Annotated in this window: 56 protein-coding genes (1 of these 56 only partly in view); 39 read left to right on the forward strand and 17 right to left on the reverse strand. The window is 65.9% G+C overall.

The window, feature by feature from the left end; all coding sequences use genetic code 11:
• On the forward strand, positions 1–474 hold a 474-nt coding region (locus CG471_RS00010), incomplete at its 5' end, for a glycine zipper 2TM domain-containing protein (protein WP_257211350.1).
• 30 nt (positions 475–504) lie between these two features.
• Here CG471_RS00010 and CG471_RS00015 read toward each other — a convergent pair.
• Positions 505–1113, reverse strand: a complete 609-nt coding sequence (locus tag CG471_RS00015; protein ID WP_017499118.1) for a thermonuclease family protein — start codon at positions 1111–1113, stop codon at positions 505–507.
• A 151-nt stretch (positions 1114–1264) separates the two neighbouring features.
• Here CG471_RS00015 and CG471_RS00020 point away from each other — a divergent pair, with 151 nt between their 5' ends.
• Entirely contained in the window at positions 1265–1681 is a 417-nt protein-coding gene (locus CG471_RS00020; RefSeq protein ID WP_099229714.1) for a globin, read from the forward strand.
• A gap of 3 nt (positions 1682–1684) precedes the next feature.
• On the opposite strand, the gene CG471_RS00025 is transcribed toward CG471_RS00020, so the two are convergent.
• On the reverse strand, positions 1685–1999 hold the full coding sequence (locus CG471_RS00025; RefSeq protein ID WP_004209937.1) for a hypothetical protein: 315 nt from the start codon (positions 1997–1999) through the stop codon (positions 1685–1687).
• A gap of 165 nt (positions 2000–2164) precedes the next feature.
• On the opposite strand from CG471_RS00025, the gene CG471_RS00030 reads away from it, so the two are divergent.
• From CG471_RS00030 to CG471_RS00050, 5 genes are all read left to right on the forward strand, one after another.
• Positions 2165–2545 carry a RidA family protein gene (locus tag CG471_RS00030; RefSeq protein ID WP_004209940.1) on the forward strand — a complete coding sequence of 127 codons (381 nt, stop codon included), beginning with the start codon at positions 2165–2167 and terminating at the stop codon, positions 2543–2545.
• A gap of 15 nt (positions 2546–2560) precedes the next feature.
• A complete protein-coding gene (locus tag CG471_RS00035) occupies positions 2561–2917 on the forward strand; it encodes an ArsC family reductase (protein ID WP_004209945.1) in 357 nt (118 codons plus the stop codon).
• Positions 2914–3960: a glycerophosphodiester phosphodiesterase gene (locus CG471_RS00040; protein WP_099229716.1), complete on the forward strand. Its 1047-nt coding sequence runs from the start codon at positions 2914–2916 to the stop codon at positions 3958–3960. The genes CG471_RS00035 and CG471_RS00040 overlap by 4 nt, the downstream gene beginning before the upstream one ends.
• 94 nt (positions 3961–4054) lie before the next feature.
• Positions 4055–4480, forward strand: a complete 426-nt coding sequence (locus tag CG471_RS00045; protein ID WP_004209947.1) for an Rrf2 family transcriptional regulator — start codon at positions 4055–4057, stop codon at positions 4478–4480.
• A 65-nt stretch (positions 4481–4545) separates the two neighbouring features.
• On the forward strand, positions 4546–5202 hold the full coding sequence (locus CG471_RS00050) for an MBL fold metallo-hydrolase (RefSeq protein WP_099229718.1): 657 nt from the start codon (positions 4546–4548) through the stop codon (positions 5200–5202).
• On the opposite strand, the gene CG471_RS00055 is transcribed toward CG471_RS00050, so the two are convergent.
• Positions 5199–5627 carry an MAPEG family protein gene (locus CG471_RS00055; RefSeq protein ID WP_026108754.1) on the reverse strand — a complete coding sequence of 143 codons (429 nt, stop codon included), beginning with the start codon at positions 5625–5627 and terminating at the stop codon, positions 5199–5201. The genes CG471_RS00050 and CG471_RS00055 overlap by 4 nt on opposite strands.
• A 206-nt stretch (positions 5628–5833) precedes the next feature.
• On the opposite strand from CG471_RS00055, the gene rpmF reads away from it, so the two are divergent.
• The 5 genes from rpmF (at position 5834) to CG471_RS00080 (ending at position 8919) form a co-directional block, all read left to right on the forward strand.
• The gene (gene rpmF, locus CG471_RS00060; RefSeq protein ID WP_004209950.1) at positions 5834–6013 is read left to right on the forward strand and encodes a 50S ribosomal protein L32; all 180 of its coding nucleotides are present in this window, start codon (positions 5834–5836) and stop codon (positions 6011–6013) included.
• Between the two features lie 66 nt (positions 6014–6079).
• The gene (gene plsX, locus CG471_RS00065) at positions 6080–7105 is read left to right on the forward strand and encodes a phosphate acyltransferase PlsX (RefSeq protein ID WP_010336845.1); all 1026 of its coding nucleotides are present in this window, start codon (positions 6080–6082) and stop codon (positions 7103–7105) included.
• The gene (locus CG471_RS00070) at positions 7102–8070 is read left to right on the forward strand and encodes a beta-ketoacyl-ACP synthase III (RefSeq protein WP_099229720.1); all 969 of its coding nucleotides are present in this window, start codon (positions 7102–7104) and stop codon (positions 8068–8070) included. The genes plsX and CG471_RS00070 overlap by 4 nt, the downstream gene beginning before the upstream one ends.
• Positions 8071–8195: 125 nt before the next feature.
• Positions 8196–8492 (forward strand): integration host factor subunit alpha, encoded by a 297-nt coding sequence (ihfA, locus tag CG471_RS00075; RefSeq protein WP_004209953.1) that lies wholly within the window; start codon positions 8196–8198, stop codon positions 8490–8492.
• Positions 8493–8574: 82 nt separating this feature from the next.
• Positions 8575–8919: a MerR family transcriptional regulator gene (locus CG471_RS00080; RefSeq protein WP_099229722.1), complete on the forward strand. Its 345-nt coding sequence runs from the start codon at positions 8575–8577 to the stop codon at positions 8917–8919.
• 6 nt (positions 8920–8925) lie between these two features.
• Here the strand turns inward: CG471_RS00080 and CG471_RS00085 are convergent, their stop codons facing one another.
• From CG471_RS00085 to CG471_RS00100, 4 genes are all read right to left on the reverse strand, one after another.
• Complete coding sequence (locus CG471_RS00085; protein WP_099229724.1) at positions 8926–9450, reverse strand: GNAT family N-acetyltransferase; 525 nt, start codon at positions 9448–9450, stop codon at positions 8926–8928.
• Between the two features lie 2 nt (positions 9451–9452).
• Positions 9453–9995, reverse strand: coding sequence for a histidine phosphatase family protein (locus tag CG471_RS00090; RefSeq protein WP_017499105.1), 543 nt, complete (start codon positions 9993–9995; stop codon positions 9453–9455).
• Between the two features lie 91 nt (positions 9996–10086).
• A complete protein-coding gene (locus tag CG471_RS00095) occupies positions 10087–12840 on the reverse strand; it encodes an ATP-dependent DNA helicase (protein WP_099229726.1) in 2754 nt (917 codons plus the stop codon).
• Positions 12841–12889: 49 nt separating this feature from the next.
• Complete coding sequence (locus CG471_RS00100; protein ID WP_099229912.1) at positions 12890–13261, reverse strand: PilZ domain-containing protein; 372 nt, start codon at positions 13259–13261, stop codon at positions 12890–12892.
• 131 nt (positions 13262–13392) lie between these two features.
• Between CG471_RS00100 and CG471_RS00105 the strand changes: the two genes are divergently transcribed.
• Positions 13393–14985, forward strand: a complete 1593-nt coding sequence (locus tag CG471_RS00105; RefSeq protein ID WP_099229728.1) for a lysine--tRNA ligase — start codon at positions 13393–13395, stop codon at positions 14983–14985.
• 184 nt (positions 14986–15169) lie between these two features.
• Here the strand turns inward: CG471_RS00105 and CG471_RS00110 are convergent, their stop codons facing one another.
• The 3 genes from CG471_RS00110 to CG471_RS00120 all read right to left on the reverse strand — a co-directional run bounded on the left by CG471_RS00110 (position 15170) and on the right by CG471_RS00120 (position 17509).
• Positions 15170–15640, reverse strand: coding sequence for an RcnB family protein (locus CG471_RS00110; RefSeq protein WP_037518627.1), 471 nt, complete (start codon positions 15638–15640; stop codon positions 15170–15172).
• Positions 15641–15813: 173 nt separating this feature from the next.
• Positions 15814–16491, reverse strand: a complete 678-nt coding sequence (locus CG471_RS00115) for a 2OG-Fe(II) oxygenase (protein ID WP_099229730.1) — start codon at positions 16489–16491, stop codon at positions 15814–15816.
• 100 nt (positions 16492–16591) lie between these two features.
• Positions 16592–17509 carry an RcnB family protein gene (locus CG471_RS00120; protein ID WP_257211353.1) on the reverse strand — a complete coding sequence of 306 codons (918 nt, stop codon included), beginning with the start codon at positions 17507–17509 and terminating at the stop codon, positions 16592–16594.
• A 298-nt stretch (positions 17510–17807) separates the two neighbouring features.
• Here CG471_RS00120 and CG471_RS00125 point away from each other — a divergent pair, with 298 nt between their 5' ends.
• The 3 genes from CG471_RS00125 to CG471_RS00135 all read left to right on the forward strand — a co-directional run bounded on the left by CG471_RS00125 (position 17808) and on the right by CG471_RS00135 (position 21725).
• The gene (locus CG471_RS00125) at positions 17808–18293 is read left to right on the forward strand and encodes a biliverdin-producing heme oxygenase (RefSeq protein ID WP_099229734.1); all 486 of its coding nucleotides are present in this window, start codon (positions 17808–17810) and stop codon (positions 18291–18293) included.
• Complete coding sequence (locus CG471_RS00130) at positions 18286–20850, forward strand: HWE histidine kinase domain-containing protein (protein ID WP_099229736.1); 2565 nt, start codon at positions 18286–18288, stop codon at positions 20848–20850. Before CG471_RS00125 ends, CG471_RS00130 begins: the two co-directional genes overlap by 8 nt.
• Positions 20851–20915: 65 nt before the next feature.
• Positions 20916–21725 carry a class III extradiol ring-cleavage dioxygenase gene (locus CG471_RS00135; protein ID WP_099229738.1) on the forward strand — a complete coding sequence of 270 codons (810 nt, stop codon included), beginning with the start codon at positions 20916–20918 and terminating at the stop codon, positions 21723–21725.
• A gap of 9 nt (positions 21726–21734) precedes the next feature.
• On the opposite strand, the gene CG471_RS00140 is transcribed toward CG471_RS00135, so the two are convergent.
• From CG471_RS00140 to CG471_RS00150, 3 genes are all read right to left on the reverse strand, one after another.
• The gene (locus tag CG471_RS00140; RefSeq protein WP_099229740.1) at positions 21735–22286 is read right to left on the reverse strand and encodes a (2Fe-2S)-binding protein; all 552 of its coding nucleotides are present in this window, start codon (positions 22284–22286) and stop codon (positions 21735–21737) included.
• Positions 22283–22759, reverse strand: a complete 477-nt coding sequence (locus CG471_RS00145; RefSeq protein WP_037507334.1) for a DUF2721 domain-containing protein — start codon at positions 22757–22759, stop codon at positions 22283–22285. Before CG471_RS00145 ends, CG471_RS00140 begins: the two co-directional genes overlap by 4 nt.
• A gap of 139 nt (positions 22760–22898) precedes the next feature.
• On the reverse strand, positions 22899–24110 hold the full coding sequence (locus CG471_RS00150) for an LL-diaminopimelate aminotransferase (RefSeq protein ID WP_004209971.1): 1212 nt from the start codon (positions 24108–24110) through the stop codon (positions 22899–22901).
• Between the two features lie 143 nt (positions 24111–24253).
• Between CG471_RS00150 and CG471_RS00155 the strand changes: the two genes are divergently transcribed.
• The 9 genes from CG471_RS00155 to CG471_RS00195 all read left to right on the forward strand — a co-directional run bounded on the left by CG471_RS00155 (position 24254) and on the right by CG471_RS00195 (position 35413).
• Positions 24254–25993 carry an alpha/beta hydrolase gene (locus CG471_RS00155; RefSeq protein WP_099229742.1) on the forward strand — a complete coding sequence of 580 codons (1740 nt, stop codon included), beginning with the start codon at positions 24254–24256 and terminating at the stop codon, positions 25991–25993.
• 141 nt (positions 25994–26134) lie between these two features.
• Positions 26135–26998, forward strand: a complete 864-nt coding sequence (locus CG471_RS00160) for a phasin family protein (RefSeq protein WP_069335704.1) — start codon at positions 26135–26137, stop codon at positions 26996–26998.
• Positions 26999–27175: 177 nt separating this feature from the next.
• On the forward strand, positions 27176–27547 hold the full coding sequence (clpS, locus tag CG471_RS00165; protein ID WP_004209974.1) for an ATP-dependent Clp protease adapter ClpS: 372 nt from the start codon (positions 27176–27178) through the stop codon (positions 27545–27547).
• Positions 27548–27690: 143 nt separating this feature from the next.
• Positions 27691–28299, forward strand: coding sequence for a hypothetical protein (locus CG471_RS00170; protein ID WP_099229744.1), 609 nt, complete (start codon positions 27691–27693; stop codon positions 28297–28299).
• 143 nt (positions 28300–28442) lie between these two features.
• Positions 28443–29951 (forward strand): glycerol-3-phosphate dehydrogenase, encoded by a 1509-nt coding sequence (locus tag CG471_RS00175; RefSeq protein WP_099229746.1) that lies wholly within the window; start codon positions 28443–28445, stop codon positions 29949–29951.
• Positions 29948–31420, forward strand: a complete 1473-nt coding sequence (locus tag CG471_RS00180) for a glycerol kinase GlpK (RefSeq protein ID WP_099229748.1) — start codon at positions 29948–29950, stop codon at positions 31418–31420. Before CG471_RS00175 ends, CG471_RS00180 begins: the two co-directional genes overlap by 4 nt.
• Before the next feature lie 114 nt (positions 31421–31534).
• A complete protein-coding gene (locus CG471_RS00185) occupies positions 31535–33034 on the forward strand; it encodes a catalase (protein ID WP_099229750.1) in 1500 nt (499 codons plus the stop codon).
• A gap of 128 nt (positions 33035–33162) precedes the next feature.
• The gene (locus CG471_RS00190) at positions 33163–34944 is read left to right on the forward strand and encodes a sensor domain-containing diguanylate cyclase (protein ID WP_099229752.1); all 1782 of its coding nucleotides are present in this window, start codon (positions 33163–33165) and stop codon (positions 34942–34944) included.
• 91 nt (positions 34945–35035) lie between these two features.
• Complete coding sequence (locus tag CG471_RS00195) at positions 35036–35413, forward strand: MerC domain-containing protein (protein WP_004209982.1); 378 nt, start codon at positions 35036–35038, stop codon at positions 35411–35413.
• Between the two features lie 95 nt (positions 35414–35508).
• Here CG471_RS00195 and glpX read toward each other — a convergent pair whose 3' ends face one another.
• Entirely contained in the window at positions 35509–36492 is a 984-nt protein-coding gene (gene glpX, locus CG471_RS00200; protein ID WP_004209983.1) for a class II fructose-bisphosphatase, read from the reverse strand.
• A gap of 220 nt (positions 36493–36712) precedes the next feature.
• Between glpX and CG471_RS00205 the strand changes: the two genes are divergently transcribed.
• A complete protein-coding gene (locus CG471_RS00205) occupies positions 36713–37150 on the forward strand; it encodes a hypothetical protein (RefSeq protein ID WP_099229754.1) in 438 nt (145 codons plus the stop codon).
• A gap of 20 nt (positions 37151–37170) precedes the next feature.
• On the opposite strand, the gene CG471_RS00210 is transcribed toward CG471_RS00205, so the two are convergent.
• Together CG471_RS00210 and CG471_RS00215 are read right to left on the reverse strand one after the other, a co-directional pair.
• Positions 37171–38475, reverse strand: coding sequence for a homoserine dehydrogenase (locus tag CG471_RS00210; RefSeq protein WP_010336871.1), 1305 nt, complete (start codon positions 38473–38475; stop codon positions 37171–37173).
• 109 nt (positions 38476–38584) lie between these two features.
• On the reverse strand, positions 38585–39463 hold the full coding sequence (locus CG471_RS00215) for a hypothetical protein (RefSeq protein ID WP_099229756.1): 879 nt from the start codon (positions 39461–39463) through the stop codon (positions 38585–38587).
• Between the two features lie 249 nt (positions 39464–39712).
• Between CG471_RS00215 and CG471_RS00220 the strand changes: the two genes are divergently transcribed.
• From CG471_RS00220 to CG471_RS00265, 10 genes are all read left to right on the forward strand, one after another.
• Positions 39713–40390: an energy transducer TonB gene (locus CG471_RS00220; protein WP_099229758.1), complete on the forward strand. Its 678-nt coding sequence runs from the start codon at positions 39713–39715 to the stop codon at positions 40388–40390.
• Positions 40391–40459: 69 nt separating this feature from the next.
• On the forward strand, positions 40460–41143 hold the full coding sequence (locus tag CG471_RS00225) for a Fe2+-dependent dioxygenase (protein WP_037509245.1): 684 nt from the start codon (positions 40460–40462) through the stop codon (positions 41141–41143).
• 283 nt (positions 41144–41426) lie between these two features.
• A complete protein-coding gene (locus CG471_RS00230) occupies positions 41427–43061 on the forward strand; it encodes a TldD/PmbA family protein (protein ID WP_004208452.1) in 1635 nt (544 codons plus the stop codon).
• A 20-nt stretch (positions 43062–43081) separates the two neighbouring features.
• Entirely contained in the window at positions 43082–44416 is a 1335-nt protein-coding gene (locus tag CG471_RS00235) for a TldD/PmbA family protein (protein ID WP_010335921.1), read from the forward strand.
• A 167-nt stretch (positions 44417–44583) separates the two neighbouring features.
• Positions 44584–45279, forward strand: a complete 696-nt coding sequence (locus CG471_RS00240) for a DUF4159 domain-containing protein (protein WP_099229914.1) — start codon at positions 44584–44586, stop codon at positions 45277–45279.
• Positions 45280–45446: 167 nt separating this feature from the next.
• Positions 45447–46436, forward strand: coding sequence for a MoxR family ATPase (locus CG471_RS00245; RefSeq protein WP_037509241.1), 990 nt, complete (start codon positions 45447–45449; stop codon positions 46434–46436).
• Positions 46437–46451: 15 nt separating this feature from the next.
• Positions 46452–47345: a DUF58 domain-containing protein gene (locus CG471_RS00250; protein ID WP_099229760.1), complete on the forward strand. Its 894-nt coding sequence runs from the start codon at positions 46452–46454 to the stop codon at positions 47343–47345.
• Complete coding sequence (locus CG471_RS00255; protein WP_099229762.1) at positions 47342–48505, forward strand: BatA domain-containing protein; 1164 nt, start codon at positions 47342–47344, stop codon at positions 48503–48505. Before CG471_RS00250 ends, CG471_RS00255 begins: the two co-directional genes overlap by 4 nt.
• Entirely contained in the window at positions 48502–50601 is a 2100-nt protein-coding gene (locus tag CG471_RS00260; protein ID WP_099229764.1) for a DUF4175 family protein, read from the forward strand. Before CG471_RS00255 ends, CG471_RS00260 begins: the two co-directional genes overlap by 4 nt.
• On the forward strand, positions 50598–52403 hold the full coding sequence (locus CG471_RS00265; RefSeq protein ID WP_099229766.1) for a hypothetical protein: 1806 nt from the start codon (positions 50598–50600) through the stop codon (positions 52401–52403). Before CG471_RS00260 ends, CG471_RS00265 begins: the two co-directional genes overlap by 4 nt.
• On the opposite strand, the gene CG471_RS00270 is transcribed toward CG471_RS00265, so the two are convergent.
• Complete coding sequence (locus CG471_RS00270) at positions 52400–53293, reverse strand: LysR family transcriptional regulator (RefSeq protein WP_099229768.1); 894 nt, start codon at positions 53291–53293, stop codon at positions 52400–52402. The genes CG471_RS00265 and CG471_RS00270 overlap by 4 nt on opposite strands.
• A 203-nt stretch (positions 53294–53496) precedes the next feature.
• Between CG471_RS00270 and CG471_RS00275 the strand changes: the two genes are divergently transcribed.
• The 3 genes from CG471_RS00275 to CG471_RS00285 all read left to right on the forward strand — a co-directional run.
• Entirely contained in the window at positions 53497–54993 is a 1497-nt protein-coding gene (locus CG471_RS00275) for a CoA-acylating methylmalonate-semialdehyde dehydrogenase (RefSeq protein ID WP_099229770.1), read from the forward strand.
• A gap of 127 nt (positions 54994–55120) precedes the next feature.
• Positions 55121–56263 carry an acyl-CoA dehydrogenase family protein gene (locus tag CG471_RS00280; RefSeq protein ID WP_099229772.1) on the forward strand — a complete coding sequence of 381 codons (1143 nt, stop codon included), beginning with the start codon at positions 55121–55123 and terminating at the stop codon, positions 56261–56263.
• An 11-nt stretch (positions 56264–56274) separates the two neighbouring features.
• On the forward strand, positions 56275–56532 hold the start of the coding sequence (locus CG471_RS00285; RefSeq protein ID WP_180275578.1) for an enoyl-CoA hydratase/isomerase family protein. Its footprint extends 807 nt past the window's final position; the window shows 258 of its 1065 coding nt (coding positions 1–258); the start codon lies at positions 56275–56277; its stop codon lies beyond the right edge, outside the window.

A 56532-nucleotide genomic window follows, 5' to 3' on the forward strand; every position in this document is an offset into this window, starting at 1 on the left:
GGCGGCAATCATGCCCAGCGTCCGCCCCAGCCCGGCCGGCCGGGGGCAGGCCGCCCGCCCCAGCCGGGCCGGCCCGGCAATGGTCGTCCGCCCCAATATGGCCGTCCCGGCAACCATCGCCCGCCGCCGCCCCGTGGCAATTATCGCCGGCCCGGCCCGCCGGTCTATGCCTATGACTGGAACCGGCCCGATCCGCGCTATGGCGGCCGTTATCGCCCCGACCGCTATTATCGCGGCGGCTATGCGCCGATCCGGGTCGACCGCAGCATGCGCATCTATCGCGGCTATGACGACCGCTATTATTGCCGCCGTTCGGACGGCACCACCGGCCTCATCATCGGCGGCGCGATCGGCGCGCTGATCGGCGGCCAGCTTGATCGCGGCTATTCCAACACGGCGGGCATATTGATCGGCGGCGGCGCCGGCGCGCTGCTCGGCCGCGAGATCGACCGCGGCAGCCTGAGCTGCCGCTGATCGGGAAAGGGGGCGAAGGCGCCCCCTTTTTCAGCACCAGGGGTGGCGGCGTCCGTCCCAGGTCCGGGCCAGCCCTTCGTCCACCAGCTGCTGGCCGATCGACTGGCCATCACGCGTCACGATCCGCAGCGCCCGGCCATATTTGTCGGTCGCCCGTCCGTCGATCTCCAGCGAGAAGGGGCCGGCATTCATCAATTGCTGCAACCGGCTGGTCGCCCGCGCGCCCAGCGCGCCTTCCTCCGGGCAGCGCGGCCCATGGGTTTCGGGCGTGTCGATGTCGGCGATCCGATATTTCTCGCCCCGGAACCAGAAAGTGTCGCCATCGACGACGCAATTGGTCCCGCCGCCGCTATGGCAATAGCCGAAATCGGCCGACAGCTGGTCGGCGCTGGCGCTCGACGGGGCGGTGCCGGTCGACGCCGTCGGCATCGCGATCTCGGGCGCCAGTCGCGCCCACCAGTCGGGCGCCTGCCAGCCGATCATCATCCCCAGCGCCAGCACCAATCCCAGTGTCTTGCCGCTGAAGCCGCTGCGCTGGGGCGCGGGGCGACGAAAGCGCGCCTGTCCGGCACGCGCCGCCTCCCGGCGCCAGAGTGTGTCGATGCGGTCGGGGGTGAATCGGTCGGGGCGTCTGGACATGGTGCGCCCCTAGCAGGTTCAGGAAAAACAGAGGGTTAAATCTGATCCGGCTTGTCCCCATTTCGGGGCGAACCGGCGTTTGATCGGGATCAATGTGGGAAGCGCAGGGGATGCGCAGGGTGCGTCGGCCTCAGCCCATGGAGATTGCCGCATGAACGCCGCCGCGCCGCCCAGCCCCTATGTCCGCATCGGCGGCGAACCGGTCGTCCGCGCCATCGCAAACCGCTTCTATGACCTGCTGGAAAGCGACCCGGCCTATGTCGAGCTGCGCGCCATTCATGCCGCCGACCTCTCCGTGGTGCGCCACGGTCTCACCCGCTTCCTGTGCGGCTGGCTGGGCGGCCCGCGCGACTGGTTCCAGCGCGGCACCTGCATCATGTCGCTGCACCGCGCCTTTCCGATCACGCCGCAACTGGCCGATCAATGGGCGACGGCGGCCGCCTGCGCCATCGCCATGCAGGAGGATCTCGACACCGACATTGCCGACGCCATGGCGGAAGCGCTCGGCCATATGGCGCGGGGCATGATCAATTTCGGCCTTGCGCCGGCACAGGCGCACCCCGCCTAGCGGCTAGTCGTCATCCTCGTTGAGGATTTCGTCCTCCTCGCCATCATCCTCGTCGTCCATCCGCGGCTCGCCATCGAACGCGCCCTCGTCGATCCAGCCGGACCGGTCCATCTCGTTCATCTTGTCGACCAGGTCGGGGACATCGTCGGGAATGATCTGCGCCGGGTTGGGCCGCCCGCCATGCTCGCTCTCTTCGCTCAGGTCGCTGGTCCGGCCCAGCGCATCGTCGGCGACGTCATTCGCCTGGGTGCCGGCATCGGCCTGTTCGCTATTCTCCTCACTCTCGTCGGGGAAGGGGCGATTGTCGGACATCGTCATGGCGCGTCTCCTTGCAGGGGCATGTCCCCCTCCAACGATCACCCCATTTTCCCGTTCCGCGCAAGCGCGCCCGGAAACGCACTGGACAGCGCGGAACCAAGGGGGCAAAGGCCGTCGCGATCCTTTTCGCCCCGATCCTTTTCGCATCGCAACAGGAATCCCTCCATGTCCCGCCAGCTCATTTCCTCCGGCTCGCCCTTCGAGGCGCAGGTCGGCTATTCGCGCGCCGTCGTCCAGGGCGACTGGTGCTTCGTCGCCGGCACCACCGGCACCGATCCCGAAACCAAGATCATGCCCGAAAGCGTGGTCGATCAGGGCGTCAACGCGCTCAAGGTGATCGGCAAGGCGCTTGAAGACGCCGGCTTCTCCTTTGCCGATGTCGTGCGCGTCACTTATTATATCACCGACCCTGCCTATTGGGACGATCTGGGCAAGGCCACCGCGCCCATCTTTGGCGAGATCCGCCCGGCCGCCAGCTGCGTCGTCGCTGGCCTCATCAAGCCGGAGATGAAGATCGAAATCGAAGTCACCGCCTTCAAAGGGTAACAGGGACACATCATCATGATTACCATGTACGGCATCAAGAATTGCGACACGATCAAGAAGGCCCGCAACTGGCTGGACAATGAGCGCGTCGCCTATAATTTCCACGACTATAAGGTCGCCGGCGTCGACAAGGAAAAGCTGGAGGAATGGGTGATGGAGCATGGTTGGGAAACCATCCTCAACCGCTCCGGCACCACCTTCAAGGCGCTCGACGCGGGGGACAAGGCGCATATCGACGCGGACAAGGCGATCCTGCTGATGATCACCAACCCCTCGATGATCAAGCGCCCGATCCTCGACACCGGCAAGGGCACGGTCGTCGGTTTCAAGGCGACGACCTATGAAAACGCGCTGAAAGGCGTGATGGCGTGATCGGACGGGGGCTGCTGGGCATCGGGGCATTGCTGATGATGGGCCTGCTCCCCCTTTCCGCCGTCCGGGCCGCCGACCCGCTGATCATCGCGCATCGCGGTGCCAGCGGCGAGCGGCCCGAACATACGCTCGCCAGCTATGAACGGGCGATCGACCAGGGCGCCGACTATATCGAGCCCGATCTGGTCCTGACCAGGGATGGCGTGCTGGTCGCCCGGCATGAGAATGAGATTGGCGGCACTACCGACGTCGCCGACCATCCCGAATTTGCCGATCGCAAGACGACCAAGACGATCGACGGCATGGAAATGACCGGCTGGTTCACCGAGGATTTCACCCTCGGCGAACTGCGCACGCTGCGGGCGCGGGAACGTCTGCCCGATCTGCGCCCGGCCAATGTCCGCTTCAACGACCTTTATCTCATCCCGACCTTCGAGGAGATATTGAAGCTGGTCCGCGCCAAGGAAGCGGAGCAGCATCGTCGTATCGGCCTCTATCCCGAAACCAAGCATCCCAGCTATTTCGCCGGCATCGGCCTGCCGCACCAGCAGGCGCTGCTCGATCTGCTCGGCAAATATGGCTACACCAATGCCGACGATCCGGTCTTCATCCAGTCGTTCGAGGTCGGCAATCTCAAGGCCCTGCATGAAGCGACCCGCCTGCGCCTCATCCAGCTCGTCGATGCCGAAGGCGGCCCCGCTGACGAACCCGGCACGACCTATGCCGACATGATGAGCGTCTCCGGGCTGGAGGCGATTGCCGGTTATGCCACCGGCCTTGGTCCGTCCGCTGCCATGGTACTGGCACCCGATGGGGCGACCGCGCTGGTCGGCCGTGCCCATGATGCCGGGCTTCAGGTCCATATCTGGACGCTGCGGATGGAAAACAGCTTCCTGCCCGACCAGTATAAGCGGCCGGACGATCCGCAGGGCCGGGGCGACTTTGCCGGCTATGTCCAGGCGATCGCCGCGACCGGCGTCGACGGCATTTTCAGCGATTTCCCCAGGCAGGCGCGCGACGCTCTGAGCAACACGCAGCCCTGATCGGCAACATCGCATAAATTAAAGCGGATTTTCCCTTCTCTACCCTGCGGCTCGACTTGCCAAAGCCGGGCCGCAGGCGAATAACGAACAGACCATGCTGTCCCAGAAGACCCGTTACGCCATCCGCGCGCTCCAGCATCTTGCCGACCGCTATCGCCAGGGGCCCGTGCCCCTCAACGAGATTGCGACGCGCCAGAATATCCCGGCGAAATTCCTGACGGTGATCCTGTCCGAATTGTCGCGCGAAGGGCTGGTGGCGACCCAGCGGGGGCGCGACGGCGGCTATTGGCTGGCCTTGGCGCCGGTCGACATCAGCTATGGCGACATCGTACGCCTGACCCGCGGCTCGCTCGCGCTCACCCCCTGCGCCAGCCGTTTCGCCCATGAAAGCTGCACCAACTGCCTGCCCGAAAGCGAATGTCGCCTGCACCGGGTGATGCTGCGCGTCCGCGACGAAACCGCCAAGGTGCTCGACAGCATCAGCCTCGCCGAACCCTTCGCGGCCGAAGGGCTAGGGTAGGGCGCCGCAGAAGCAGGCGTGCCGACGCCCTTGCGCTCGCCCCGTCGCTCCGCCACATCGGCAGCATGACCACGCCGCCGCTCAAAGCCGCCCTGATCCCCGTCACCCCGCTGCAGCAGAACTGCACCCTTTTCTGGTGTACGGAAACGATGCGCGGCGCCTTTGTCGATCCGGGCGGCGACCTGCCGGTGCTGAAGAAGGCGGCGGCGCAGCATGGCGTCACGATCGAGAAGATTCTCGTCACCCATGGCCATATCGACCATTGCGGCCAGGCCGGCGTGCTGGCCCGCGACCTCGATGTCCCGATCGAGGGGCCGCATGAGGAGGATCGCTTCTGGATCGACCGGCTGCCGCAGGATGGCGAACGCTGGGGCATTCCCGGCGAGAGTTTCGAGCCGGATCGCTGGCTGGTCGATGGCGACCAGGTGAGCGTCGGCCATCTGACCTTCGACGTCTATCATTGCCCCGGCCACACGCCGGGCCATGTCGTCTTCCACCATGCGCCGAGCCAGCTCGCGATCGTGGGCGACGTGCTGTTCAAGGGCTCGATCGGCCGCACCGACTTCCCGCGCGGCAACCATCAGGACTTGATCGACGCGATCACCGGCAAGCTCTGGCCGCTCGGCGGCCAGACCGCCTTCGTCCCCGGCCATGGCGAGATGAGCAATTTCGCCTATGAACGGCGCACCAATCCCTATGTGGCCGATTCCGTTCTCGGTTAAACGCGGGCCATCGCTGGCGGGGCAGGCACGGCGCGAGTCGCGCCATAGGCGACATAGAGCGCCGCGACCGCCAGGCCGAGCATCACGATCCAGGTGAGCAGCGCGCCGCCCGCGCGCCAGACCGTCGGCTTGTCCGCGTCCATGCCAAAGCCATGGGCGATTCGGGCCAGCGCATAGATCATCGCCCCGATCCACAGCCATAGCGGCGCGCCGATCGCCATTTCGATCAGGCCGAAGAGAATCAGCACGATCGGCGTATATTCGATGAAATTGGCGTGCGCCCGCATCCGCCGGGCCAGCAGCATATTCCCCGAGTCGCCGTGCAAAAGCTTCGCGCCCACGCGGATTCGCGCGCAGCGCACCGCCAGCCAGAAATTGATGAGCGCACAGGCCGCAGCCAGTGTAAGCGTGATCGGCAACAACATGGGCATCCCCCTATTCGACGGGCCGCCACCATAGGCGCGGCGGGCCGGCGGGCAAGGAAGGACTTGCACCATCTTCAAAAACGGCTATAGGCGCAGGGCTTCGCGATCACCCGGGCCGCATGGTCTGCGGCACCCGTGCCGTCGGCGTCTCATTTGGAAACCGGCCAGTCGCATAACCAGATTTAATTACGGAAACAGGTGCCGACATGGCTGTCCCCAAAAGGAAAACTTCCCCGTCCAAGCGTGGCATGCGTCGCAGCCACGATTCGCTGCGCGTCGAAGCATTCCAGGAATGCTCGAACTGCGGTGAACTGAAGCGTCCCCACAATCTGTGCGACGCGTGCGGCCATTATAACGGCCGCGAAGTCATCGCCGTCGGGGCGTAAGACTTTTTCGATCTCCGCAAAGGGGTGATCTCAGTGTCCAGCCAACCGCGAATCGCAATTGACGCGATGGGCGGGGATGAAGGCGTGCGGGTGATGATGGCAGGCGTTGCGCTTGCCCGTCGCCGGCACGAAGGACTCCGCTTCACCCTTTTCGGCGACGAGACCCGGATCAAGGCGGCTCTCGACAACCACCCCAATTTGCGGGCGGCGTCGGAAGTCGTGCATTCCGACACGATCGTCGAGGGCACGGACAAGCCCAGCGTCGCGATTCGCAAGAAGAGCAGCTCGATGAGCATGGCGATCAACGCCGTGAAGTCGGGTGATGCCGGTGCGGCGGTTTCGGCCGGCAATACCGGTGCGCTCATGGCGATGGCGAAGCTGGCGCTGCGTACCATGCCCGGCGTCGATCGGCCTGCGCTGGCAGCGATGCTGCCCACCCTTGGCGACAATGATGTCGTCATGCTCGACCTTGGTGCCAATACCGAGTGCGATGCGCGCAATCTCGTCCAGTTCGCGGTGATGGGTGCGGCCTATGCCCGCATCGCGCTCGATCTGGAGCGGCCGCGCGTGCGCCTGCTCAACATCGGCACCGAAGAGCTCAAGGGCACGGACGAGATCCGTGATGCCGCCGCCGTGCTGCGCGCGGCCGACACCCTGCCATTCTCGTTCGACGGCTTTACCGAAGGCGACAAGATCGGCCGCGGCGAAACCGACGTGATCGTATGCGACGGCTTCTCGGGCAATGTCGCGCTCAAGACGGCCGAGGGCACTGCCCGCTTCGTCGCCGACCTGCTGCGCCGCGCCTTCTCCAGCTCGCTGCGGTCCAAGATCGGCTTCCTGATCTCGAAGCCGGCGATGCATCTGCTCAAGCATCATCTCGATCCCAACAATCATAATGGCGCCGTCTTCCTCGGCCTCAACGGGGTCGTGGTGAAGAGCCATGGCAGCGCTGACGCCAAGGGCGTGGCCAATGCGGTGCATGTCGCCGCCCGCCTGCTGGAAGAGGATATCACGCGACGCATCGCCGCCGACATGGCCGGGGTGCAGGATCTGTCCGCCGTCGCGTCCAAATTGGAGCTGCCCGTCAAGTGATGCGTCGATCCGTTCTCCTGGGCACGGGCTCGGCCCTGCCCGCACGCGTCGTCACCAATGCGGAACTGGCGCAGACCGTCGACACCAGCGACGAATGGATCGTCGAACGGACCGGCATCCGCACCCGCTATATCGCCGGCGAGGGGGAGACCACGACCACGCTGGCGACCGACGCCGCGAAGCGCGCGCTGGAGGCCGCCGGTCTCGCCGCGCAGGATATCGATCTCATCATCCTGGCGACTGCGACCCCGGACCAGACCTTCCCGGCCAGCGCTACGCTGGTGCAGGCCGCCCTCGGCATCGATGACGGCGTCGCCTTCGACGTGGCCGCCGTCTGCTCGGGCTTCCTCTATGCGATGACGGTCGCCGATTCGATGATCCGCTCGGGCGCGGCGCAGCGCGCGCTGGTGATCGGCGCGGAAACCTTCAGCCGCATTCTCGATTGGGAAGATCGCGCGACCTGCGTGCTGTTCGGCGATGGCGCCGGCGCCGTCGTGCTCGGTGCGGAGGAAAGCGCGGACGGCCAGCGTGGCATCCTCGCTGCCAAGCTGCATGCCGATGGCCGCCACAACCAGCTTCTCTACGTCGATGGCGGTCCTTCGACCACCCAGACGGTGGGCAAGGTCCGCATGAAGGGGCAGGAAGTGTTCCGCCATGCGGTGGTGAATCTCGCCACCGTGCTCAAGGAAGTGATGGCGATGGCGGAGATGACGCCGGCCGACATCGACTGGCTGGTGCCGCACCAGGCCAATGCCCGGATTCTCGACGCGACCGCGCGCAAGCTCAAACTGTCCCCGGACAAGGTCGTCGTCACCGTCGACCAGCATGCCAACACCTCGGCCGCCTCGGTGCCGCTGGCGCTGGATGCGGCGACCCGCGATGGCCGGATCAAGGCCGGCGATCTGATCGTGCTGGAAGCGATGGGCGGCGGCTTCACTTGGGGCGCCTGCGTCCTGCGGGTCTGATACGGCGGCGAAACGATCGCCCCTACGTATCTGACCTGCTTGCCGAATCACCCAACATGCATCACATTTGTGTCGCAATCATTTGCCCTGGCAGATGATGCAGGGGGGCACATTGGGGATTTGCGATGACCGGCACTGGCACACTGACCCGCGCTGATCTGGCGGAGAGCGTCAATCGTCACATTGGCTTGTCCCGCGCGGAAGCGGCGGCACTGGTCGAATCGATCCTGGAACATATGTCGACTGCGCTGGAGCGCGGCGAAAATGTGAAAATTTCGAGTTTCGGTACCTTCGTCCTGCGCGACAAGAATGAGCGCATGGGGCGCAACCCGAAGACCGGGATCGAGGTGCCGATCGAGCCGCGCCGGGTGCTCACATTCCGCGCGAGCCAGACGATGCGGGACCGTGTTGCCTCGACCTGAGGCAATTCGGTCATCTTTTGTAATATTGTCGCCTGTTTACCGTAGTTGACCTTTACGGGACTATGGGTGCAACATTGCGCCCATGGAAAAGGCCGAGGGCGCATTTCTGACCATCAGCGAACTGGCGACAGAGCTGGGTCTTGCCCAACATATTTTGCGCTATTGGGAAACCCGCTTTCCGCAATTGCGTCCGCTCCAGCGATCGGGCAACCGGCGCTACTATCGTCCTGCCGATGTGGCGCTGGCACGGCGCATCAACCAGTTGCTCAATGTCGAGGGCTTCACGGTCAAGGGCGCACAGAAGGCGCTGGCCGACGGTACGGATGACATAGCGATAGACCCGCTGCCCGCCGCGACGCCGGAGCCGGACCTGATCGCCCGGCTCGAAACCATCCGGGCCGATCTGGCGCGCGCCTTGGGCCGCTGATCCCGCTCAGAGCGTCCGGGCATAGACAAGATCGCGGAACGGTACGTCCCCGACCATGAAGGTCAGTTCGCCAATCTCGACAAAGTCATGCCGCGCATAGAAGCGCCGCGCCCGATCATTCTGTGGATAGACGGCCAGCAGCAGCCGGCGCGCGCCGCGTCGCCGGGCCTCCGTCAGCACCAGCGCCATCAGCGCGTCGCCATTGCCGCCGCCCTGCCACCCGCTCAGCAGATAGATGCGCTTGAGTTCGACATCCGCCCGATCGTCGGTCGGCACCGGCAGGTCGGGCGGGGTGATGAGTGCATAGCCGACCGGCGCGCCGAGAGGCGTCTCGCCGATCAGGATCGTCTGGGCCGGATCGGCCAGCGCGGCACGATAATAGTCCTCGCCATGCGCCTTGCGGATATGGGTGACCAGCGCCTCGCCGGGATGGTCATGGGCAAAGCTGGCAAGGAAGGTGGCGCCGCCCAATATCGCCAATGCGGCGGCGTCGGAGGCGACGGCCGGCCGCCAGTGAATCGGCGTGGTCAAGCTCAGCGCGATCCTGGACCCAGAGCCGGGTCCAGGTCGCGGGGGCGGGTGAAGCTCAGCAATGTGCCGCACTTGTCCGTCGTCGCGTCCCACTGGTCGATGGCGAGATCCATCACCGCGATGCTGGCGGTCGGGAATTTGATCTCCACATCCTCGCGCAGCGGATTGGCGCCATCATCGGGGACCAGGCTCAGGATCAGTTCCTCGAAACCGGGATTATGTCCCGCCATCAGCACGCTGTCCGCCTCGTCCGGCAAATCGCGCAGCACGTCGATCAGGGTCGGGGCGGAGGCCAGATAGATGCGCCGGTCCCAGCGCGCGTCCAGCGTTTCGCCATAACCGGTGAAGAATGTGTCGAGCGTCTGGACGACGCGGGCAGCGGGGGAGGCAACCAGCAGGTCGAACCGCATATCCTTCCGCGCGGCGAACTGGCCCATCAGCAGCGCGGCCTTTTCCCCCCGGCGGTTGAGCGGCCGGTCGAAATCCCGCGCGACCGGATCGTCCCAATCGGACTTGGCATGGCGCAACAGGGTCAACCGCTTCATTCTCGCTCCAGCTCCTCGCGCCTTGTCGCGGCGGAATATTTCCTGCCGACTCGCAAAAACGCAGAAAACAAAGGCGCTGCGCCCTGTCGGGTCACCGCATGCCGGGTTCGCTTCCCTGATGCCCTAACGTTGTTCGGTCGCCAAGACCAGCGTCCTGCATGTCCCGCCCCTGCATCTTTGCGCTGACGGCGATGATCGCCTCGTCCAGCGTCAGCCGGCGGATCGGCGTGCCCGGCGGGAAGGCGCTCAGCAGCCGGCTCGGCATGGCGGCGGACAGGATCACGAAACTGCCCTTGTCCTCGGCGCGTCGGATCAGCCGGCCGAACGCCTGCGCCAGACGCGCGCGGATCAGCCGGTCGTCATAGGCGCTGCCACCCCCCGCCAGGCGCCGGGCGGCATGCAGCACGGTCGGCTTGGACCAGGGCACGCCCTCCATCACCACCAGCCGCAGCGAATGGCCGGGCACATCGACGCCATCGCGCAGCGCATCGGTGCCCAGCAGCGATGCACGCGGATCGTCGCGGAAGATATCGACCAATGTGCCGGTATCCATCGGATCGACATGCTGGGCATAGAGCGGCAGGCCGGCGCGGGCGAGCCGGTCGGCGATGCGCGCATGTACGGCCCGCAACCGCCGGATCGCGGTGAACAGGCCCAGCGTGCCGCCACCCGATGCCTCGATCAGCCGGGCATAGGCGCCCGACATGGCGGCGATGTCGCCGCGCTTGATGTCGGTGACGATCAGCACCTCGGCCCGACCGGGATAGTCGAACGGGCTGGCCGCCTCGAACCGTTCGGCGCTGTGGGGCAGGTGGGTGACGCCGCTGCGGGCTTCGGCATTGGACCAGTCGCCGCCGCCCTTCAGCGTGGCGGAGGTGACGATCACCCCCTGCGCGGGTTGCAGCACCGCCTCGGCCAGCGGCCGGGTCGGGTCGAGCCAGTGGCGGTGCAGCCCGATATCATATTCGCGCCCTTCCACCCGATCGACCGTCATCCAGTCGACGAAATCGGGGTCGGCCGGGCCGCCGATCCGCGCCAGCAGCGCCAGCCAGGCGCTGATCAGGTCGCGGCGCCAGCCCAGCGATCCGATCGCTCCTTCGATCCGCGCTCGCGCTGCGCCGTCGAGCCAGTCCGGCGCATCCTCCAGCACCGCTTCCAGCCGCTTGGACAAGCGGACGAGTGGTTTCAGCAGCGCATCGAGGGCGATCGCCGCTTCCTGCGCCGCCTCGACCAGCGGTCCATCGGGTTCGGCCAGTTCGGTCTCCAGCCCATAGCCGGCATCCGCCTCGCCGCTGTCGGCGGCGCGCGCGAAGACGGTGCCGCGCACCGTGGCGAGCAGTTCCTCCAGCGGGCCGAAAGGCTCACCCGCGACGATCCGTTTCAGCCAGTCGTCGGCCGGCAGGGAGCGCGCGGCTTCGACCGCAGTGCGGATCGCCTCGCCCCCTTCCTCGTCATAGCTGGCAAGGTCGGACAGGCGCGCGGCCAGGCCCCGGCGGCGGCCGCGCGATCCGCCTTCCGGTCCCATCACCCAGCGCCGCAGTTCGATCGCCTCCTGCCCCGACAGCGCGACCGAGAAGGTCGAATCGGCGGCGTCGAATAGATGATGGCCCTCGTCGAAGACGATGCGCTGCGGGCGCTGCCCGGTCTCGCGACCGCGCGCGGCGTTGATCATCACCAGCGCATGATTGGCGATGACGATGTCAGCCTCGGCCGATGCCCGCGCCGACCGTTCGATGAAGCATTTCCGATAATGGGGGCAACCGGCATAGATGCATTCGCCGCGCCGGTCGGTCAGCGCGGTGGAGCCGTTGCGCCGGAACAGGATGGGCAGCCAGCCAGGCAGGTCGCCGCCGACCATGTCGCCATCCTTGGAGAAGGCGGCCCAGCGCGCGACCAGTTGCGCCAATATGGCGGCGCGGCCGGCAAAACCGCCCTGCAACGCATCTTCCAGATTGAGCAGGCAGAGATAATTTTCCCGTCCCTTGCGCACCACCACGCGTCGCGCGGCGGTCGCCGGATCGGGGAAGAGGCGCAGCGATTCCCGGTCGAGCTGGCGTTGCAGCGCCTTGGTATAGGTGGATATCCACACCGTGCCCTGCGCCTGTGCGGCCCAGAGCGAGGCGGGAGCGAGATAGCCCAGCGTCTTGCCGATGCCGGTGCCGGCTTCCGCCAGCAGCATATTGGGCTGGTCGCGATGCGTGCGCGGGCGAAAGGCCTCCATCGCGGCGGCGGCATAGGCGCGCTGGCCGGGACGGGGTTCGGCGCCCGGTCCGGTCAGGCTGTCGAGCCGCGCCAGCACGGCCTCCTCCTCCATCGCGACGGTGCGCGGGGCAGGGCGGGGCGCAGCCTCCTCCCATTCGGGCAGCTTGGAAAAGAGCCAGCGTTCCGCCTCCGCCGGGCGGCTGATGCGCGGCGCGACCAGCGGCGACCAGGGCCAGCGCAGCCGGTGCAGCGCCTGCGCCGCGGTCCAGCCGCCCTCCCTTTCTTTCCATTCCGGCGAATCGAGCCGGTCGAGCAGCGCGCGCGCCGCCATCTGCAGCAGGGCCGGAATATCGCCTTCCTGTGCCGGTTGCGGCAGGTCCAGCGCCTCGGCCAGCCCCTTGGGCGTGGGCACCAGAAAGCGCGCGGGATGGACGAAGGCCCAGAGTTCCAGCAGGTCGAGCCCGTTGAGATCGGGATAGCCCAGCCGTTGACCGGTCAGCGGCGCATTGAGCAGCAGCGTCGGCGTCTCGGCGGTGCGGGCGATGGCCTGCCCCTTGGCGACGCCCATGGTGCGGCTGCCTTCGCGCAGCCAGATGCCGCCATGGCTGGCATGGAGGGCGGGCAGGGCAGCGGGGTCGATCACCCGCCCGGCTTAGGGCAAGGCGAACAAAAGGGAAACCGAAATGCGCCGATCAACTGGTCCGGCGGCCAAAACCCATGGGACCGGAATAGATGAAGGCGGGCGCAGCCGGTCGGGGCTGGAACGCCACCGGCGCGCGGCGGGCCAGGCGCGCCATCTCCAGCTGCTCGAACAAAGGCCCTTCGGTCAGGATATAGGGAAAACGGATGCCCATCCGGTCCTCTTCCGACCAGCGCACCGTGCCGAACACACTATAGCCATCAATATCCAGCTGACACTGGCTTCCGGTCGGCAGCGAACAGCCGACGACCTGCGCGCCGCCCGCGCTCAGATCGACGATCGTCCCTTCCAGGCTATCGAGCACAGTCGTGATGGTGATCGCGATGTCGACGGGAATCCGTTCGCGGCTGCGGGGTGTCTGCATGGGAGCCTCCATATGACCAGACCATGGAGGAACAGGGTGAACAAAATCTAAATATGAAGCCCGGTTTAACGCGTTTTTGCCTCCAAAAGCCGTTCCCTTTCGGCCTTTGCGGCGGTAGGGGCTTTGGCATCATGACCATATCCGACATTCTCCGCACCGCCGCGAACGCGTCCAAGGCCTGGCCCTATGAGGAGGCGCGCAAGCTTCTCAAGCGTTACCCCAATGGCGCGCCGGAGAAAGGCCATATCCTGTTCGAGACCGGCTATGGTCCGTCGGGCCTGCCGCATATCGGCACCTTCAACGAAGTGCTGCGCACCACCATGGTCCGCAACGCCTTCCACGCGCTGTCGGACATCCCGACCCGGCTGGTGGCGTTCAGCGACGATCTGGACGGCTTCCGCAAGGTGCCGGACAATGTGCCGAACCAGGCGATGCTGGCCGACTATCTGGGCAAGCCGCTGACGCAGGTGCCCGATCCGTTCGAGAAATATGAAAGCTTCGCGCATCACAATAATGCGATGCTGCGCGAATTTCTCGACAGCTTCGGCTTCGACTATGAATTTGTCTCGGCCACCGAACGCTATCAGGCCGGCGCCTTCGACGAAGCGCTGCGCCAGGTGCTGCGCCGCTATCAGGCGATCATGGACATCATGCTGCCGACCCTGCGCAAGGAACGGCAGGCGACCTATTCGCCGGTGCTGCCGATCAGCCCGAAGAGCGGCATCGTGCTGCAGGTGCCAGTCGAGGTGGTCGATGCCGAAGCCGGCATCGTCCGTTTCGTGGACACTTCCGTTCCTGGGGGCGAGACGATCGAGCAGTCGATCCTGGGCGGCGGCGCGAAGCTGCAGTGGAAGGTCGACTGGGCGATGCGCTGGTATGCGCTGGGCGTCGACTATGAAATGGCGGGCAAGGATCTGATCGACTCGGTCACCCAGTCGTCGAAGATCTGCCGCGCGCTTGGCGGCCGTCCGCCCGAAGGCTTCAATTATGAGATGTTCCTCGACGAAAAGGGCGAGAAGATCTCCAAGTCCAAGGGCAACGGCCTCAGCCTCGAGCAGTGGCTGACCTATGGCCCGCGGGAAAGCCTGGCCTTCTACGCCTATCGCGAGCCCAAGAAGGCCAAGCAGCTGCACATGGGCGTGATCCCGCGCGCGGTCGACGAATATTGGCAGTTCCGCGGCAATTATCCCAAGCAGGCGATCGAGCAGCAGCTGGGTAACCCGGTCCATCATATCCATGATGGCAAGCTGCCGCAGGGCGAACTGCCGGTAACCTTCGGCCTGCTGCTCAATCTGGTCGGTGTGATGGGCGATGCCAGCCGCGAACAGGTGTGGAGCTATCTCCAGAATTATGTGCCCGGTGCCAGTGCGGAAACCTATCCGGAACTGGACGCGCTGATCGGCCATGCGCTCGCCTATCATCGCGATTTCGTCGCGCCGACGCTCCAGCGCCGCGCGCCGCACGCCAACGAAGCCGCCGCACTGCGCCAGTTGGACGAAGAACTCGCGGCGCTGCCGGCCGATGCCAGCGCGGAGGATATCCAGAATATTGTCTATGCCATCGGCAAGGATGAAGCCTTTGGCTTCGCCGAACTGCGCGACTGGTTCAAGGCGCTCTACCAGACGCTGCTGGGCGCCGATCAGGGCCCCCGCATGGGCAGTTTCATCGCGCTCTATGGCATCGACAACAGCCGCAAGCTGATTGCGCAGGCGCTCGCCGCCTGATCGGAAAGAAGCGGGGGAACCATCGCGCGCGAGGGGCGTTTCGCGAACGGTCCACCCCCCTTTCGGACTGATGGCGTGCCTGGCACGGCATCGGCCGCGCCCGCCCGGAAACGGGGGGCGCGGCCAAGGGGGTAAAGAAAGGCCCCGGACATCGCTGTCCGGGGCCTTTCCTGTTTCGATCGGCTTACCAGAAGAAGCCGCGATGGACGGTCATCACCCGGCCGGTGCGCACATTCACCAGCATCACGTCGTTATAGTGGCGGACCCAGCGCTGATTGACGGCCGGACGGGGCAGGCGATAGCGATAGGGATCGGCGATATAATAGCGCGAGCTATAATAGGCCGGGCGAAGCTGGGCGCCGGCATTCCAGCGCGAATAGCGGAAGGGCGCATTCCAGTTGCCGGCGCGATAGACGTCGCGGTGGCTGCGGCGATAATCCTGCCAGTCTTCCCGCGCTTCCTGGCGGGAGTCGCGAACATCGCGACGGGCTTCACGGACATCGCGGCGATCGCCATAGCGCTGGGCCGCGCGCAGGTCGCGCTGGTCTTCGCGCAGCCGCTGCTCGCTGCGGCGGGCCTCGCCATAGGACTGGGCGGAAGCGACGCTGGGGACGACGGTGGCCGCAAGAAGGCCAAGGATGATGATCTTGCGCATATTTCTACTCCCATCAATCTGGAGGCTCGGGGACGCTTCCAACCGCTTCAAGCGGGGCAGGTTCCCTTACCAACATGTTGAATATGGAGTGGATTCGCTGAACCGTCCGGGAACGGCGCTGTCAGGAACCAGTCATTTATGTCGCAAAGTGTAATGGCGCGCGATGTTCTGGGTCAGCGAACCCAGGGGCGTTCGCGAAACCATTTGGTGACGACATATTTGGTGCCCTGAGCCACCGGCCGGGCGGCGTGCAGGCTATAGGGGTTGGGCGCGCCGTCGGGTTTCAGGTTGTTCCAGATCAGGATCATCCCCTCGATCGGCGGCACCATGAATTCGCAGCGCGGAAAATGGGTCTCGCCCCCGCCCTCGACCGGCGACAGATAGATCATCGCCGTCCAGTTACGCTGGCCACCGGTCTTGCGCATGTCGGGCCAATAGCTGGCATTGACCGGGAAATAGTCGCAATGGACCTTATATTCCTGGCCATGGGTGTAACGCTGCCCCTGCAATGTCTCGCCATGGTCGGGCTCCAGCCCGGTCATCGCACAGATGCGGGCGCTGATCGCATGGACCAGCGGGTCTTCCCGGTCGAGATTGCAGCTGTGGCTGGTGCGATAATCGGCATTTTCCCGGCCGGTGAACAGGGTCGATGGCTGGGCGCCGGCGTCGATGATCGCGCGCATCACCGCGCATTCTTCCGCGCCCAGGAAATCCTGCCGCCCATAGATTTCCAGGTGGGGGCTGTCGATGCGGCTGACCAGCGGGTTGCGGTTCAATTTCTCGCGCACCCGATCGCCGATCGCGGCGCGGGCCGGCGACGCGGTGCCGCCATCATCCACTATCTCGTTCATGCCGCCTCCCTGCCATTTCCGACCGGCGCCGCGCAATGAAAAAGGGCCCGGTGCGGTGTCGCACCGGGCCCAGTGTCCTGAAGGCCAGTTCAGGAGGCTGTCACCAGAAGAAGTTGCGGATCACGTCGACGACATAGCCGTCGCGGATATCGACCAGCAGCGCGTCGTCATAATAACGGATCCAGCGCATCGTGCCGTAGGCCGGCGGCAGGCGGTAATAATAGGGATCGTTCAGCCAGTAGCTGCTGCCGTAGAGCGGACCCGACAGGAACACGCCGATCGAGAAGCTGCGATAGCCATAATTCCAGCCCGACGGCGCATAATAGCGGCCCATGCGATAGCGGTCGCCATAGCGGCTGCGATAGCCATACCAGTCATAGCGCCGGTCCTGGCGCCAGCCATTGTCCCAGCGGCGCTGGTCGGCCCAGCGGGTGCGATCGTCATAGCGACGGCCACCATTGTTCCAGTTGCCCGGATAGCCGGGACGATCGCCGCGCCGGTCATTGTCGCTCCAGCGCCGATCGTCGGGGCGGCCGTCACGATTGCGGTTGTTCCAGTCACGGCCATTGCGATCCCGGTCCCAGACCTGCCGATTCCAGTCGGAGCGACTATCCGGCCGCGCGTCTACCCTGCGCCCATCGCCGCGCCCATCGGGACGATCGGACGGCTGCATGCCGGGGTTCGGATTGCCGGGACGCTGCCAATTGCCATTGGGGCGATCGGCGCGCTGGTCGGGCCGCTGGTCCGGCCGGCTGACCCGTTCGGGGCCACCCTGCCAGCGCTGCGCGGGGGCTGCCATTTGCGGGCGTCCGCCGCGATCGCCACCGCGATCACTGTTGCCCTGCCAGCGCGTGCTGCCCTGCGCGCCGCGCATGTCGCCGCCCCGGTTTCCGGGATTGCTTGCACCGCGCTCGCCGCGCGGGCCGCCGCCATTGTCGTTGCGCTGGGCATAGGCCGGTGCCACGCCGCCCAGCAGCGTCGCACCCATCAGGCCGGCCAGCATCCATTTCCTCAGCATCGTTCCGATTCCTCGTGCGGGAACCATCTGTTCCCTTCATGCCGCATCTCTACGCGGATGGCGATGTCGCGATGCTGAACTCTTCTGTCAGCGATTTGAAAGATTCTGTCCCGGAACAATGGACAATCTCGATCATTCCATCCATCCCACCATCTTGCATCGGAAAAGCCCGGTAAATGGGCTGTTCGGCGCAAAGCTGATCCAGATCAGTGCAGTGCCGACAAACAACCATTAGGACCAACGGGTGATAAGAACCGCCGATGCCGGCCGCGTAAGACAGGCCCTGCGCGCCGCGACGATGGAGAGCCATCAACGGGTCGATGACCTGTTTTCCCATTTTTCGCTCGCTTCCGCGCCTGATTATCGCGCCTTCCTGCGTGCCCATGCTCGCGCGATCGCCGCGCTTGAGCCGGTCGCCCGACCCGATTCGCCGCGCCTTGCGCTGATCGCGCAGGATCTTGCGGCCTTGGGGGAGGCTATGCCAGAGCCGCTGTCGATGCCGTCCACGGGCGGCGACGGCTTTCGCTGGGGCCTGCTCTATGCGCTCGAAGGATCGCGCCTGGGCGGCGCGATGCTCGCGCGGCAGGTCGCCGAGAACTTGCCCCGTGCCTATCTGTCCGCCGTTCATGCCAAGGGCGGCTGGGTCGCCTTCCAGCAGAAACTGGATGACGCAGCGGCTGAGGGCGATGCGGACTGGCTGGACGATGCGATCGCCGGCGCCCGGACAGCCTTCACCCTGTTCGAGGCGGGTGCGCGCGCCGAGCGGGAGGTCGCCTGTGACTGATGTGACCAGCCCGGAAGCCCAGAGCTTCACCGTCGACATCAATAATTGCGATCGCGAGCCGATTCATGTGCTCGGCACGGTCCAGCCCTTCGGCTTTCTCGTTGCCCTGACCGCCGACTGGCTGGTGTCGCGCGTCTCGACCAACAGTGCCGATCATATCGGCCTGGTGCCGGACCAGATGCTGGGCCAGCCGATCAGCGCGATCTTCACCGCCGATGCGATCCACACGCTGCGCAATCGCATCACTTTGCTGCGTGGCCCCGATTCGGTGGAGCGGGTCTTCTCGCTGCCGCTGGTGGAGGGCGGCGCGCCGTTCGACGTGGCCGTCCATTTCTCCGGCCAGTTGGTGGTGATCGAGGCGGAGCCCGCCGTGCCCGACGAGATGGAGGCCAGTTCCATGGTCCGCTCGATGGTCGCGCGGCTGGCGCAGGCGGACAGCATGACCGCCTTCCTGCGCGATGGCGCACGCCAGGTGCGGGCGCTCACCGGCTTCGATCGGGTGATGGTCTATCGCTTTGCCGACAATGGCGATGGCGAGGTGGTGGCGGAGGCGCTGCGCCCCGGCATCGACAGTTTCTTCGGCCTGCATTATCCGGCCTCCGACATCCCGGCGCAGGCGCGGGCGCTCTACATGCGCAACATCTTCCGGGTGATCGCGGATATCAACGCGCCGCCGGTGCCGGTCATCCCGGCGCTCGATCCCGCCGGCGCCGCGCTCGACATGTCGCTCTGCGTCACCCGCGCGGTATCGCCGATCCATATCGAATATCTGCGCAACATGGGGGTAGGGGCCTCGCTCTCCATCTCGATCATCGTCGATGGCAAGCTGTGGGGCCTGTTCGCCTGTCATCATTATGCGCCGCGCCTGCCCAGCTTCGCGCAGCGCAGTGCCGCCGAACTGTTCGGCCAGATCTTCTCGATGATGCTGGAAGGGCGCGAGCGGGCGGAAACCGCCAGCTATGAGGGCAAGGCGCGCCAGGTCGCCGACCGGCTGCTCTCCGCCGTCGCGCAGGATCATGACCTGATGTCCAACGCCCGCTGGCTGGGCGACATCATCTTCGACACGATTCCCGCCGATGGCGTGGGCATCTATATTGACGGGCAGATGACGCTGTCGGGCCTGACTCCGGACGAGCCGTCCTTCGCCGCGATCGTTTCGATGCTCAACCGCACCGCCGCCAGCCAGGTCTATACCACCGACAGCATCGCCCGCATCATGCCGGAAGCCCTGGCCCATGCCGATCGCGCCGCCGGCTTGCTCGCCATTCCGATCTCGCGCCGGCCGCGCGACTATGTCGTGCTGTTCCGTGCCGAACAGCTGCGTTCGGTTCGCTGGGCCGGCAAGCAGGACAAGCATATCGAATATGGCCCCAACGGCCCGCGCCTGACCCCGCGCAAGAGTTTCGAGGAATGGTCGGAACTGGTGAAGGGCACGGCCGTCGCCTTCATGCCGGCCGAACTGCGTGTCGCCGAAGCGCTGCGCACGGCGCTGCTTGAAGTCATCCTGCGCCTGTCCGATTCCGCTGACGAGGAACGGCAGCGCGCGCATGAGAAGCAGGAATTGCTGATCGCGGAACTCAACCATCGCGTCCGCAACATCCTCGCGCTGATCCGTGGCCTGATTTCCCAGACCCGCGACAGCGCCATGTCGGTCGACCAGTTCATCGGCACGCTGGAAAGCCGTGTCCATGCGCTGGCCCGTGCCCATGACCAGATCACCGCCGATCGCTGGGCGCCCGCGCGCCTCTATGACCTGATCGAGGTGGAGGCTGGCGCCTATCTCGGCGACCGGCGCGACCGGGTGAAGCTCACCGGCCCCAATGTGCTGCTGACCCCCGCCGCCTTCACCGTGCTGGCGCTCGTCATCCACGAACTGCTGACCAATGCCGCCAAATATGGCGCGCTGTCCGACAATGGATCGGTGGCGATCGACTGGCATGTCGATGCCGAGGGCAGCCTGCTGCTCCACTGGCTGGAAAGCGGCGGCCCGGCGGTCGTCGCGCCCTCGCGCCGGGGCTTCGGCTCGACCGTGATCGAGCGTTCCATCCCCTATGATCTGGGTGGTCGGGCGGAGGTCAATTATCGGCTGGCAGGGCTGGAGGCACGCTTCTGTATTCCGTCCGCCCATGTCGCCTCGATCCTGCCCGACGTGGCCGGCACCGATCGCGCCAAGCCGGCGCCCGCTCCCTCACCGCATCTGCTCAAGGGGCGGCAGATATTGCTGGTCGAGGATAATATGATCATCGCCATGGATGGCGAGGATGCGCTGCGCGACCTCGGCGCGCAGGTGGTGACCGCTGCCAGCATCGGCCGCGCGCATGAGGCGATCACGCTCCATCCGGTCGACCTCGCCGTGCTCGACTTCAATCTGGGCAATGAGACCAGCCTGCCGATCGCGGACATGCTGGCGGAACGCGGCGTGCCCTTCCTGTTCGCCACTGGCTATGGCGACGGGCTCGACCTGCCGGATCGCTTCAGTGACGTCATCCTGCTCAAGAAACCCTATTCGGGCGCGACCCTGGCCCAGGCGATCGCCCCGATGCTGGCCAGGGGCTGACCGGAAACAGTCGGTTTCCGCCTGGCGCGTTGCGCGGGCGGCGCCGACATCCGATCTAGGCGGGCATGAAACAGCCAGCCTTGTTCATCCCCCATGGCGGTGGTCCCTGCTTCTTCATGGAACCCACCGATCCCCAACACCCGCACAGCGACGCCATGTGGCAGCCGATGCAGGAGTATCTTGCCGGCCTGATCGCCGACCTGCCGGAACGACCGCGCGCGATCCTGCTGGTGTCGGGCCATTGGGAAACGCCCGGTTTCACCGTCCATGACGGCGCCCGGCCGCCCTTGCTGTTCGACTATTTCGGCTTCCCGCCGCACACTTATCAGCTCCGCTGGGACGCGCCGGGTGCGCCCGCGCTTGCCGAACGTGCGGCCGCGCTGCTGGAACAGGCAGGCTTTCCCACAGCGCGCGAATCCGAACGCGGCTGGGACCATGGCGTCTTCATCCCGATGAAGGTTGCGCTGCCCGATGCCGACATTCCGGTCGCCCAGCTGTCGCTGCGTCGCGATCTCGATCCCGCCGCCCATATCGCCGCCGGTCGCGCGCTGGCGCCGCTGCGCGACGAAGGCGTGCTGATTGTCGGATCGGGCATGAGCTTCCACAATCTGCGCGTGCGTGGTGTGATGGCGACGGCGCCTTCGCGCGAATGGGACGATGCGCTGCGCGATGCCGTGACCGATCCCGACCCGGCTCGGCGGGCGGCCCGCGTCGCCGCCTGGGATCATCTGCCCCATGCCCGCTTCGCCCATCCGCGCGAGGAACATCTGCTGCCGCTGATGGTGGCGCTGGGGGCCGGCGGCGAGGACGCCGCCATCTGTGCCCATCGCAGCACGGTGCTGGGCTGGACGGTTTCCGGCTATCGCTTCGGTTAAGGCCGATTTCTAGGGCTTGCGCAGCGCCGGCACGGCGCGCACCGCCTCGTCCGGCGTGATGCCGGGCGGGGGTGCGGCCTGGATCGGGCCGTCGCCCGCCTGATCCTCGCCACGCATGATCCGGCCGGCGCGCTTGATCGCACCGCGCAGCCGGGGATAGACGCCGCAGCGACAGATATTGGTGATCGCCGCATCGATCTCCGCATCGGTCGGGTCGTTGGTCCGCCGCAGCAATACCGACGCCGCCATGATGATGCCGGACATGCAATAACCGCATTGGGAGACATTCTCGGCCGCGAACGCCTGTTGCAGCGGATGGCCGCGATCGGGCGACAGCGCCTCGATCGTCGTCACGAACCGGCCCTCGGTCTTGCCGATCGTCACCTGGCAGGACCGCACCGCCTCGCCGTCGATATCCACGGTGCAGGCGCCGCAATCGCCGGTGCCGCAGCCATATTTGGTCCCCGTCAGGTTCGACGCGTCGCGCAGCGCCCACAGCAAAGGCGTCTCCGGGTCCATCCGATATTGCACCGGCCGGTCGTTGACGGTGAAGCGCGTCATGCCGCCTCTTCCTCCTCCACCTTGTGGTAGAGCACCTCGTTGCGGATATGGATGGTGCGCGACGCCAGGCGGATTTCCTGGATGAAGGTGCCGAAGGCGGCGGCCTGCAGCACCATCGCCAGGCTGAACAGGATCGCCACCGGCGTGCCGAGATGGGCGTTGAACAGATTGCCCGCGAACAGCAGGATGACGACCAGACAGACCGCGCAGGCCGACGCCACCGACAGGAAGATCGCGCCATTGACCACGCTCATGCGCCGGTCGAGCACGCGGATCTCGCTCACCATCCGGTCATGTTCCTTGCCACGCGTGCTCAGCACCCATTCCTCGACCGCGCGGGCGCGATCGATGATGCGGGCCAAGCGGCTGACGCAGACATTGAGGAACGCGCCGATACCGGCGAGCAGGAAGACAGGGGCAAGCGCCAGCTGGATCGTCTGGGCGACCTGGCTGACCTGCGGAAGGGGGATCATCGACTTGGTCCTCTCATCCCTCGCTTCTATCCTTGATCGCGGGCCAAGGGGCAAGGGGGCGCTAAAGCAAACGCCGCCGGACACACCAATGTCCGACGGCGATCATGGTCATGGTTCGGGCGCGCCAGGCGCGTGACGGTCAGGCAGCGCCCTTGGACGAAGGCGTGTTGACGCCCATCGACTTGAGATACTGCTTGATGTTGCGGGCCGCCTGGCGGAGCCGTTGCTCATTCTCGACCATGGCGATGCGGACATAGCCTTCGCCATCCTCGCCATAGCCCACGCCCGGCGCGACCGCGACCTTGGCATGGGTCAGCAGCTGCTTGGAAAATTCCAGGCTGCCCATGTCCTTGAGCGCGGGCGGCAGCGGCGCCCAGGCGAACATCGACGCGCGCGGCGCGGGAATGTCCCATCCGGCGCGGGAAAAGCTCTCGACCATCACGTCGCGGCGCTTGTGATAGAGTTCGCGATTCTTGGCGACGATGTCCTGCGGCCCGTTGAGCGCGGCGCAGGCGGCCGCCTGGATCGGCGTGAAGGCGCCATAGTCGAGATAGCTCTTCACCCGGCTCATCGCCGCGATCAGCTGCTTGTTGCCGACCGCAAAGCCGATGCGCCAGCCGGCCATCGAATAGGTCTTGGACAGGGACGTGAACTCGATCGCGACATCCTTGGCGCCCGGCACCTGCAGGATGGAGGGCGTCGGGTTGCCGTCATAATAAAGCTCGGAATAAGCGAGGTCGCTCAGCACCCAGACCTTGTTCTCCTTCGCCCAGGCGACGAGCCGCTCGTAGAAGGCGAGGTCCACTGTCTCCGCCGTCGGGTTGGACGGATAATTGACCACCAGGATCGACGGGCGCGGCACGGTGAAGGCCATGGCGCGGTCGAGCGCGCGGAAATAATTCTCGTCCGGCGTCGTCGGCACCGACCGGATGGTGGCCCCTGCGATGATGAAGCCGAACATGTGGATCGGGTAGCTGGGGTTGGGCGCCAGCACCACGTCGCCCGGCGCGGTGATCGCGGTGGCGAGGCTGGCCAGCCCTTCCTTCGATCCCATGGTCACGACGACTTCGGTTTCCGGGTCGACATCGACGCCGAAACGGCGGCCATAATAATTGGCCTGGGCCTTGCGGAGGCCCGGAATCCCCTTGGACTGGGAATAGCCATGGGCGTCCGGCTTGCTGGCGACTTCGACCAGCTTGGCGATGACATGATCGGGCGGCGGCAGGTCGGGATTGCCCATGCCCAGGTCGATAATATCCTCTCCCGCGGCGCGGGCTGCGGCTCGCATCGCGTTCACTTCGGCGATGACATAGGGCGGCAGGCGCTTCATGCGGTAGAATTCTTCGGACATTATAGGGGCTTTCCTGAAAGCTCTCGGTAAGGAATAGTGCGTGGCACGCATTCGGCGTGTCACAATCTGGCTATAACCCGCCAGGCTGCGGCGCGCCAGTGAAAGCGGCTGATATCGGCAATGCCAGGAGGAGGAAGGTGGCCATGGAAACGCAGGATGTCCTGGAGCCCCATCTCCCGACCTTGGCGGAGATGCAGAAATGGACCCAGGTGCTGGGCCGCGCGCAGCAATTGATGCTGGAGCAGGCGGCGGGCGCGACCGGCCGGGTGCTGCCCTTCGATCTCGAGACCGTCGCCCGCATCCAGACCAGCTTTGCCGATGAAGGGCTGGCGCTGTGGCAGCGCTTTCTCGATTCCGGCGGCCTGCTGCGCGACCAGCCCGATCCGCCGCCGGCCGACAGCCCGGCCGCGCGCAAGGACCGGCGCTTTGCCGATCCGGCCTGGACGACCCATCCCTTCTATGACCTGATCCGGCAAAGCTATCTGCTGATCTCCGACTATCTGATGAACCTGGCCGATGCGGTCGACGGCGTCGATCCCAAGGCGAAGGCCAAGCTGCGCTTTGCCACCACCGGCATGCTCGACGCGATGGCGCCGTCCAACTTCCCGCTGATGAATCCGACGGTCGTGGAAAAGACGATCCAGAGCGGCGGCGAGAATCTGGTGAAGGGCCTCCAGCATATGCTGGCCGACATGGAGAAGGGCCAGCTCACCCATACCGACGGCACCCAGTTCGAACTGGGGCGCAACATCGCCGCGACGCCGGGCAAGGTGGTTCACGAAACCCCGCTCTACCAGCTGATCCATTATGCGCCCTCGACGCCCAGGGTGCTGGCGACGCCGCTGATCATCTTCCCGCCCTGGATCAATCGCTTCTACATTCTCGATCTCTCGCCGGAGAAGAGCTTCGTCAAATGGGCGGTGGACCAGGGGATCAGCGTCTTCCTCGTCTCGTGGAAGTCGGCCGACGCCTCGATGAAGGACATGGTCTGGGACGATTATATCCTCAATGGCCAGATCGACGCGATCGACACGGTGCGCGACTTGCTGAACGTGCCCAGCGTCCACACCATCGGCTATTGTGTGGCGGGCACGACGCTGGCCGCCACGCTGGCCTTGCTGGCCGCGCGGGGGGAAGCGGACAAGGTGGCGAGCGCGACCTTCTTCACGGCGCAAGTGGATTTCAGTGCGGCCGGCGATCTTACCCTGTTCGTCGATGACGAGCAGATGAAGCTGGTCGATCGTCTCTCCTCCAGCGGCTTTCTCGACGGGCGCTACATGGCGGCGACCTTCAACCTGCTGCGCGGGCGCGACCTCATCTGGAACTATGTGGTCAACAACTATCTGCTCGGCATGGACTATCCGCCCTTCGACCTGCTCTACTGGAATGGCGACACCACCAATCTGCCGGCGCGCTGGCATCGCGACTATCTGACCCAGCTCTATCGCGACAATATGCTGGTGGTGCCAGGCGCGATCAGCGTGGCGGGCACGCCGATCGACCTGACGCAGATCCACACGCCCGCCTATGTCCAAGCCGGCAAGGAGGATCATATCGCCCCGCTCGAAAGCGTGTGGAAACTGACCGAGCATCTCGCCGGGCCGGTACGCTTCCTGCTGGCCGGCTCGGGCCATATCGCCGGCGTCATCAACCCGCCGGTCGCGCAGAAATATCAATATTGGACCGCCGACGCGCCGCAGCCGACGCTGGATGATTTTGTTGCGGCTGCGCGCGAGACCAAGGGCAGCTGGTGGCCGGACTGGGCCGAATGGCTGCGCGGCATCGATTCGCGCGAAGTGGCTGTCCGCGGCGCGCGCAAGCCGGGCGGCGGCAAGCTTCGGGCAATAGAAGATGCGCCCGGACGTTACGTAAAAGCCCGGTAGAGGCGCGGATTTCAGCCATTCCCCATTGGCCGCCGATCAGTGTCGAAACATCAATATGTCTGATTTGTTGCACTGCACAATGGGCCTTGTAATCCTTTGGGATAAGGCTTATTGTGCAGTGCAACAAACGGAGGATGGTCGATGGCCGTTACCCCTAAGTCTGCGCGTGCCAAGCCGGTCGCGAAAAGCGGTTCCGCAACCTTGTCTGCCAGTGAGGCACTCAAGGCGGCTGAGTCCGCCCTGGGTGAGAAGCCCGCGCCCAAAAAGCCTGCCCCGCGCAAACCCGTCGCCAAGGCTGCTCCGGCAAAGGCGCCTGCGCCCAAGCCGGTAGCGAAGAAGCCGGCGCCGGTCGCGGCTGCTGAAGCTCCTGCTGCGGAACCGGCACCCGTTGCCGATCCGGTGGCGGTGGTCGCGGCGACGACGGCGGTGGATGCCGCGCCCGAACCGATTGTTGAAGATGTTGAGGCGGTAGTGGCTCCGGAGCCTGTGTCCGCCCCGAAGACCAAAGCGAAGACGCTGCCTGCCACGGAAGGAACATTGATCATGAACGATATCCTCGAAACCGGTAAGAAGTTCGCCGAAGATACCAAGGCCAAGATGGAAACGGCCTATGCCGACCTGAACGAGAAGGCGAAGGCCGGTGTCGAAAAGTCGACCAAGGCGATGGAAGAGCTGAGCGACATCGCCAAGGGCAATGTCGAAGCGCTGGTGGAATCGGGCAAGATCGCGGCCAAGGGCTTCGAGACGCTGGGCCAGGAAGCCGTCGACTACAGCCGCAAGAGCTTCGAGAAGGCGACCGCCTCGATCAAGAGCTTCTCGACCGCCAAGACCCCGACCGAATTCTTCCAGCTGCAGAGCCAGTTCCTGTCGAGCAGCTTCGACGAGTTCACCAAGGAAGCCGCCAAGAGCAGCGAAGCCTTCATGAAGCTGGCCGGCGACATCAGCCAGCCGCTGACCGCGCGCGTGACCCTGGTCACCGACAAGGTGAAGTCGCTCGCCGCCTGAGGCGGGCTGATTTTACAGCCGAATTTCCGGGCCGATATCCGGCCGGGATGATGAACAAGGGCGGTGCTCCGGTCGGAGCATCGCCTTTTTTCTCGCCGGGGAAACGTGGTTACGCAGCGATGGCATGCGGTCGGCCCCCTTGCCTTGGCAGGACAAATCGCCATATTCTTCTGCATCATGAACCATCTCTTCAACGCATCGGCAGGCGCGCCCTTCAGGGCCGGTCCGGATCAGGACGATACGGGCGACAATGACCCGAACATCGGCGTCGCCACGCGTACCCGCACCCGCACCAAGAAGCCGTCGCTCTACAAGGTGTTGATGCTGAACGACGATTACACCCCGATGGAGTTCGTCGTGCATGTCCTCCAGCATTTCTTCCGCATGGATATGGAGGAAGCGACGCGGGTGATGCTGCACGTCCATCAGCGCGGCGTCGGCGTGTGCGGCATCTTCAGCTATGAAGTGGCCGAGACCAAGGTGAACCAGGTGATGGATTTCGCCCGGCAGAACCAGCACCCGCTGCAATGCACGCTGGAAAAGGCCTGATATCATCAGGTAAGGGCGTGCGCTTAACCGTTTCTTGGTCAGTGTAGCGTCTCTATTTCAATCAATTACATGATTGAAATACAATGTTTTTTCAGACTTATTCGGCATGAATGGTCCCGCTAAACGAAGTGGGGACTTCCAGCATGACGACTATCAGCAGTTACAACAGCATGACCATGCCGCCATCGCCGCGCATGTCGATGACCAATCGCATCGACGCCGCGGTGGAGGCCGGCTCCATCTCGGAAACGGATGGCGACGCGCTCGAAACCGCGCTCGATTCCATCGATTCCGCGCTCAGCAGCTCCGCCAGTTCGAGCAGCTCTCGGCTCGATCCGTCTTCGATGAAGGACCGGATCGATTCCCTGATCGACGAACAGGTGTCGGCCGGCACCCTGACCGAGGATCAGGCGGCGCAGTTGCAGAGCCTCTTTGCCCAGGGACCGGGCGGCGCGGGAGCGTCGGCCGATGGCGACGACGGCATGAGCATCGACGGCCTGGCCGCCATGGACGGGATGCAGGGGCCACAGGGTATGCGCGGCCCACCGCCGCCGCGCCCGGCCGAGGACAGCAGCGATGATGATAGCAGCACGACCAGCGAAACGAGTGCGACCAGCGCCACCGATCAGCTGGATTCGATCATCGCCTTCCTCGAAAATCTCCGCTCCAGCCTCAGCCAGTCGCTCTACGGATCGACCAGCAGCACCACGAGCAGCAGCAATAGCGGACTGGTGGTCGACAGCCTCGCCTGACGGTACGCCCTTCTGACGCGCGTGGGGGCGCGCAGGCATTCGGCCGGCACCATGGGCGACCGCGCGTGGCGCTGGCCGGATGAATTTTCACGATCTTGCCTTCGTTAATATCGGGGGCAGCATTTTGCCGCTAGAACGGCGGCGTGACGCAGGAGACGGCCCCTTTCATCCACGACCTTGCCGTGATCGGCGGCGGGGTGAACGGGTGCGGCATTGCGCGCGATGCGGCGGGGCGGGGGGCAAGCGTGCTGCTGCTCGAACGCGGCGACCTGGCACAGGGCACCTCCTCGGCCTCGACCAAGCTCATCCATGGCGGGCTGCGCTATCTGGAACATCGCGCCTTCGGCCTGGTCCGCGAATCCCTGGCCGAACGGGAAAGGCTGTGGCGCATCGCGCCGCACATCATCCAGCCGATGCGTTTCGTCCTGCCCTGGGTCCAGGGGCTGCGCCCGCGCTGGCTGCTGCGCCTCGGCCTCTTCCTCTACGATCATATCGGTGGCCGCCGCGCCCTGCCGGCGACCGAGGCGATCGACCTGCATCATCATGTCGCCGGCGTGCCGCTGCGGGCCGGTTTTGGCCCCGCCTATGTCTATTCGGACGGCTGGGTCGATGACGCCCGGCTGGTCATCCTCAATGCCCGCGACGCCGCCGATCATGGCGCCGATATCCGCCCCCGCACGCAGGTGCTGCGGCTGGAGCAGGCTGGCGATCATTGGCGTATCCATGCGCGCGATGCGGCGGGGCAGGCGCAAACCTTCCAAGCGCGGGTCGTGGTCAATGCCACTGGTCCTGCCGTGCTCGACCTGCTGGACCGGGCCGATCGCCGCGCCGACCGGCTCATCCGGTTGGTGCGCGGATCGCATATCGTCGTGCCGCGCCTGTTCGACCATGGCATGGCCTATTTCTTCCAGCTGCCCGACGGCCGCATCTTCTTCGCCATCCCCTATCAGCATCTCTACACGCTGATCGGCACAACCGACCGCGATCATCAGGACGGCGTCGATCCGATCGCGGCCAGTGCCGAGGAAATCGCCTATCTGTGCGAGGGCGCGAACCGCTATTTCGCCCGGTCGATCAGCCCCGCCGATGTCGTCTGGGCCTTTGCCGGCGTCCGGCCGCTGATCGACGATGGATCGGCCCGGCCGGAATCGGCAACGCGCGGCTATCATTTCGACCTCGACCGGGAGGAGGACGCGCCACCGCTGCTCAGCATCTATGGTGGCAAGATCACCACCTATCGCCATCTCGCGGCGGAGGCGATCGCCCTGCTGAAGCCTCTCCTGCCTGCGCTCGCGGGTGATGACTGGACGGCGGACGCGCCGCTGCCCGGCGGCGATTTCCCGATGACCGGCCTGGCCGATCTCGTCGCTGCGCTGGCGGGCGACTACCCCTTTCTCGATCTCGACACGGCCGAGCGGATCGGCTGCGCCTATGGCACCCGTGCCCGCGACTGGCTGGGCGCGGCGCGCGACTGGTCGGACCTGGGCCGGGATTTCGGCCATGGCCTGACCGAAGCGGAACTCTGCTACCTGCTTGCGCGCGAATGGGCACAGAGCAGCGAGGATATTCTCTGGCGCCGGACCAAATTGGGCCTGCGCTTCGACGCCGCGCAACTGGCCGCGCTCGATGCCTGGCTTGAGGAGAGGGCATGACCGACCGCTATCTGCTGGTGCTGGACGAGGGGACGACCTCGACCCGCGCGATGCTCTATGCCCCTGACGGCCGCCGCATTGCGATGGCGCAGGCGGAACTGACCCAATATTATCCACAGCCCGGCTGGGTCGAGCATGACGCCGCCGAAATCTGGACCCGCACGCGCGATTGCGCCCGCCAGATGGTGGACCGGGCGGGCGGCGCCGACTGGATCGCTGCCATCGGCATCACCAACCAGCGCGAGACGGTGGTCGCCTGGGACCGGCGCACCGGCGAACCGCTGGCGCCCGCCATCGTCTGGCAGGATCGGCGCACGGCGGCGCAATGCACGGCGCTGCGCGAAGCCGGCCATGAAGCGATGCTGCAACAGCGCACCGGCCTTGTCGTCGATCCCTATTTTTCCGCCAGCAAGATGCGCTGGCTGATCGACCATGTGCCGGCCGTGACACAGGCGGGGGACGCGCTGGCGCTCGGCACGATCGAAAGCTGGCTGGCATGGAAACTGACCGGCGGCCTGCATGTCAGCGACGCCAGCAATGCCAGCCGCACCCAGCTGGTGGCGCTCGACGGCACCGATTGGGATCCGGCCTTGTGCGACCTGTTCGGCGTGCCCCGCGTCGCACTGCCCGAAATCGTCGACAATGCCGGCGCCTTTGGCGAGACGCTGGCAGAGCTGTTCGGCGGCGCCATCCCGATCCGCGGACTGGCCGGCGATCAGCAGGCGGCCAGCATCGGCCAGGCCTGCCTGACGCCCGGCGATGCCAAGGCGACCCTGGGCACCGGCGCCTTCATCCTCGCCAATATGGGCGCGCAGATGCCGGCCTCGCGCCATCGCCTGCTCGGCACCCTGCTCTACCGGATCGGCGACCAGCGCATCTATGCACTCGAAGGATCGATCTTCATCGCCGGCAATCTCATCAAATGGCTGCGCGACCAGTTGGGGCTGATCGGATCGGCGGCGGAGACGGAGGCGCTGGCCAGATCGGTGCCCGACAGCGGCGGCGTGCTGATGCTGCCGGCGCTGGCGGGGCTGGGCGCGCCGCACTGGCGGCCGGACGTGAACGGCGTCATCGCCGGCCTCACCCAGGGATCGACCCGTGCGCATATCGTCCGCGCCGCGCTTGAATCCCTCTCGCACCAATTGTCCGACCTCGCCACCGCCTTCGCCGCCGACGGCGCACCCTGGCGCCAGCTGCGGATCGACGGTGGCATGAGCGCCAATGACTGGATCGCCCAGGATATCGCTGATATGCTCGATGTCAGTGTGGATCGTCCGACGGATGTGGAAACCACGGCGCTGGGTGCGGCCATGCTGGCAGGGCTGGGGGCTGGATTGTTCCGCTCCCTGGACGAGGCCGCGACGATGGCAGGGAAAACGACTCGATTTGATCCGGCAATGCTGCCGCAGCCGCGCGATGCGCGACTGTCGGCATGGCACCGCCTGCGCGATCGGGCGCTGACCTCCTGACTCGGGCGATCTTCAGATTGACCGTAAAAATCGATCACCCAATCCGATTTAATCAGTTTTTCTGAAACTTCGCGGGGCCTTAGCCTGTTCTCATCCAAAGCCGAGGAGGACGATATGGTCGATAAGCCAGTGATGACGACGAGCGCGGGTGCGCCGATTGCCGATAATCAGAACAGCCTGAGCGCAGGCCCGCGTGGCCCGCTGCTGCTCCAGGATTATCAGCTGCTCGAAAAGCTGGCGCACCAGAATCGCGAACGCATCCCCGAACGCGTCGTCCATGCCAAGGGCTGGGGTGCCTATGGCACGCTGACGATCACTGGCGACATTTCCAAATATACCAAGGCCAAGGCGCTCCAGCCGGGCGCGCAGACGCCGATGATCCTGCGCTTCTCGACCGTGGCCGGCGAATTGGGCGCGGCCGATGCCGAGCGTGACGTGCGCGGCTTTGCGATGAAATTCTATACGCCCGAAGGCAATTGGGATCTGGTCGGTAACAACACGCCGGTCTTCTTCGTGCGCGATCCGCTGAAATTCCCCGATTTCATCCACACGCAGAAGCGCCATCCGCGCACCAACCTGCGCTCGCCCACGGCAATGTGGGACTTCTGGTCCTTGAGCCCTGAATCGCTGCACCAGGTGACGATCCTGATGTCGGATCGCGGCCTGCCGACCGATGTGCGCCATATCAATGGCTATGGCAGCCACACTTTCAGCTTCATCAACGACGCCGGCGAGCGTTTCTGGGTGAAGTTCCACTTCAAGACGATGCAGGGCCACCGCCACTGGACCAATGAGGAAGCGGCGGATGTCGTCGGTCGCACCCGCGAATCCACGCAGGAGGATCTGTTCGAGGCGATCGAGAAGGGCGACTTCCCCAAATGGAAGATGCAGGTCCAGATCATGCCGGAACTGGATGCGGACAAGACGCCCTATAATCCGTTCGACCTCACCAAGGTCTGGCCGCATGCCGATTATCCGCCGATCGACGTCGGCGTGCTGGAGCTGAACCGCAACGCCGACAATTATTTCGCGGAGATCGAGCAGGCCGCCTTCTCGCCGTCCAACATCGTGCCGGGCATCGGCTTCTCGCCCGACAAGATGCTCCAGGCGCGCATCTTCTCCTATGCCGATGCGCACCGGCACCGGATCGGCACCCATTATGAGGCGCTGCCGGTCAACGCGCCCAAATGCCCGGTGCATCATTATCACAAGGACGGGGCGATGCGCTTCTTCCCGAACAATCCGAACCCGGCCGCCTATTATGAGCCCAACAGCTTTGGCGGGCCGGTAGAGGATCAGCGCTTCCTGGAGCCGCCGTTGAAGATTTCGGGCGATGCCGACCGCTATAATCATCGCGAAGGCAATGATGATTTCGGCCAGCCGCGCGCGCTGTTCAACCTGTTCGACGATGCGCAGAAGGCGCGGCTCTTCGCCAATATCGCCGCCGCCATGGGCGATATCCCGGACGCGATCGAGGAGCGCCAGTGCAAGCTCTTCGACCAGGTCCATCCCGACTATGGCGCCGGCGTGCGCCAGGCGCGGGCCACGATCAAGGATCGCAATCCGTCGATTTCGGCCCCGACCGATGCGCTGTTGGCTGACGCATCCAGTTGAATAAACATGTAATATTATCAAATCAGGCCCCGGTGATGATCGCCGGGGCCTGTTTGCTTTAGTCGTCGTCAAATAGTCGGCGGCATAGGAATATATATTAACATTGTCCGCTTAACCCGGATGGGAACATGACGCGGCCCGCCCTTCGCCATATTTCCCTGAAAATGTCGGTATTTACCGGCCTGCTTTACTTTGCGGTCGCGTCGCTTGCTCTGCTGACATCGCGATTCGAAGGCGGCTTGGCCTTCATCTGGGGCGCCAATGCCCTGCTGATGGCGGAAATGATGACCGCGCGCATGCGCGCCTGGCCGCGTCTCATCCTCTCCTGCATGGTCGCCAGCTCGATCGCGACGGCGCTGTTCGGCATCGGCGCAATGGCGGCGGTGCCGATGGCTATCCTCAATGTCGGGGAGGCGCTGGTGGTCGCCTATATCTGCCGCCGGCTGGGCGTCGGGCGACAGATCGCCGCATCGATGCGCGAATTGTCCATCTTCATCTTCGCGCTGGCGGGCGTTGCCAATGTCCTTGCCGGTATCGGCGCCGGGCTGGTGGTCGCTATCCTGCTGGGCGGTGATTTCCCCCATGTCTGGCTGCAATGGTATAGCGGCCATGTGCTGGGCGGCCTCATCTGCACGCCGTTGCTGCTGATCCTGCTGCAGGGGGAGGTGAGCCGCTGGGCGCGCCAGGCCCGGCCGGTCGAGCGGCTGGAGGCGTTCGGCCTGTTGTCCGCCTTCGCCCTGTGCGCCTGGTGGATCTTTTATGGTGCCGGTTATCCGATGCTGTTCGCCTCGCTGCTGCCGCTGGTGCTGATCGCCTTCCGCACCGGCTATGCAGGGTCGGCGGCGGCGATCGTCATCCTCGCCCTGATCGGCGGCACGGCGACCATGACCGGCCATGGACCGCTCCGTCTGGTCGCGGCCGGCATTCCCGAACGAATCCAGTTCTTCCAATTCTATCTGGCGCTCAGCTTCCTTTTGTCGGTCCCCGTGGCCGCCGAACTCAACAGCCGTCGCCGGCTGATCCGCATGCTGCGCGACAGCGAGGCGCGCTATCGCGCCTTTGCCGAACATAGCGGCGACGGCGTGGTCAATCTCAGCATCGACGGCATCATCCAATATGTCTCGCCTTCGGCCGTGGACCAGATCGGCATTGATGCAGACAAACTGTTGGGCCAGCCCGCCGTCGACCTGATCGACCCGGAATATCGGCCCTTCGCAATCGTCACCCATCGCCGCGCGCTCGCCCATCCGGGGGAGGCGCATGCGGTCGAATTTCGCCCCAACCGGCCGGACAATGATTTCGACTGGTATGAGATGCTGGTCCGCGCCGTGCTGGACGAGCAGGGGCGGGCGATCGGCGTCATCAGCACCGTGCGCGACATTTCCCGCCACAAGGCGCGCCAGCGAGCGCTGCACCAGGCGGCGGCGCAGGATGCCCTGACCGGTGCCGACAGCCGCCGCGCGCTGCAGGAAAAGCTGGACGACCAGATCGCCCGTGTCGCCGCCGGTGGGCGGGCCTGCCTGCTGCTGATCGACATCGACCATTTCAAGTCGGTCAATGACCGCCATGGCCATGCCGCCGGCGACCGGGTGCTGGTGGGCTTTGTCGAGCGGCTGCGCCAGGCTCTGCGTGGCACCGGCAGCGTCGGCCGCCTGGGCGGCGAGGAATTTGCCGTGCTGCTGCCCGATGTCGATCTGGAACGGGCGGAACGCATCTGCGAGCATCTGCGCACCCGCGTCGGGGTCCGGCCTTTCCCGCTTGGCAATGGCGAGGATATCGCCATCACCTTCAGCGCCGGCCTTGTCGAACTGGACGGCTGCGCCAGCGCCGCGACCCTGATGGAGGCGGCGGACAAGGCGCTCTATGCCGCCAAGGGCAGCGGCCGCAACTGTCTGCGCTTCGCTGCCTGACGGTCCGGCGGAACGAGAGCATCTTTCCCGCCCGAAAAATCGGTGATGTTATGTTGTAACTTATGCCGGTCTCGACTATGTAGCACGCACCATGCTGCTCAGCTTCCGTCACGCCCTGGAATCCGGACGCCTCGATCGCCTTGCGATGGCGCTTTCGGGCCTGTGCGTCGCGCATTGTTTCCTGACCGCAGTGGTGCTGGGCCTGCTGGCATCGGCCGGCGGCATTTTCGACAGTCCGATCTTCCATGAAGCGGGGCTGGCGCTTGCCATCCTGATGGGCGCGATCGCGCTCGGCCATGGCGCGCTCGTCCATCGCTTCATGATGCCCGCCGCGATCGGTTCGCTCGGCCTTGGCATCATGGCCGGCGCGCTGACCATGGATCATGGCTGGCAGGAAAGTGCCTACACGCTGCTCGGCGTCGCCATTCTCGCCCTCGGCCACGATCTCAACCACCGCGCCAGCCACTGACCGCCGGCGATTATCGGGGGCCGATCTTCCCGCATCGATGAACACGAAAAAGGGGGCCTTTCGGCCCCCTTCGTCTTTCCGTCCGGTCCGCCCGATCAGGCGTCCTTGCGCTCGACGCGATGCTCGCCCTTGACCCAGCGCACGGTGCCGGTGCTGGCGCGCATCACCACGCTCTCGGTGGTCAGCTTGTCGCCCGGCAGATGCTTGACGCCCGCCAGCAGCGACCCGTCGGTCACGCCGGTCGCGGCAAAGATGCAGTCGCCCTTGGCCAGTTCCTTGAGGTCATAGACCTTGTCCAGGTCGGTGATGCCCCACTTGTAGGCGCGCTGCTTCTCGTCATCGTTGCGGAACAGCAGGCGGCCCTTGAACTGGCCACCCACGCAGCGCAGGGCGGCACAGGCCAGCACGCCCTCGGGCGCGCCGCCCGAGCCCATATAGATGTCGATCGTGGTTTCGGGATTGGTGGTCGCGATCACGCCGGCAACGTCGCCGTCCGGGATCAGCATGATGCCGCAACCGATCGCGCGCAGTTCGGCGATCAGCTTCTCGTGGCGCGGGCGATCCAGCACGCAGACGATGATTTCATGCGGATCGACGCCCTTGGCCTTGGCCACCGCCTCGACATTCTCCTTCACCGACTTGTTGAGGTCGATGATATTGTCGGGATAGCCCGGACCGACGGCGATCTTGTCCATATAGACGTCGGGCGCGTTGAGCAGGCCGCCTTCTTCCGAAATGGCCAGCACGGCCAGCGCATTGGGGCCGGCCTTGGCGGTGATGGTGGTGCCTTCCAGCGGATCGAGTGCGATGTCGATCTTGGGGCCCTTGCCGATCGCGTTGCCGACCTTCTCGCCGATATAGAGCATCGGCGCCTCGTCGCGCTCGCCCTCGCCGATCACGACGGTGCCGTCCATATAGAGGTCGTTGAAGGCCAGGCGCATCGCCTCGACCGCAGCGGCGTCGGCGGCCTTCTCGTCGCCCCGACCGACCAGCTTGGATGCGGCGATTGCAGCCGCTTCGGTGACGCGCACCATTTCGAGTACCAAGACGCGATCGAGAATCGAACTAGCCTGCACCATAGCCACTCCTCTGCTGTAACTGATAGAGCAGGGCGATAGGATGTCCGCCTCTGCTTGTCGACCCAACTTGCCGGGCTCGCAAAGCTTTTCATAGTCGTGATGCCACGGATGGACGCGCCTTTGCCTTATATGGCATTCCGCAGCGTCCAGCCGCTGCCATCATCCCGCCATGTTCGACTGTTCAGATGTCGTCATGCGGTGGGTCTTGTCTTTCCCTCTTTTGCTGATCGGCCTGCCGCTGGCAGCCGCGCAGGAGATCGTGCCGGTGGATGAAGCGCCGCTCGCCCAGCGCACCGCGATGGAGCAATATCAGGCGCGCACCGCCGTCGTCCGCCCCTGCGATCGCAGCGGCGGCGGCATCGTCGTCTGCGGCAGCCGGGCGGAACGCAATGCGAAGGAAAGGCTGCCGCTACCGCGCGAACCGGTCGAGGGGCGCCCGCTTGCCGGCGATACACCGCGCGCGTCCGCTGCCGCACCCAGGCAGGGCGCCTGTGGCGTCGTCGGCGGGCAGGGGACGGGCTGCGTCGGTGGCGGCGTGCCGATCCTGGGCGCTGCGATGCTGGCCGGCAAGGTCATCACCCATTTGCTCGACCCCGACGCCGACATGGCGCCACCGCCGCCCCTGCCGGATTCGGTCAAGGGCGCTGGCCAGCACTGATTCCATCGGTTCCGGCGCGATCAATCCAGAATATGCATGACCATCGGCGTGTCGAGCAGGCTGTCGGAGCCGGCCAGCCGTTCCAGCGTCTCGCGCACGCAACGTTCCTCGCCGGCATGGGTGACGATCGCCACCAGCACGCCATCGGCCTGGTTGGCGCCGCGCTGGATCATGCTCTCGATCGAGACGCCGGCATCGCGGGTCGCGGCGGCAATCTCGGCCAGCACGCCGGGGCGATCCTGCACCTTGAAGCGCAGATAGGCGCGGCCGATCCGCTGGCCGGCGTCTGCCGGCTGCTGCGGGGTCAGGGCGGCGACCGGCATCGCGAGCGCATCGCCATATTCGTCGCGCGCCACGTCGATCAGGTCGGCGACCACCGCCGATGCGGTCGGGCCGTCGCCCGCGCCACGCCCCTGGAAGAAGAGGCGACCGACGAAATTGCCCTCGGCCACGACGGCGTTGAGCGAACCGTCGACATGGGCAAGCGGATGGTCGAGCGGCACCAGCATCGGATGGACGCGCTGGAACAGGCCTTCCGGCCCATTCTCCGCCATGCCGACCAGGCGGATGCGGAAGCCCAGCGCCGCCGCCTCGGCAATGTCGGCGGCGATCACATGGCGGATGCCGGTGGTGGCGACATGGTCGAAGTCCAGTTCGGTGCCAAAGGCGAGGCTGGCGAGGATGGTCAGCTTGTGCGCGGCATCGACGCCGTCAATGTCGAAGCTCGGATCGGCCTCGGCATAGCCCAGTTCCTGGGCTTCCTTCAGCACCTCGTCAAAGCCCCGGCCTTCCTTCTCCATGGTGGTCAGGATGTAATTGCAGGTGCCGTTGAGGATGCCATAGACGCGGCTGATCTCGTTGGCGGCCGCGCCTTCGCGCATGCCCTTGATCACCGGGATGCCGCCGGCGACCGCGGCTTCATATTTGAGCGCCACGCCGGCCTTCTCGGCGCGGCTGGCAAGGTCCAGGCCATGATGGGCCAGCATCGCCTTGTTCGCGGTGACGAACGGCTTGCCGGCGGCCAGGCACTGGCGGGCGAGGGTGAGGGCCGGGCCATCGGCGCCACCGATCAGTTCGACCACCACGTCGATATCGTCGCGGGTCGCCAGCGTCGTCATGTCGTCGACCCATTCATAGGGGGACAGGTCGACGCCGCGATCCTTGTTGCGGTCGCGCGCGGAGATGGCGACCACCTGCACCGGGCAGCCGGCCCGGCGGGCAATCAGGTCGCCATTGGTGTTGAGCAGGCGAATGACGCCGCCACCCACCGTTCCGAGGCCAACGAGCGCGACGCGCAGCGGGGCATGGCGGTGGAGATTGGTCATGGCGTTTCCTGGTCCTTCGCACTGTAAGAGCCGCGCTGATAGCGGCCCGAGCGCCGCTGTCCAAGGAAAAGCACAGCGGCGCCCGATTGAAAGATAAGTGCGTAGGGGGTCAGCTCGGCTTTCGATTGCGTGCGCACCGGCCAAGTGCGTTCAGGACGAACTGGTAATCGGCGCGGGCGGCTTCGGCGTCCTGCACTGCCAGGGTGCGGACCGACCGGGCCGGCAAAGTGGCCGGCAGGCTGCAGCTCAACCGATACCAGAGCAGGCTGCCGGGGGCAGGGGCGCGGGCGGCTTCGTCGACGATTTCGCCCAGCGCCACGGCCCAGCTGGGCTGTTGTCCGGGGCGGCGGATGATCGACAGCGAGACCGGATCGCCATTTTCGGTGCGCAGGAAAATCTGGGTCTCGCCTTCGCCGGCGATCGTGCCTGCCACATGGAAAGCGTCGCCCAGGCCGATGATTCGCGGTGCGGCATCGGGTGCGACCAGGGCGGACAGCACCGCCTTCACCCGTTCGACCTCGGCGGGGGTGGCGGCGATCTGCGCATCGCGCGCGATCAACTGAATCTGGCCCGGACGCCCGCCCGGACGGGCGAACAGCAGCACCTGTGCCTTTTTCAGCTTGGGTATCTTGCCCTTCGAATCAAGGCGAGCGTCATAAAGATAGCCGAGGGTCGGGCTTATGCCCCCTTCACCGCGAATCAGTGCGGTCACTTCGGCCTCGACATAGACCCTGCGATAGCCCGCAGGGACGTCCGGAGCCTGTTCGGGCTTCAACGGGACGATGTTGCTAATGCGCACGTTGGCAACCAGCGGCGCCGCATCGGAAAGGTCGGCAATGTCGGCATAGGTCAATCCGGCGGCGATCGTCGATGATTGCGCTGTCATCGAATTTGTCTGAGAAAATGCCGGGAAAACGGCGGTATATGAGGCCGAAATGAGGCACAGCGAGGCGAGCGTCTTCATGGCCGTGGTGGATTTCTTCTGCATCTTCGTCCTATGCTATCAGCCCGTGGCAGGGATGTCACAGGCAAGTCATTCCGGTGTGTGATGGTAAACGCAAGCCGGTAGTTCGATAAAGCGTTTGCGTGCCACGATGCGCCGCGATAGGAGTTCGCACGGTAGCAAATGGACGGATAAGGGCCAAAGGTGGTCGGGGATAGCCCCGGGCAGCTCGGGCCGTTTTTGGCTGATTTGTACAACCCACTGGTAAGATGAGTTAAGGAGTGTCGTTGCCGAATGGCCTATGCTGACCACTCGCAAGGATCGAGTCGTACGATATCGATCGTCATCGTCGCCCTGATTCACGCTGTTCTCGGCTATGCCTTCGTCACCGGTCTTGGCATGAAATATGTCAAAAAGGCGGCGGAACAGCTGAACGTGATCGACGTGAAGGAGGAGCCCCCGCCACCTGACGAGGAGCCGCCGCCGCCGCCGCCGGACAAGCCGATTGAGCCTCCGCCGGTCGTCGCGCCGCCGCCGATCGTCCAGACGCCGGTCCCGCCGGTGCAGATCGCCACCACGCCCGATCCGGTCCCCGCGCCATCGCCGGTCGCGGTGTCGGCCCCGCCATCGCCGCCGGCCCCTGCCGCGCCGGTCATGGCTGCCGCCGCCCCTTCGGTCGTCCAAGCCGGCGATATCGGCGCGCAGATGGTGTCGGGCAAGCCGCCCCGCTATCCGATCGACAGCCGGCGCAAGCGCGAGCAGGGTACGGTCGTCCTGGCGCTGGTGGTCGGCACCGACGGCGGCGTCGAGAGCATCGGCATCGCCCGCAGCAGCGGCTTCGCGCGACTGGATGATGCCGCGCGCGATGCGGTCAAGCATTGGCGCTGGCGCCCGATCATCCGTGACGGTCAGGCCGTGCGGGTGAAGGGCGTGGTCGAAATCCCCTTCGTCATCCGCACCGACAAGGCCTGATCGACAGCGCCTCACCGGCGCGCCTTGCGCGACCGCAGGCCCAGGCCATCCCGCCCCGGAGTATCCTTCATGCTGATCGTCATTCCCGACCTGATCGATGCCGCCGGCGTCGCCCACATCCGCGCGCTGATCGATGCGGCGCAATGGGTCGATGGCAATGTCACCTCCGGCCATCAGTCGGCACTGGCCAAGCGCAACCTGCAATTGCCCGAAAGCGCGCCGGAAGCGCGCCAGGCGGGGCAGATGATTCTCGATGCGCTCGGTCGATCGCCGCTGTTCATCGCCGCCGCGCTGCCGCTCAAGATCTTTCCGCCCCTGTTCAACAGCTATGCCGGGGGGCAGGCGTTCGGCACCCATGTCGACAATGCCGTGCGCATCCAGGCCGGCACCGGCTTCCGCGTCCGGTCCGACCTGTCGATCACCGTCTTCCTGGAGGAGCCGGAAAGCTATGAGGGTGGCGAACTGACGATCGAGACCCATTTCGGCGTGCAGCAGGTGAAGCTGCCGGCGGGGCAGGCGGTGCTCTATCCCTCCTCCTCGCTGCATCGGGTCGAACCGGTGACGCAGGGGCGCCGCGTCGCCAGTTTCTTCTGGATGCAGTCGATGATCCGTGACGACGCCGCGCGCCAGATGCTGTTCGATCTCGACAGTTCGATCCAGCAACTGGCGCTCGATCGCGGCCATGACGATGCGCAGGTGATCCGCCTGACCGGCGTCTATCATAATCTGCTGCGCCGCTGGGCCGACGCCTGAGCCTGCTGTCAGCTTGTGACTATGGCTAACTGACTGGCAATTATAGCGAATCTATAGCCGTAGCGCCGCGCGTGCAGACGCTGGCCCGCCGCACATGTCGTTCGTCGGCCTGTGTTGCCGGTTGGTCGAAAGCCCGCATGCCACGCCTTGTCGCTCGGAAAAGCCGTTTGACCTCACCTGTCCGGCTCGCAATGATCCGCGCCATCCACGCGGGGGGTGCCAAGGGGGTGGCCTTCGCGACAAGACAGACCCGCGATCTGCGGGCATTCCAGTGGAGGCTATCTTGCATAGACGCGACTTCCTGGCCTTTGGCACCATGGGTGTCGGCGGGCTCGTCCTGCCGTCCTTTTTCGGCAAGGTCATTGCAGCAGAGGATCTGAACAGCGCGCTCGACGTCGGTTTCAAGAAGGGGCTGGCCGACGCCGCGATGAACGCGGCCAAGAGCGCCGGCGCCAGCTATTGCGACGTGCGCGTCGGCCGCTATCTGCGCCAGTTCGTCATCACCCGCGAAAAGAACGTCGAGAATATCGTCAACACCGAATCCACCGGTGTCGGCATCCGCGTTCTCGCCAATGGCGCCTGGGGCTTTGCCGCCACCAATGAACTGAGCAAGGAAGCGGTCGCCAAGGCCGCGCAGCAGGCGGTCGCCATCGCCAAGGCGAATGCGCCGCAGCAGAGCGCGCCGGTCCAGCTCGCCCCGGTCAAGGGCGCGGGCGAGGTCAGCTGGAAGACGCCGATCGTCAAGAACAGCATGGCCGTGCCGATCAAGGACAAGGTCGAGCTGCTGATGGGCGTGAACGCCGCCGCGATGGAAGCAGGCGCCGACTTCGTCAATTCGATCCTGTTCCTGGTCAATGAGCAGAAATATTTCGCCAGCACCGATGGCAGCTATATCGACCAGGATGTCCACCGCATCTGGGCACCGATGACGGTCACCGCGGTCGACAAGACCAGCGGCAAGTTCCGCACGCGCGAGGGGCTGTCCTCGCCGATGGGCCTGGGCTTCGAATATCTGGACGGCGCCGCCAGCGGCAAGACCGTGCTGCCCAATGGCGTCACCGTCTATGGCAACAGCTATGACATGAAGGAAGACGCGATCGCGGCCGCCAAGCAGGCGCGTGCGAAGCTCAAGGCGCCGTCGGTCAAGCCGGGCAAATATGACCTGGTGCTCGATCCGTCGCACACCTGGCTGACCATCCACGAATCCGTCGGCCATCCGCTCGAACTGGACCGCGTGCTGGGCTATGAGGCGAACTATGCCGGCACCAGCTTCGCCACGATGGACAAGCTGCAGGCCCATTTCCAATATGGCAGCGACAAGGTGAACATCGTCGCCGACAAGGTTCAGCCCGGCAGCCTGGGCGCGGTCGCCTATGATGACGAGGGCGTGAAGACCAAGAAGTGGGATCTGATCCGCGACGGCAAGCTGGTCGGCTATCAGGCGATCCGTGACCAGGCCCATATCGAGGGCAAGAAGGAATCGGACGGCTGCGCCTATGCCGATAGCTGGTCCAATGTGCAGTTCCAGCGCATGGCCAATGTCAGCCTGGAACCGGGCAAGACCAAGCAGAGCGTTGCCGACATGATCGCGGGTGTCGAGGACGGCATCTACATCATCGGCGACGGCAGCTTCTCGATCGACCAGCAGCGTTACAACGCCCAGTTTGGCGGCCAGCTCTTCTACGAGATCAAGAACGGCAAGATCACCCAGCAGATCGAGGATGTCGCCTACCAGATCCGCACCCCGGAATTCTGGAATGCCTGCGTCGGCGTCTGCGACCAGAGCGATTATCGCCTGGGTGGCTCCTTCTTCGACGGCAAGGGCCAGCCGGCCCAGGTCTCCGCCGTGTCGCACGGGTCTTCGACCGCGCGCTTCAACGGTATCAACGTCATCAACACCGCGCGTTCGCTCGGCTGATCGCTTAGGGAGACAAGAACATGAGCATCCTTACCGAAGCGCAGGCCAAGGCCATCCTGACCAAGGTCGTCGCCCTGTCGAAGGCCGACGAGTGCACCGCGCAACTGACCGGCAAGATCCAGGGCAATATCCGCTTTGCCCGCAACGACGTGTCGACCGCGGGGCTGACCGACGATATCGAGCTTGCGGTCCAGGTCGCCTATGGCAAGAAGGTCGGCACCGCCACCATCAACCAGTTTGACGATGCCTCGCTGGAACGCGTGGTGCGCCGCGCCGAAACGCTGGCCAATCTGGCCCCTGACAATCCGGAATTCATGCCGGCGGTGGACAGGCAGGCCTATAAGGCGAGCCCGACCTTCGCCCAGTCGACCGCCGACATCACGCCCGAATATCGCGCCCAGGTGGCGTCGACCTCGATCACTGCCTGCAAGTCGCAGAAGCTGATCGCGGCCGGCTATCTGGAGGATAATCAGAGCTTCGTCGCGATCGCCAACAGCAAGGGCAATTTCGGCTATCAGCGTTCGACCATGCTGGATTATACCTGCACCGTCCGTACCGAAGATGGCCGGGGTTCCGGCTGGGTCGGCACCGACACGCAGGACGCCACCCGCTTCAAGGCAGACAGCGATATCCAGATCGCCATGCGCAAGGCATCGGCCTCGTCCGAGGCCAAGGCGCTGGAGCCGGGCAAATATACCGTGATCCTGGAACCGATGGCGGCCGCTGGCCTGATCGGTTTCATGTTCTACTTCTTCGGCGCGCGCGAGGCGGACGAGGGCCGCAGCTTCCTGTCGAAGAAGGGCGGCGGCAACAAGCTGGGCGAACAGGTGTTCGGGCCGCAGGTCAATTTCTACACCGACCCGTGGGATCCGGTCGCGCCCTGCCTGCCCTGGGACGATGATGGCCTCGCCCGTCAGCGCGTCGACATGGTCAAGGACGGCAAGGTCACCAACCTCAATTACAGCCGCTACTGGGCGAGCAAGCAGGGCAAGCCTGCGATCGGCCAGATGGGCAATATCCTGATGACCGGCGGCACCAAGACCACCGCCGATCTAGTCCGCTCGACCGAGCGCGGCGTGCTCGTCACCCGCACCTGGTATATCCGCATGGTCGACCCGCAGACCGTGCTGCTGACCGGCCTGACCCGTGACGGCACCTTCTATGTCGAGAACGGCCAGATCAAATATCCGATCAAGAATTTCCGGTTCAACGAGAGCCCGGTGATCATGCTCAACAATGTCGAAGAGCTGGGTCGCCCGGTCCGCGTGCCGCCGGACGAAGTGTCGATGAACATCGTCGTGCCGCCGATGAAGCTGCGCGACTTCACCTTCACCTCGCTCTCGGACGCGGTGTGACGGTTTGAGCTGTGCGTGATCCTCCCCTGTGAAGGGGAGGGGGACCATTGCGAAGCAATGGTGGAGGGGTGTCACCCTATCGATAGCGGGACACCCCTCCGTCTGGCTTCGCCAGCCACCTCCCCTTCCAGGGGAGGATCATGCAAATCCCTATGTGATTGGATGTGATGACACGCGGCGAGTTTCTTCGGTTGATGGCGGGCGGTCTGGCTGGCGCAATGCTGGCCCGTCCCCTTGCCGCCGCGGGAGGCTATGATTTCTGGTTCACGCGGCTGCGCTATGACTCGGGCGACTGGGACGTCGACCAGCGCATGCCGTCCAACCTCATCACCTCGCTGATCGATTATACGACGCTGCGGGTCGATCCGAAGGAGCATGTCATCGCCCTTTCGGACCCGAAGATGCTGACCGCGCCCTTCTGCTACATGGCAGGGCACAAGCTGGTCGAGTTCTCGGAGGCCGAGCGGTGCAATTTCGAGCGCTATGTCCGCAATGGCGGCTTCGTCCTGGTGGATGATTGCAACCACGACATAGACGGGTTGTTCGCGCGCTCGTTCGAGGCGCAGATGGCCAAGATTTTCCGCCCCAAGGGCTTGAAGACGCTGCCCAGGACCCACCCGGTCTATCGCAGCTTCTTCAAGTTTGACGGGCCGCCCAATACCGCGCTGGAGCTGAACGGCTGGGGCGACGATCTGGTCCACGACTATCTCAAGGGGATAGAGGTGAACGGGCGCCTGGGCGTTCTCTACAGCAACAAGGATTATGGCTGCGAGTGGGACTATGACTGGCGCAACAAGCGCTTCCTGGCCGAGGATAATACCAGGTTCGCGGTCAATATCGTGATGTACGCGCTGTCGTCGTGACGGCGGCGTCATCATTCCTCCCCTCTAAGGGGAGGGGGACCGGCGAAGCCGGTGGAGGGGTGTAAAGCTATCGTGAGGGGGACACCCCTCCGTCAGGCCTGCGGCCTGCCACCTCCCCTTGCAGGGGAGGAATTTGGCGGCCGAAAGCCGACAACAAGGAAACAGGAATGACCGATATCAGTGAAGCGGAAATCCAGCAGAAACTGGCGCGCCTGGGCGAATTGCGCGCGGCGATCGGCCAGGCGATCGTGGGGCAGGGGGCCGTGGTCGAACAGTTGCTGATCGGCCTGCTCGCCGGCGGCCATTGCCTGCTCGAAGGGGTGCCGGGCCTCGGCAAGACCTTGCTGGTCCGCTCGCTCGGCGAAGCGCTCAAGCTCGACTTCCGCCGGGTGCAGTTCACGCCGGACCTGATGCCCAGCGACATTCTCGGCACCGAATTGCTGGAGGAGGATCATGGCACCGGCCATCGCAGCTTCCGATTCCAGAAGGGGCCGGTCTTCACCAACCTGCTGCTGGCCGACGAACTCAACCGTACCCCGCCCAAGACCCAGGCGGCGCTGCTGGAGGCGATGCAGGAGCGGACCGTCAGCTATGGCGGCACCACCTATCAGCTGCCATCGCCCTTTTTCGTGCTGGCGACGCAGAATCCGCTGGAACAGGCCGGCACCTATCCGCTGCCCGAAGCGCAGCTCGACCGCTTCCTCCTCCATATCCGGGTCGATTATCCGACCGAGCAGGAGGAGCATGACATCCTCGCCCAGACCACCGGCGCCAAGCCTGGCGCGGTCCCGGCGGTGATGCAGGGCGAGGAGGTGCTGGCGCTGCAGAAACTGGTGCGCGACGTGCATTTCGGCGAGGATCTGCTGCGCTGGGTGACGCGGATCGTGCGGGCGAGCCGTCCGGGCGAGGGTGCGCCGGACGAGATCCGCAAATATGTGAAATGGGGCGCCGGCCCGCGCGCCGGCCAGTCGCTGATCCTGGCGGCCAAGGCGCGGGCGCTGCTGCAGGGCCGTCTGGCGGCGACGCGTGAGGATATCGTTGCGCTGGCCGGGCCGGTGATGCGCCACCGCCTGCTGCTGTCCTTCGCCGCCGAGGCGGAAGGGAAGAGTGCCGATGATGTCGTCGCCGCGCTCGTCCGCGCCGTGCCGCTCGGCTGATCCGGACGCGCAATCATGGCCGATTTCATTCCCCCAGACGTGCGGAGCCGGCTGAAAAGCCTGCGCCTCGTCACGCGCCGGGCGGTGGGATCGCATGGCCTGGGCTTGCATCACAGCCATAGCCGGGGGGCGGGCCTCGAATTCGCGCAATATCGCGCCTATGAGCCGGGCGACGAGCTGCGCCAGATCGACTGGAAACTCTATGCCCGGTCGGACAAGTTCTTCGTCCGCGAGGCGGAACGGGAAAGCCCGGTCGCGGTCTGGATATTGATGGATGCCAGCGCCTCGATGGGGCAGGCGGACGCGATCCGGCCCGATTATGGCCGGCTCGATGCGGCCAAGGGGATCGCCGCGAGCATTGCCGAACTGGCGATGCAGCAGGGCGATCGCTTCGGCTGGATGGCGCTCTCCGACACGGGGCTGCGGCTGCTCCCGCCTGCCACCGGCCTGCGCCAGCGCGACCGGCTGTTGCTCGACATGCTGCCGCTGCGGGCTGCAGGGGGCTTTGCCGCCGACGCGCAATTGGCACCGGTCTGGGAACGGATCGGCGCGCATGATCTGGTGATTTTGCTCAGCGACTGTTTCGAACCCGGCGCGATCGATCTGGTCGAGAAGCTGTCGGCGGCCGGGCGCGAGGTTCTGGTGATCGAGATGCTGACCGTGGGCGAGCGGGATTTCCCGTTCGACGGCGGCTATCGCTTCCGCGATCCGGAGACGGGCGAGGAGCTGCTGGGCGATGGCCCCGCGCTGCGCGCCGAATTTCTGCGCCGTTTCTGTGAGGCGCGGGCGGAGTTGCATGCCCGGCTCGATGCGGTCGGCTACCCCCCGGCGGCCCCTGTGGTGGACGCGCCGGCCGGCCCGCCGCTCCCCCGGCTGCGCCCGGCTCATGACGCGGCCGAATATTCATGACGCCCGCCTTGCTGCTCCCCGGCGCGCTGGCCGGCCTGCTGGCGCTGCTGATCCCGCTCGCGATCCACATCGCCCGGCGCAGCGAGCAATTGCCGACCGATTTCGCCGCGCTGCGCTGGCTGCGGCAGAAGCCCAAGCCCCGTTCCCGGCTACGGTTCGACGAATGGCTGTTGCTCGTCCTGCGCCTCGCCCTGCTGACGCTGGTCGTGCTGTGGCTGGCCCATCCGGTACTGTTCGGGGCGGCGAGCACACAGCCCTATGTCGCGCTGACGCCGGGCGTCGATCCGGCGGCGGTGGACGACAAGGCGCTGGCCGATGGCAGGGCGCATTGGCTGGCCCCCGGCTATCCCCGCGTTGAACCGGGCAAGCCGATCATGACCGACGCCATCCCGCTCGCCAGTCTGGTGCGCCAGCTGGACGCTGAGCTGCCGCAGGGCGCGCCGCTCACCATCATCGTGCCGCAGATGATTCAGGGCGCCGATGCGGAGCGGCCGCGCCTGTCGCGCAAGGTCGACTGGCGCATCGTCCCCGGCGCGATGTCGGCGGGCAAGCCTGTGCCGGTGATGGTGCCGCGGATCGCGATCCGAGCCGATGCGAGCCATGCTGCGGGGCTGCGTTACCTCAATGCTGCTGCACTTGCCTGGCAGCCGGCGGGCAAGTCGGCCGATGTCGACAGCGGCCCGCTCAACGCCGCACTGCCGCCGTCGGACAAGATCTTGTTCTGGATGAGCGCCGGCAGTCTGCCCGAAGCGCTGCAACGCTGGATCGCGCAAGGCGGGCAGGCGATCGTCGCGTCGGACGCCTTGCTGCCCCAGGGCGCGACGCCCGCACCCCTGTGGCAGGATGATCTTGCCCGGCCGCTGGTGGAGGCGATGCCGATCGGCAAGGGCCGGCTGCTCCGTTTCACCCGCTCATTGCAGCCCGCGCAGATCCCGCAATTGCTGGAGGTCGATTTCCCCGTCCGCCTGCGCGCGCTGATCCAGCCGCCGAGCGTCGCGCCCCAACGCGCCGATGCCGCCGCCTATGCGCCGCTGACCGGCGGACGCGCCTATCCGCAACCGCCGGCCGACTTGCGGCCCTGGCTGGCGCTGCTGATCGCGGCGCTGCTGCTGGTCGAACGCTGGTTCGCCACCAGCAAAAAGCGGGGGATCGCGCCATGAGCGCTGACGCCCTGCTCTCGACTTGGCTGACGCCCAGTCGCCGGCGCGTGCGGCTTGATACACTGCTGCTCGGCCTGCCGATCCTGCTGCTGGCAAGCGCGCTGGTCTGTCGCTTCGCCGGACTGGTGCCTGCAGTGATCCTGCTGCTGCTCGGCGCCGGCCTGCTCGGCGCCCTCATCGTCCGTCGTGCCCGGAACTTTGACCAGGCCTGGCTGGTCCGCCGCCTCGACGCGAGCCGCGCCGATCTGGAGGATAGCAGCGCGCTGATCTTCGCCGATCCGCAGGGCTTGGGACCGCTGCAGCGGCTGCAACGATCCCGCCTTGACCAGCGGCTAGGGCAGGGCGTGCCGCAGGATCTGGCGCCGGACTGGTCGCGCCGCGCGATCGCCGCGCTCTGGACCGTGGCCCTGCTCGGCATCGTGGCCCTGCTGTTCTGGCCGCGCGGCAGCGACAAACCCGTCATGCTGGCTCCCGCCGCCGAAGGCCTTGCCGCAAAGCCCGGCGTCCCGCGCCTGGTCGCCCAGAATCTGCGCATCATTCCGCCCGCCTACACCGGCCTGCCGCTGCGTGACGAGGCCAAGCTCGACGCCCGCGCGCCGCTCGGATCGCGGCTCGAATGGACCTTCCGCTTCGATCCGCAGGCGAGCGCGCCGGCGTTGCTGCCGCTTGGCGGCGCGGGCGTGGCGCTGCGCCGCGATGGCGATCACTGGATCGCCAGCCGCACGCTGGATGCCTCCTTCCTCTACCGCGTCGACCCTGCATCCGGGCGCGGGCCGCTGCCGCCGCTGCACCGGATCGACGGCGTGGCCGATGCGCCGCCGCAGGTGAAGCTGATCGCGCCCGCCGCCAGCCTCAACATGGTGACGCCGGGCCAGCGCAGCTGGACGCCGGTCTTCGCCGCGAGCGACGATTATGGCGTCGCCGCCACCGCCCGGCTGCGCATCACCTTGGCGATTGGCGAGGGCGAGAATATCCGCTTCACCGAGCGCGAGATCGCCGTGTCCGGCACCGGCCCGGCGCGCGACCGGCGCTTCGCCCCGCGCCTCGATTTCGGCGCACTCGGCTTTTCGGCCGGCGGCGACATGGTGGTGCAGATCATCGTGCGCGACAATCGCGTGCCATCGCCGCAGGAAGTGCGCGGTCCCAGTGTCATCCTGCGCTGGCCCGCGGCCAAGGCACCCGAAAGCGGTGGTCTTCAGGGCATGGTCAACACCACTTTGCCGGCCTATTTCCGCAGCCAGCGCCAGATCATCATCGATGCCGAGGCGCTGCTGAAGCGCAAGCGCAGCCTGTCGGCCGACAAATATCTGTCGCAATCCAACTCCATTGGCAACGACCAGAAAATCCTGCGCGGCCGCTACAGCCAGTTCCTGGGCGGCGAGAGCGAAGGCGAACCCAGCCTGCCGACCGCCGATGCGGATGGCCATGGCGAGGGTGACGGCCATGATCATGGCCCGCCGGTCGCGGCGCCCAATGTGTTTGGCGAGAAGGAGGATGTGCTGGCGGAATTTGGCCATCCGCACGATGAATCCCCCGCCTCCAGCCTGGATCCGGAAACCCGCGCGATCCTGAAACAGGCGGTGGACGAGATGTGGCAGTCGGAAATGCAATTGAAGCAGGGCCGGCCGGACCTGGCTTTGCCCTTCGCCTACAAGGCGCTGCGCTTCATCAAGGAAGTGCAGCAGGCGACCCGCATCTTCCTGTCGCGCGTCGGCCCGGAACTGCCGCCGATCGATCCCGCCCGGCGCATGACCGGCAAGCGCGAGGGGATTGCCGGCCATTTCGAGCCGCTGGTTGCGGTCGAGGGCGATGACGGCCCGGCCGCCACCGCCTGGCGCGGGCTGGCGCAGGGACCGGTGCCGCTCGATGCGCTGGAGGGCTGGGCCCGCAGCAATGCGGCGCGCCTGCCCGATCCGCTGGCCTTGAGCGGCGCGATCGACGCGGTTCGTCGTGAACCGGGCTGCGCTTCCTGTCGCGACAAGTTGCGTGCGCAATTGTGGATGGCGATGGAGCGGCCGCAGGGCGGCGTGGCGCGGCGGCGGCCGGCCGACGTTGCCGGCGCCCGCTATCTCGGCGCGATCGGGGGACGGCCATGAATGCGCAACTCATCACCGCGCTGCTCCTCGGCGCGGCCGTGCTGGTCGGCTGGGGAAGGCTGCTCTTGTGGCAGCGTTCGGCCGGCGATCTGGGCGCGCGCCTATGGCGCCTCGCTGCCCTGCTGTTGCTCCAGCCGGTTGTCGCGCTGCTCCTCTATTTTGGCCTCTTCCCACCCGCGCTGCCGGTGGCAAGCGGCACGCTGACCGTCGCGACCCAGGGCAGTTCGCGCTTCGCCTCGGCCGGCAAGGGTGCGCATCTGGTTGCGCTGCCCGAAGCGCCGGACATGGCGGGCGCGCAGGCGGTGCCGGATCTGGCGACCGCGCTGCGTCGCTATCCCGACACGCGCCGCCTGATCATCCTGGGGCAGGGCCTCGTCGCCCGCGACCGCGATGCCGCACGGGGACTGGCGATCGATTACACGCCGCCGCCGCCCCGTCCTGGCCTGATCGCCCTGGCCAGACCCGAACGGATCGCGCCGGGCGCAACCTTCGCCGTCGGCGGACAGGTTGCCGGCCTGCCCAAGGCGCAGGTCGAATTGCTCGATCCCGCCGGGCGCGTCACTGATGCCGCCCCGGTGGATGCCGATGGCCGCTTCAGCCTGACCGGCACCGCGCGCGCCGCCGGCACCGCCGAATTCACCCTGCGTCTGCGCCGCGCCGATGGCGGGCTGGTCGAACAGGCGGCGGTACCGCTGCTGGTCGAGGGCGATGCCGCGCCGCGCCTGCTGATCCTCGCCGGGGCGCCGGGGCCGGAGGTCAAATATCTGCGCCGTTGGGCGACCGACGCCGGCTATGCCGTCACCGTCAACATGAGCGCGGGCGGCGGGGTTGCGCTGGGCGACGCACCGGTGGCGATCAACGCCGCCAGCCTGCGCCACTATGACCTGCTGGTTGTCGACGATCGCGCCTGGTCCGGCCTTGGCGGCGGACGCGGCGCGGTGCTGGAAGCGGTGCGCGGCGGCATGGGCCTGATCCTGCGCGGCAGCGGCCCGGCCGACGGCGCGCTGCGCGGCCAGTGGCGCGCGCTGGGTTTCGATCTGTCCGGCGGCAATGGCGTCGCGCCGATCGCCCTGCCGGCGCCGCTGGCCGCCGATCGCGCCCGCACCCGTGCAGGCATCGGCAGCGCCGACATCCCTGCGGACCTCAATATCGGCGACGACCTCCTGCCCGAAGCGACCCGCATGGACGGCGTCCCGGCCGGCCGCGACGCGGTGCCACTGGTGCAGGACGCCGGCGGCACGCCGCTCGCCGCCTGGCGCGCGCTTGGCGCGGGCCGGGTCGCGGTCTGGACCGGCCTCGACAGCTTCGGCCTGGTGCTGAGCGGCCGGGGCGATCTTTACGGCGAGTGGTGGGGGCGGATGATGACCGCCGTCGTGCGCCCGGCACCGGGGTCTGTTCCCGCCTTCACCGGCCCGGCCTGGGTTGGCGAGCGGATCAGCTTGTGCGGCCTGAAGCCGGGCGCCCATATCGATGGCGCGCCCTTGGCGATCGATCCCGCGACCGGCGATTGCGCCGCCTGGTGGCCCGATCGGGCGGGATGGCATCAGTTGCGCCGGGCGGATGGCGCATTCGCCGCCTTCTACATCTATCCCGCCAATGCCCTGCCGGCCTTGCGCATCGCGCAGATGCATCAGGCCATGGCCCTGCTGCAGGGCGCCGATAAAAAGAGCGACGTCATGATTGGCGGACGATCCGTTCCCGGTCCGTCCTGGCCCTGGCTTCTCGGATGGCTGATCGCCAGCGCCCTGCTCTGGTGGTTCGAGCGGTCCCGGATCGGCCGCGCGGCGGCCCCGCAGTCCTAACCCACGCCCAGCATCATCGGTCGCAACCGCTCGCTGGTCGCGACCAGCCAGCCGACAAACTGGTCGATCCGGGCAATGCCGCGCAGGTCGCGGGGCACCACCAGCCAGAAGCTGCGCTGGATATCGACCGCCTCGGGCAGGACGCGGACCAGTCCCGGCATGGCGTCGCCGATGAAGCAGGGCAATATGCCGCAGCCTGCACCGCTGGCGATGATCTCCGCCTGGGCGTTGATGCTGCTCGACCGGATCGCCGGTTCCAGCCGGGCATCGACTTCCGCCAGATAGCGTAGTTCGGGCGCATAGATCTGATCGGGGACATAGCCGACCAGCACATGGCGCAGCAGGTCGCCTTTGGCCTTCAACGGCGGCGCGCCGTCCAGGTAAGCGGGTGTGGCGTAGAGGCCGAGATGATAGTCGGTCAGCTTGCGGGTGATCAGCGGGCCGGTCTTGGGCCGGGCCAGCATCACCGCGATGTCCGCCTCGCGCCGGGAGGGGTTGAGGAAGCCGCTCGACGCCACCAGGTCGATCTCGATCCGGGGATGGTCGGCGGTGAAGCTGCGCAGATGCGGCGCGATCACCCGGCTGCCAAAGCCCTCCGATGCGCTCAGGCGGATCGTCCCGGCCATCTGCGCGCCGGCCGCGCTGCCGCTCCGCTGCACCCCCAGCGCCGCCGCCTCCATCCGTTCGGCCTGTTCCAGCAGGCGGGTGCCATGGTCGGTCAGCACATGGCCGGCCGGCGTATGCTCGAACAGGCGTTGCTCCAGCGCCTGCTCCAGCCGCTTGATCCGCCGCGATATGGTCGTGGCGTCCATCTTGGTCATCGCCGCCGCCGCGCTCAATCGCTCGGTGCGCGCCACCGCCAGGAACAGGCGCAGATCGTCCCAGTTCATGGGGGCGGCATTTTTGCAGGATGAATATGCATATCCGTCAGCTTGCCTGCATTTATGATATCCTGCAAGGCAGGGTGAAAGCATCGTGCGGAAAAGTGGGAACCGGTTTTCCGCTTCAAGCGATGCGACAAAAGAAGTTGGAGCGCGCGACTTGCGTCAGAGTGATCGCAGCGCGCTCCAAAGCATATTGGAGAGGATGAGCCATGCGTATCATCGATCATGTCATCAGCGGTCATTCGGCAGGTGATGGCGGCCGCACCAGCGACGTCTTCGACCCCAATAATGGCACCGTGCAGGCGCAGCTGCGCCTCGGCACCCAGGCCGACCTTGACGCTGCCATGGCCGCCGCGCTTGCCGCCCAGCCGGCCTGGGCCGCGACCAATCCGCAGCGCCGCGCCCGCGTCATGTTCGCCTTCAAGACGCTGGTCGAACAGAATATGGACGAACTCGCCCATCTGCTCAGTTCCGAACATGGCAAGGTGATCGCCGATTCAAAGGGCGATATCCAGCGCGGGCTGGAGGTGATCGAGTTCGCCTGTGGCATCCCTCATGTGCTCAAGGGCGAATATACCCAGGGCGCCGGCCCCGGCATCGACGTCTATTCGATGCGCCAGCCGCTCGGCGTGGTCGCCGGCATCACCCCGTTCAATTTCCCGGCGATGATCCCGATGTGGATGTTCGGCGTCGCCATCGCCTGCGGCAATGCCTTCATCCTCAAGCCCAGCGAACGCGACCCCAGCGTCCCCGTGCGCCTAGCCGAACTGATGCGGGAGGCCGGCTTGCCCGACGGCGTGTTGCAGGTCGTCCATGGCGACAAGGAAATGGTCGATGCGATCCTGGATCATCCGGAGATCCGGGCGGTCAGCTTCGTCGGCTCCTCCGACATCGCCCATTATGTCTATCGCCGCGGCGTCGAGGCGGGCAAGCGCGTCCAGGCGATGGGTGGCGCCAAGAATCATGGCATCGTCATGCCCGACGCTGATCTCGACCAGGTGGTGAATGACCTTGCCGGCGCAGCCTTCGGTTCGGCCGGCGAGCGCTGCATGGCGCTGCCGGTGGTGGTGCCGGTGGGCGAAGCGACGGCGATCGCGTTGCGCGAGAAGCTGATCCCGGCGATCGACGCGCTGCGGGTCGGCGTCTCGACCGATGCCGACGCCCATTATGGCCCGGTCGTCACCGCCGCGCACAAGGCGAAGATCGAGAGCTATATCCAGATGGGCGTCGATGAAGGCGCCGAACTGGTGGTCGACGGCCGCGGCTTCACGCTGCAGGGCCATGAACAGGGCTTCTTCGTCGGCCCGACCCTGTTCGACCGGGTGACGCCGCAGATGCGCAGCTATCAGGAGGAGATTTTTGGCCCCGTGCTCCAGATGGTGCGCGCCGACAGCTTCGAGGACGCGCTGCGCCTGCCGAGCGACCACCAATATGGCAATGGCGTCGCCATCTTCACCCGCAACGGCCATGCTGCCCGCGAATTTGCCGCGCGGGTCAATGTCGGCATGGTCGGCATCAACGTGCCGATCCCGGTGCCGGTCGCCTATCACACGTTCGGCGGCTGGAAGCGCAGCGCCTTTGGCGACACCAACCAGCATGGCATGGAAGGGGTGAAATTCTTCACCAAGGTGAAGACCGTCACCCAGCGCTGGCCCGACGGCGGCGCGACTGGCGACAGCGCCTTCGTCATCCCGACCATGGGGTGAAGAGGAGCGGGGAGGCGATGATGCCTCCCCGGACAGGACGCGGCAGGTTGACGCTGCATATCCCCGTCGCGCTAATGGGTGCCGGACCAAGTCCGGCATGACAAGTTGAAAGAATGAGACAAACCCCATGACCCAGTTCGACCTCACCGACGAGCAGCGCGCCGTGCAGGAACTGGCGCAGCGCTTCACCGCCGATGCGATCACGCCCCATGCGGCCAAGTGGGACGAGGATCATCATTTCCCCCGCGACACCATCCGCCAGGCCGCCGAACTGGGCTTTGGCGCCATCTATGTGTCGGAAGACAGCGGCGGCATCGGTCTTGGTCGGCTTGAATCCGCGCTCATCATGGAGGCGATGGCCTATGGCTGCCCCTCCACCTCGGCCTTCATCTCGATCCACAATATGGCCGCCTGGATGATCGACCGCTTCGGCGACGATGCGGTGAAACAGCGCTATCTCCCGTCGCTCGTCACCTGCGAGACGATCGCCTCCTACTGCCTGACCGAACCTTCCGCCGGTTCCGATGCGGCGTCGCTGCGCACCCGCGCGGTGCGGGACGGCGACCATTATGTCGTCACCGGTTCCAAGGCGTTCATTTCGGGCGGCGGCGAAAATGACATCTATGTCGTGATGGTCCGCACCGGCGAGGATGGCCCCAAGGGCATCAGTTGCCTGGTGATCGAAAAGGACATGGAAGGCGTCAGCTTCGGCGCGCAGGAGCGCAAGCTCGGCTGGCATTCGCAGCCCACCGCCCAGGTCAATTTCGACGGCGTCCGTGTGCCGGTCGCCAACCGCGTGGGGGCGGAAGGGCAGGGCTTTGCCATCGCCATGGCCGGGCTTGATGGGGGCCGTCTCAATATCGGCGCCTGCTCGCTCGGTGGTGCCCAGCGCGCGCTGGACGAGGCGGTCGGCTACACCCGCGAACGGCGGCAGTTCGACCGCGCCATCGCCGATTTCCAGAATACGCAGTTCACCCTGGCCGACATGGAGACCGAGCTTCAGGCCGCGCGCGCGCTGCTCTATCTTGCCGCCGCCAAGGTGAGCGAGGGCGCGCCGGACAAGACCAAATTCGCCGCCATGGCCAAGCGTTTCGCGACCGACACCGGATCGGCCGTGGCCGACCGCGCGCTGCAACTGCATGGCGGCTATGGCTATCTGATGGACTATCCGGTCGAGCGCATCTGGCGCGATCTGCGGGTCCACCGCATCCTGGAGGGCACGAACGAGATCATGCGCATGATCACCGCCCGCGAACTGCTCAAGGCCTGAAGGGGATGACCATGACCGACGATGTTCTGATTGCGGTGGAGGGCGGCGTCGGCCGCCTGCGGTTGAATCGGCCCAAGGCGATCCATGCGCTGACCCGCGCCATGTGCGCAACCATGACCGACGCGCTGCTCGCCTGGCAGGATGATGTGTCGATCCGCGCGGTGATGATCGATCATGCCGAAGGGCGCGGCTTCTGCGCCGGCGGCGACATCCGCCTGATCGCGGAAAGCGCGGCTGGCGACAATCTCGCCGCGCGCGATTTCTTCGCG

The sequence above is a fragment of the Sphingobium sp. IP1 genome (assembly GCF_002708645.1).
In the GTDB taxonomy this organism is placed as follows: domain Bacteria; phylum Pseudomonadota; class Alphaproteobacteria; order Sphingomonadales; family Sphingomonadaceae; genus Sphingobium; species Sphingobium yanoikuyae.

Bases quoted from the DNA above. Each gene is read 5' to 3' on its own strand.
- CG471_RS00220 (WP_099229758.1), top strand. From the start codon at position 39,713: ATGGCCTATGCTGACCACTCGCAAGGATCGAGTCGTACGATATCGATC.
- CG471_RS00105 (WP_099229728.1), top strand. From the start codon at position 13,393: ATGACCATATCCGACATTCTCCGCACCGCCGCGAACGCGTCCAAGGCC.
- CG471_RS00240 (WP_099229914.1), top strand. From the start codon at position 44,584: ATGACACGCGGCGAGTTTCTTCGGTTGATGGCGGGCGGTCTGGCTGGC.
- CG471_RS00265 (WP_099229766.1), top strand. From the start codon at position 50,598: ATGAATGCGCAACTCATCACCGCGCTGCTCCTCGGCGCGGCCGTGCTG.
- CG471_RS00110 (WP_037518627.1), bottom strand. From the start codon at position 15,640: ATGCGCAAGATCATCATCCTTGGCCTTCTTGCGGCCACCGTCGTCCCC.
- CG471_RS00120 (WP_257211353.1), bottom strand. From the start codon at position 17,509: ATGCTGAGGAAATGGATGCTGGCCGGCCTGATGGGTGCGACGCTGCTG.
- glpX (WP_004209983.1), bottom strand. From the start codon at position 36,492: ATGGTGCAGGCTAGTTCGATTCTCGATCGCGTCTTGGTACTCGAAATG.
- CG471_RS00100 (WP_099229912.1), bottom strand. From the start codon at position 13,261: ATGCAGACACCCCGCAGCCGCGAACGGATTCCCGTCGACATCGCGATC.
- CG471_RS00055 (WP_026108754.1), bottom strand. From the start codon at position 5,627: ATGTTGTTGCCGATCACGCTTACACTGGCTGCGGCCTGTGCGCTCATC.
- CG471_RS00015 (WP_017499118.1), bottom strand. From the start codon at position 1,113: ATGTCCAGACGCCCCGACCGATTCACCCCCGACCGCATCGACACACTC.
- CG471_RS00190 (WP_099229752.1), top strand. From the start codon at position 33,163: ATGACGCGGCCCGCCCTTCGCCATATTTCCCTGAAAATGTCGGTATTT.
- CG471_RS00135 (WP_099229738.1), top strand. From the start codon at position 20,916: ATGAAACAGCCAGCCTTGTTCATCCCCCATGGCGGTGGTCCCTGCTTC.
- CG471_RS00035 (WP_004209945.1), top strand. From the start codon at position 2,561: ATGATTACCATGTACGGCATCAAGAATTGCGACACGATCAAGAAGGCC.
- CG471_RS00270 (WP_099229768.1), bottom strand. From the start codon at position 53,293: ATGAACTGGGACGATCTGCGCCTGTTCCTGGCGGTGGCGCGCACCGAG.
- CG471_RS00145 (WP_037507334.1), bottom strand. From the start codon at position 22,759: ATGATCCCCCTTCCGCAGGTCAGCCAGGTCGCCCAGACGATCCAGCTG.
- CG471_RS00245 (WP_037509241.1), top strand. From the start codon at position 45,447: ATGACCGATATCAGTGAAGCGGAAATCCAGCAGAAACTGGCGCGCCTG.
- CG471_RS00185 (WP_099229750.1), top strand. From the start codon at position 31,535: ATGGTCGATAAGCCAGTGATGACGACGAGCGCGGGTGCGCCGATTGCC.
- CG471_RS00250 (WP_099229760.1), top strand. From the start codon at position 46,452: ATGGCCGATTTCATTCCCCCAGACGTGCGGAGCCGGCTGAAAAGCCTG.
- CG471_RS00255 (WP_099229762.1), top strand. From the start codon at position 47,342: ATGACGCCCGCCTTGCTGCTCCCCGGCGCGCTGGCCGGCCTGCTGGCG.
- CG471_RS00195 (WP_004209982.1), top strand. From the start codon at position 35,036: ATGCTGCTCAGCTTCCGTCACGCCCTGGAATCCGGACGCCTCGATCGC.
- CG471_RS00045 (WP_004209947.1), top strand. From the start codon at position 4,055: ATGCTGTCCCAGAAGACCCGTTACGCCATCCGCGCGCTCCAGCATCTT.
- clpS (WP_004209974.1), top strand. From the start codon at position 27,176: ATGAACCATCTCTTCAACGCATCGGCAGGCGCGCCCTTCAGGGCCGGT.
- CG471_RS00025 (WP_004209937.1), bottom strand. From the start codon at position 1,999: ATGACGATGTCCGACAATCGCCCCTTCCCCGACGAGAGTGAGGAGAAT.
- CG471_RS00210 (WP_010336871.1), bottom strand. From the start codon at position 38,475: ATGACCAATCTCCACCGCCATGCCCCGCTGCGCGTCGCGCTCGTTGGC.
- CG471_RS00050 (WP_099229718.1), top strand. From the start codon at position 4,546: ATGACCACGCCGCCGCTCAAAGCCGCCCTGATCCCCGTCACCCCGCTG.
- CG471_RS00150 (WP_004209971.1), bottom strand. From the start codon at position 24,110: ATGTCCGAAGAATTCTACCGCATGAAGCGCCTGCCGCCCTATGTCATC.
- CG471_RS00275 (WP_099229770.1), top strand. From the start codon at position 53,497: ATGCGTATCATCGATCATGTCATCAGCGGTCATTCGGCAGGTGATGGC.
- CG471_RS00030 (WP_004209940.1), top strand. From the start codon at position 2,165: ATGTCCCGCCAGCTCATTTCCTCCGGCTCGCCCTTCGAGGCGCAGGTC.
- CG471_RS00020 (WP_099229714.1), top strand. From the start codon at position 1,265: ATGAACGCCGCCGCGCCGCCCAGCCCCTATGTCCGCATCGGCGGCGAA.
- CG471_RS00140 (WP_099229740.1), bottom strand. From the start codon at position 22,286: ATGACGCGCTTCACCGTCAACGACCGGCCGGTGCAATATCGGATGGAC.
- CG471_RS00115 (WP_099229730.1), bottom strand. From the start codon at position 16,491: ATGAACGAGATAGTGGATGATGGCGGCACCGCGTCGCCGGCCCGCGCC.
- CG471_RS00090 (WP_017499105.1), bottom strand. From the start codon at position 9,995: ATGAAGCGGTTGACCCTGTTGCGCCATGCCAAGTCCGATTGGGACGAT.
- CG471_RS00155 (WP_099229742.1), top strand. From the start codon at position 24,254: ATGGAAACGCAGGATGTCCTGGAGCCCCATCTCCCGACCTTGGCGGAG.
- CG471_RS00260 (WP_099229764.1), top strand. From the start codon at position 48,502: ATGAGCGCTGACGCCCTGCTCTCGACTTGGCTGACGCCCAGTCGCCGG.
- CG471_RS00280 (WP_099229772.1), top strand. From the start codon at position 55,121: ATGACCCAGTTCGACCTCACCGACGAGCAGCGCGCCGTGCAGGAACTG.
- CG471_RS00215 (WP_099229756.1), bottom strand. From the start codon at position 39,463: ATGCAGAAGAAATCCACCACGGCCATGAAGACGCTCGCCTCGCTGTGC.
- CG471_RS00225 (WP_037509245.1), top strand. From the start codon at position 40,460: ATGCTGATCGTCATTCCCGACCTGATCGATGCCGCCGGCGTCGCCCAC.
- CG471_RS00170 (WP_099229744.1), top strand. From the start codon at position 27,691: ATGACGACTATCAGCAGTTACAACAGCATGACCATGCCGCCATCGCCG.
- ihfA (WP_004209953.1), top strand. From the start codon at position 8,196: ATGACCGGCACTGGCACACTGACCCGCGCTGATCTGGCGGAGAGCGTC.
- rpmF (WP_004209950.1), top strand. From the start codon at position 5,834: ATGGCTGTCCCCAAAAGGAAAACTTCCCCGTCCAAGCGTGGCATGCGT.
- CG471_RS00180 (WP_099229748.1), top strand. From the start codon at position 29,948: ATGACCGACCGCTATCTGCTGGTGCTGGACGAGGGGACGACCTCGACC.
- CG471_RS00160 (WP_069335704.1), top strand. From the start codon at position 26,135: ATGGCCGTTACCCCTAAGTCTGCGCGTGCCAAGCCGGTCGCGAAAAGC.
- CG471_RS00125 (WP_099229734.1), top strand. From the start codon at position 17,808: ATGGAGAGCCATCAACGGGTCGATGACCTGTTTTCCCATTTTTCGCTC.
- plsX (WP_010336845.1), top strand. From the start codon at position 6,080: ATGGGCGGGGATGAAGGCGTGCGGGTGATGATGGCAGGCGTTGCGCTT.
- CG471_RS00080 (WP_099229722.1), top strand. From the start codon at position 8,575: ATGGAAAAGGCCGAGGGCGCATTTCTGACCATCAGCGAACTGGCGACA.
- CG471_RS00235 (WP_010335921.1), top strand. From the start codon at position 43,082: ATGAGCATCCTTACCGAAGCGCAGGCCAAGGCCATCCTGACCAAGGTC.